General features: G+C 73.8%; 50 protein-coding genes and 4 tRNA genes (1 of these 54 only partly in view). 24 read left to right on the top strand and 30 right to left on the bottom strand.

The genetic code is table 11. The features are described 5' to 3' along the window. Together NLX85_RS05355 and NLX85_RS05360 are read right to left on the bottom strand one after the other, a co-directional pair. Positions 1-73, bottom strand: a tRNA-Lys gene (locus NLX85_RS05355). A gap of 192 nt (positions 74-265) precedes the next feature. Next, a tRNA-Lys gene (locus tag NLX85_RS05360) sits at positions 266-338 on the bottom strand. A 187-nt stretch (positions 339-525) separates the two neighbouring features. Between NLX85_RS05360 and NLX85_RS05365 the strand changes: the two genes are divergently transcribed. Beyond that, positions 526-1791 carry an Ig-like domain-containing protein gene (locus NLX85_RS05365; protein WP_254331900.1) on the top strand — a complete coding sequence of 422 codons (1266 nt, stop codon included), beginning with the start codon at positions 526-528 and terminating at the stop codon, positions 1789-1791. Between the two features lie 215 nt (positions 1792-2006). Then, a complete protein-coding gene (locus NLX85_RS05370; RefSeq protein WP_254331901.1) occupies positions 2007-3308 on the top strand; it encodes an Ig-like domain-containing protein in 1302 nt (433 codons plus the stop codon). Positions 3309-3415: 107 nt separating this feature from the next. Here the strand turns inward: NLX85_RS05370 and NLX85_RS05375 are convergent. Beyond that, a tRNA-His gene (locus NLX85_RS05375) sits at positions 3416-3491 on the bottom strand. Positions 3492-3593: 102 nt separating this feature from the next. Beyond that, positions 3594-4184, bottom strand: coding sequence for an oligoribonuclease (gene orn / locus NLX85_RS05380; RefSeq protein WP_091312903.1), 591 nt, complete (start codon positions 4182-4184; stop codon positions 3594-3596). A gap of 74 nt (positions 4185-4258) precedes the next feature. On the opposite strand from orn, the gene NLX85_RS05385 reads away from it, so the two are divergent. Then, the gene (locus NLX85_RS05385) at positions 4259-5530 is read left to right on the top strand and encodes a glycosyltransferase family 87 protein (RefSeq protein ID WP_254331902.1); all 1272 of its coding nucleotides are present in this window, start codon (positions 4259-4261) and stop codon (positions 5528-5530) included. Between the two features lie 145 nt (positions 5531-5675). Here the strand turns inward: NLX85_RS05385 and NLX85_RS33630 are convergent, their stop codons facing one another. From NLX85_RS33630 to NLX85_RS05400, 3 genes are all read right to left on the bottom strand, one after another. Then, positions 5676-6581: a hypothetical protein gene (locus tag NLX85_RS33630; RefSeq protein WP_254331903.1), complete on the bottom strand. Its 906-nt coding sequence runs from the start codon at positions 6579-6581 to the stop codon at positions 5676-5678. 230 nt (positions 6582-6811) lie between these two features. Beyond that, entirely contained in the window at positions 6812-7540 is a 729-nt protein-coding gene (locus NLX85_RS05395) for a YcnI family protein (protein ID WP_254331904.1), read from the bottom strand. A 16-nt stretch (positions 7541-7556) separates the two neighbouring features. Then, positions 7557-9239 carry a copper resistance CopC/CopD family protein gene (locus tag NLX85_RS05400; RefSeq protein WP_254331905.1) on the bottom strand — a complete coding sequence of 561 codons (1683 nt, stop codon included), beginning with the start codon at positions 9237-9239 and terminating at the stop codon, positions 7557-7559. A 284-nt stretch (positions 9240-9523) separates the two neighbouring features. Here NLX85_RS05400 and NLX85_RS05405 point away from each other — a divergent pair, with 284 nt between their 5' ends. From NLX85_RS05405 to NLX85_RS05420, 4 genes are read left to right on the top strand one after another with little or no spacing between them, the layout of a single operon-like run. Further along, complete coding sequence (locus NLX85_RS05405) at positions 9524-10111, top strand: sigma-70 family RNA polymerase sigma factor (RefSeq protein WP_254331906.1); 588 nt, start codon at positions 9524-9526, stop codon at positions 10109-10111. 38 nt (positions 10112-10149) lie between these two features. After that, on the top strand, positions 10150-10668 hold the full coding sequence (locus tag NLX85_RS05410) for a MauE/DoxX family redox-associated membrane protein (protein ID WP_254331907.1): 519 nt from the start codon (positions 10150-10152) through the stop codon (positions 10666-10668). Continuing rightward, positions 10661-11377, top strand: coding sequence for a thioredoxin domain-containing protein (locus tag NLX85_RS05415; protein ID WP_254331908.1), 717 nt, complete (start codon positions 10661-10663; stop codon positions 11375-11377). Before NLX85_RS05410 ends, NLX85_RS05415 begins: the two co-directional genes overlap by 8 nt. Continuing rightward, positions 11374-12501 carry a hypothetical protein gene (locus NLX85_RS05420; RefSeq protein ID WP_374628055.1) on the top strand — a complete coding sequence of 376 codons (1128 nt, stop codon included), beginning with the start codon at positions 11374-11376 and terminating at the stop codon, positions 12499-12501. Before NLX85_RS05415 ends, NLX85_RS05420 begins: the two co-directional genes overlap by 4 nt. Here the strand turns inward: NLX85_RS05420 and NLX85_RS05425 are convergent. From NLX85_RS05425 to NLX85_RS05440, 4 genes are read right to left on the bottom strand one after another with little or no spacing between them, the layout of a single operon-like run. Continuing rightward, positions 12474-13235, bottom strand: a complete 762-nt coding sequence (locus tag NLX85_RS05425; protein WP_254331909.1) for an energy-coupling factor ABC transporter ATP-binding protein — start codon at positions 13233-13235, stop codon at positions 12474-12476. The two genes, NLX85_RS05420 and NLX85_RS05425, sit on opposite strands and share 28 nt — an antisense overlap. Then, entirely contained in the window at positions 13232-14002 is a 771-nt protein-coding gene (gene cbiQ, locus NLX85_RS05430) for a cobalt ECF transporter T component CbiQ (protein WP_254331910.1), read from the bottom strand. The genes NLX85_RS05425 and cbiQ overlap by 4 nt, the downstream gene beginning before the upstream one ends. A 7-nt stretch (positions 14003-14009) precedes the next feature. Then, positions 14010-14468 carry a PDGLE domain-containing protein gene (locus tag NLX85_RS05435; protein ID WP_254331911.1) on the bottom strand — a complete coding sequence of 153 codons (459 nt, stop codon included), beginning with the start codon at positions 14466-14468 and terminating at the stop codon, positions 14010-14012. Continuing rightward, positions 14465-15184: an energy-coupling factor ABC transporter permease gene (locus tag NLX85_RS05440; RefSeq protein WP_254331912.1), complete on the bottom strand. Its 720-nt coding sequence runs from the start codon at positions 15182-15184 to the stop codon at positions 14465-14467. Before NLX85_RS05440 ends, NLX85_RS05435 begins: the two co-directional genes overlap by 4 nt. A gap of 122 nt (positions 15185-15306) precedes the next feature. On the opposite strand from NLX85_RS05440, the gene bcp reads away from it, so the two are divergent. From bcp to NLX85_RS05460, 4 genes are all read left to right on the top strand, one after another. Then, entirely contained in the window at positions 15307-15777 is a 471-nt protein-coding gene (gene bcp, locus NLX85_RS05445) for a thioredoxin-dependent thiol peroxidase (RefSeq protein WP_148427156.1), read from the top strand. Positions 15778-15877: 100 nt separating this feature from the next. Further along, positions 15878-16708, top strand: coding sequence for a helix-turn-helix domain-containing protein (locus NLX85_RS05450; RefSeq protein WP_254331913.1), 831 nt, complete (start codon positions 15878-15880; stop codon positions 16706-16708). Continuing rightward, positions 16694-16777, top strand: a tRNA-Leu gene (locus tag NLX85_RS05455). Before NLX85_RS05450 ends, NLX85_RS05455 begins: the two co-directional genes overlap by 15 nt. Before the next feature lie 58 nt (positions 16778-16835). Next, positions 16836-17375, top strand: coding sequence for a GNAT family N-acetyltransferase (locus tag NLX85_RS05460; protein WP_254331914.1), 540 nt, complete (start codon positions 16836-16838; stop codon positions 17373-17375). Positions 17376-17394: 19 nt separating this feature from the next. On the opposite strand, the gene NLX85_RS05465 is transcribed toward NLX85_RS05460, so the two are convergent. After that, entirely contained in the window at positions 17395-18399 is a 1005-nt protein-coding gene (locus NLX85_RS05465) for an expansin EXLX1 family cellulose-binding protein (protein WP_308210666.1), read from the bottom strand. A 71-nt stretch (positions 18400-18470) separates the two neighbouring features. Further along, entirely contained in the window at positions 18471-19304 is an 834-nt protein-coding gene (locus NLX85_RS05470) for a class I SAM-dependent methyltransferase (protein ID WP_254331915.1), read from the bottom strand. A gap of 120 nt (positions 19305-19424) precedes the next feature. Between NLX85_RS05470 and NLX85_RS05475 the strand changes: the two genes are divergently transcribed. Together NLX85_RS05475 and NLX85_RS05480 are read left to right on the top strand one after the other, a co-directional pair. Continuing rightward, entirely contained in the window at positions 19425-20504 is a 1080-nt protein-coding gene (locus NLX85_RS05475; protein ID WP_256566132.1) for an LCP family protein, read from the top strand. A gap of 355 nt (positions 20505-20859) precedes the next feature. After that, positions 20860-22161 carry a sugar transferase gene (locus NLX85_RS05480; RefSeq protein WP_254331916.1) on the top strand — a complete coding sequence of 434 codons (1302 nt, stop codon included), beginning with the start codon at positions 20860-20862 and terminating at the stop codon, positions 22159-22161. An 18-nt stretch (positions 22162-22179) separates the two neighbouring features. Here NLX85_RS05480 and NLX85_RS05485 read toward each other — a convergent pair whose 3' ends face one another. Genes NLX85_RS05485 through NLX85_RS05520 form a run of 8 tightly spaced genes read right to left on the bottom strand, consistent with a single transcriptional unit; the run spans position 22180 to position 34726 of the window. Further along, positions 22180-23439, bottom strand: a complete 1260-nt coding sequence (locus NLX85_RS05485; RefSeq protein WP_308210667.1) for a DUF1501 domain-containing protein — start codon at positions 23437-23439, stop codon at positions 22180-22182. After that, complete coding sequence (locus NLX85_RS05490) at positions 23436-24704, bottom strand: DUF1800 family protein (protein ID WP_254331917.1); 1269 nt, start codon at positions 24702-24704, stop codon at positions 23436-23438. The genes NLX85_RS05485 and NLX85_RS05490 overlap by 4 nt, the downstream gene beginning before the upstream one ends. A 27-nt stretch (positions 24705-24731) precedes the next feature. Next, positions 24732-25982, bottom strand: a complete 1251-nt coding sequence (locus tag NLX85_RS05495; RefSeq protein ID WP_254331918.1) for a hypothetical protein — start codon at positions 25980-25982, stop codon at positions 24732-24734. Beyond that, on the bottom strand, positions 25979-27190 hold the full coding sequence (locus NLX85_RS05500) for a glycosyltransferase (protein WP_254331919.1): 1212 nt from the start codon (positions 27188-27190) through the stop codon (positions 25979-25981). The genes NLX85_RS05495 and NLX85_RS05500 overlap by 4 nt, the downstream gene beginning before the upstream one ends. Next, on the bottom strand, positions 27183-28673 hold the full coding sequence (locus tag NLX85_RS05505) for a hypothetical protein (RefSeq protein ID WP_254331920.1): 1491 nt from the start codon (positions 28671-28673) through the stop codon (positions 27183-27185). The genes NLX85_RS05500 and NLX85_RS05505 overlap by 8 nt, the downstream gene beginning before the upstream one ends. Beyond that, entirely contained in the window at positions 28660-29808 is a 1149-nt protein-coding gene (locus NLX85_RS05510; protein WP_254333656.1) for a glycosyltransferase, read from the bottom strand. The genes NLX85_RS05505 and NLX85_RS05510 overlap by 14 nt, the downstream gene beginning before the upstream one ends. Before the next feature lie 5 nt (positions 29809-29813). Next, positions 29814-33404 (bottom strand): SGNH hydrolase domain-containing protein, encoded by a 3591-nt coding sequence (locus NLX85_RS05515; protein ID WP_254331921.1) that lies wholly within the window; start codon positions 33402-33404, stop codon positions 29814-29816. Between the two features lie 35 nt (positions 33405-33439). After that, positions 33440-34726 (bottom strand): hypothetical protein, encoded by a 1287-nt coding sequence (locus NLX85_RS05520; protein ID WP_254331922.1) that lies wholly within the window; start codon positions 34724-34726, stop codon positions 33440-33442. A 130-nt stretch (positions 34727-34856) separates the two neighbouring features. Here NLX85_RS05520 and NLX85_RS05525 point away from each other — a divergent pair, with 130 nt between their 5' ends. From NLX85_RS05525 to NLX85_RS05565, 9 genes are all read left to right on the top strand, one after another. Then, positions 34857-35705 (top strand): MurR/RpiR family transcriptional regulator, encoded by an 849-nt coding sequence (locus NLX85_RS05525; RefSeq protein WP_148427168.1) that lies wholly within the window; start codon positions 34857-34859, stop codon positions 35703-35705. Between the two features lie 136 nt (positions 35706-35841). Beyond that, positions 35842-36144 carry a recombinase family protein gene (locus NLX85_RS05530; RefSeq protein ID WP_254331923.1) on the top strand — a complete coding sequence of 101 codons (303 nt, stop codon included), beginning with the start codon at positions 35842-35844 and terminating at the stop codon, positions 36142-36144. Beyond that, positions 36141-37556, top strand: coding sequence for a transposase (locus tag NLX85_RS05535; RefSeq protein WP_254331924.1), 1416 nt, complete (start codon positions 36141-36143; stop codon positions 37554-37556). Before NLX85_RS05530 ends, NLX85_RS05535 begins: the two co-directional genes overlap by 4 nt. A 16-nt stretch (positions 37557-37572) precedes the next feature. Next, entirely contained in the window at positions 37573-39246 is a 1674-nt protein-coding gene (gene hutU / locus NLX85_RS05540; RefSeq protein WP_254331925.1) for a urocanate hydratase, read from the top strand. Then, positions 39243-40442 (top strand): allantoate amidohydrolase, encoded by a 1200-nt coding sequence (locus NLX85_RS05545; protein WP_254331926.1) that lies wholly within the window; start codon positions 39243-39245, stop codon positions 40440-40442. Before hutU ends, NLX85_RS05545 begins: the two co-directional genes overlap by 4 nt. Beyond that, complete coding sequence (locus NLX85_RS05550; RefSeq protein WP_254333658.1) at positions 40439-41791, top strand: formimidoylglutamate deiminase; 1353 nt, start codon at positions 40439-40441, stop codon at positions 41789-41791. The genes NLX85_RS05545 and NLX85_RS05550 overlap by 4 nt, the downstream gene beginning before the upstream one ends. Next, positions 41788-43002, top strand: coding sequence for an imidazolonepropionase (gene hutI / locus NLX85_RS05555; protein WP_254331927.1), 1215 nt, complete (start codon positions 41788-41790; stop codon positions 43000-43002). The genes NLX85_RS05550 and hutI overlap by 4 nt, the downstream gene beginning before the upstream one ends. After that, positions 42990-44528: a histidine ammonia-lyase gene (gene hutH, locus NLX85_RS05560; protein ID WP_254331928.1), complete on the top strand. Its 1539-nt coding sequence runs from the start codon at positions 42990-42992 to the stop codon at positions 44526-44528. The genes hutI and hutH overlap by 13 nt, the downstream gene beginning before the upstream one ends. 40 nt (positions 44529-44568) lie before the next feature. Next, positions 44569-45831, top strand: a complete 1263-nt coding sequence (locus NLX85_RS05565) for a hypothetical protein (protein ID WP_254331929.1) — start codon at positions 44569-44571, stop codon at positions 45829-45831. An 8-nt stretch (positions 45832-45839) separates the two neighbouring features. Here the strand turns inward: NLX85_RS05565 and rdgB are convergent, their stop codons facing one another. The 9 genes from rdgB to NLX85_RS05610 all read right to left on the bottom strand — a co-directional run bounded on the left by rdgB (position 45840) and on the right by NLX85_RS05610 (position 52936). Beyond that, positions 45840-46457 carry an RdgB/HAM1 family non-canonical purine NTP pyrophosphatase gene (gene rdgB / locus NLX85_RS05570; protein WP_091269580.1) on the bottom strand — a complete coding sequence of 206 codons (618 nt, stop codon included), beginning with the start codon at positions 46455-46457 and terminating at the stop codon, positions 45840-45842. Further along, on the bottom strand, positions 46457-47182 hold the full coding sequence (gene rph, locus NLX85_RS05575) for a ribonuclease PH (protein WP_091312992.1): 726 nt from the start codon (positions 47180-47182) through the stop codon (positions 46457-46459). Before rph ends, rdgB begins: the two co-directional genes overlap by 1 nt. A gap of 382 nt (positions 47183-47564) precedes the next feature. Beyond that, entirely contained in the window at positions 47565-48311 is a 747-nt protein-coding gene (locus NLX85_RS05580) for an MBL fold metallo-hydrolase (protein WP_254331930.1), read from the bottom strand. Positions 48312-48536: 225 nt separating this feature from the next. Beyond that, positions 48537-49502 (bottom strand): PLP-dependent cysteine synthase family protein, encoded by a 966-nt coding sequence (locus NLX85_RS05585; protein ID WP_091312998.1) that lies wholly within the window; start codon positions 49500-49502, stop codon positions 48537-48539. A 14-nt stretch (positions 49503-49516) separates the two neighbouring features. Continuing rightward, a complete protein-coding gene (locus tag NLX85_RS05590) occupies positions 49517-49852 on the bottom strand; it encodes a MoaD family protein (protein WP_254331931.1) in 336 nt (111 codons plus the stop codon). A gap of 71 nt (positions 49853-49923) precedes the next feature. Next, entirely contained in the window at positions 49924-50409 is a 486-nt protein-coding gene (locus tag NLX85_RS05595) for a Mov34/MPN/PAD-1 family protein (protein WP_091313004.1), read from the bottom strand. Positions 50410-50464: 55 nt separating this feature from the next. Continuing rightward, positions 50465-50968 carry a DUF2017 domain-containing protein gene (locus NLX85_RS05600; protein WP_254331932.1) on the bottom strand — a complete coding sequence of 168 codons (504 nt, stop codon included), beginning with the start codon at positions 50966-50968 and terminating at the stop codon, positions 50465-50467. Further along, positions 50965-51255, bottom strand: coding sequence for an ATP-dependent Clp protease adapter ClpS (gene clpS / locus NLX85_RS05605; protein WP_091201734.1), 291 nt, complete (start codon positions 51253-51255; stop codon positions 50965-50967). The genes NLX85_RS05600 and clpS overlap by 4 nt, the downstream gene beginning before the upstream one ends. A 115-nt stretch (positions 51256-51370) precedes the next feature. Continuing rightward, positions 51371-52936, bottom strand: a complete 1566-nt coding sequence (locus NLX85_RS05610; RefSeq protein WP_254331933.1) for a hypothetical protein — start codon at positions 52934-52936, stop codon at positions 51371-51373. Positions 52937-53133: 197 nt separating this feature from the next. On the opposite strand from NLX85_RS05610, the gene NLX85_RS05615 reads away from it, so the two are divergent. Both NLX85_RS05615 and NLX85_RS05620 read left to right on the top strand, forming a co-directional pair. Beyond that, a complete protein-coding gene (locus NLX85_RS05615) occupies positions 53134-55812 on the top strand; it encodes a LuxR C-terminal-related transcriptional regulator (protein WP_254331934.1) in 2679 nt (892 codons plus the stop codon). 16 nt (positions 55813-55828) lie between these two features. Further along, a protein-coding gene (locus tag NLX85_RS05620) for a nicotinate phosphoribosyltransferase (protein WP_254331935.1) crosses the window boundary here: on the top strand, positions 55829-56927 show its 5' portion. Its footprint extends 188 nt past the window's final position; 1099 of the gene's 1287 nt are visible here — the first part of the coding sequence; its start codon is at positions 55829-55831; the stop codon falls past the right edge of the window.

Consider the following 56927-nt stretch of genomic DNA (forward strand, 5'->3'; position numbering starts at 1 on the left):
TGCGCCGCCAGGGACTCGAACCCCGAACCCGCGGATTAAGAGTCCGCTGCTCTGCCAGTTGAGCTAGCGGCGCTCGCCGGCAACGGCAGGAACGTTAACACGCCACCGACCGGCCCCTTCTGGGGGCGGCCACCCTTTCGCGCAGGGGCGCCGGCGGCCACAGCCGGATCACCATCCGCCGGCCACGCAGCGAGAGCGCAGGAGCCGGGTGGTGCGAAAAAACTCAGGCCCGGTGCATCGCACCGGGCCTGAGTTTCGCTTGTCGTGCGCCGCCAGGGACTCGAACCCCGAACCCGCGGATTAAGAGTCCGCTGCTCTGCCAGTTGAGCTAGCGGCGCTCGCTGACAACGGGAAGAACCTTAGCACGCCCCCAGACCCGGGTTCCAATCCGATACCGGGCTCCACCCTTCGGTCGAGCTTAACCGGCGAAAGCCCACAAAGTTCGCAGCTCCGCGGTCGAGGGGCGCAGGGCGCGGGCGCTCATGCGGCACGATGTCCGCCAGGCACGCGAGAACAGAGGTGGGGATGGGCAGGTTCGCGCGGACGGGGGCGATGGTGGGCGTCCTGGTCCTCACGGCGTCGCTGGCACTGACCGGGTGCGGCGACGACCAGAAGAAGCCGGCGTTCGTGGCCGGCGCGCAGCAGGGCGACGCGGTTCCGACCACGTCGCCGGGCACGACGGGCGACCCGAGCGAGCCCGCCCTGCCGGCGTTGTCGGTGAGCCCGGCCGACGGGTCCGACAAGCGGCCGGTCAGCACCGAGATCAGCGCCCGGGTCCCGGGTGGCGGCAAGGTGTCGAAGGTCGTCCTCACCGCCGCCGACGGCGCCACGGTCGCCGGCCGGCTGCGCCGGGACGGCTCGTCGTGGGTGCCGTCGGCCCCGCTGAAGTACGCGACCCGGTACACCGCCACGGTCACGGGCACCGGCACGGACGGCCAGACCCGGCAGGGCGCCAGCAGCTTCACCACGATGGCCAAGCCGAAGTCGATGATCGGCTCCGGGCTCTACATGTTCAGCGGCAAGACCTACGGGGTGGCCATGCCGGTGGTCGCCGAGTTCTCGCCGGGCATCCCGAAGAAGGACCGCGCCGCGGTGCAGAAGCGGATGTTCGTGCAGACCGACCCGCCGCAGCCGGGCGCCTGGCACTGGCTCTACAACGGCACGCAGGCCTACTACCGGGCGCCGGAGTATTGGAAGCCGGGCACCACGATCACCGTCCGGCTGGCGCTGGCCGGGATCCCGCTGAGCAACGGCCGCTACGGCAACATCGACCGGAGCGCCACCGCCAGGATCGGCCGCGCGTTCGAGATGAAGGTCGACAACGCGACCAAGCAGATGACGGTCTACGAGAACGGCGCGGTGGTCCGCACCCTCCCGGTGAGCCTCGGCAAGAAGAGCACCCCCTCCTCCAGCGGCACGATGGTGGTGATGGAGAAGAAGGAGTCCACGGTCTTCGACACCCGCGACGAGCCGGATCCCGACAACCAGTACGTCACCAAGATCGACTTTGCGCAGCGGATCACCTGGGGCGGCGAGTACATCCACGCGGCGCCCTGGTCCGAGGGGGTGCAGGGCAGGGCGAACGTCTCGCACGGCTGCGTGAACGTCTCGATGGCGAACGGCCGGTGGCTCTTCGGCAAGACGCTGGTCGGCGACCCGATCACCGTGCGGGGCACCGAGCGGCGGTTGGAGCCTGGCAACGGCTGGACGGCCTGGAACATGAGCTGGTCGCAGTTCGTCGAGGGCAGCGCCCTGCCGGTGCCGGAGGGCGGCCAGGGTTCGCCCTTCTGAGCAGGCGTAACGTGGGCGGACGCGGCAAGGGCCGGCGACCGTTCGGCCGCGTGCCGGCGGGCGGACGAGGGACCTCCCCGCTCGACAAAGCGCCGCAGGATATCGGAATCGTTACATCACGGGCGGGGTGTTTCGGTTCACGTCCGGCAACGGGTAACCGTTCCGGTGCGTCTGTAGGGGACGATGGGACCCGGGACCACGACTGTGAGGGAAGCATGCGAGCTAGCCAGGAAGAGCTGATCCGGGGCGGGACCGCCCGGCGCGGCGGGCGACGCCGCGTGTTCGCGGCCGCGGTGCTCGCCGCCGCCATGGCCCTGACCGGCTGCACCGGCAGCGGCGGCGACGACGACAAGCCGTCGAGCTGGCAGGGGGGCGGGGAGAAGGGCCCGAAGGCGGCGGCCACGATCACCGAGCCCGCGGCCGACGCCAAGGACGTGCCGGCCTCCACCGCCGTCACCTTCACCACGAAGGAGGCGGAGGAGACCACCGTCGAGCTGAAGGACTCCGCCGGCAAGGTCGTCGAGGGCCAGCTCGCCGAGGACGGGAAGAGCTGGCTGCCGGACGGCGCGCTGGCCTACGGCGAGACGTACACCGCCACGGTCACCGCGACCGGCGACGACGGCAAGCCGGCCACCGCGACCAGCACCTTCACCACCATGGCCAAGCCCGGCAAGCAGCTCCGGGTCACCAGCTTCCTCGGCGACAACCAGGTCGTCGGGGTGGCCATGCCGCTGATCGTCAAGTTCGGCCGGGCCATCCCGGAGGACTACCGCGACGACCTCCAGCGCCGGATGACCGTCACCGCGAAGCCCGCCCAGGAGGGCATCTGGCACTGGGTGAGCCCGACCGAGGTGCACTACCGGCCGAAGGAGTTCTGGAAGGCCAACAGCACGGTGACCTACAAGGTGCAGGCGGGTGGACTGCCGCTCGGCGACGGCTGGTACGGCCGCTCCGACCTCACCGTCGACGTCAAGATCGGCCCGTCGTTCGTGATGACCGTCGACAACCGCACCAAGAAGATGACGGTCACCAGGGACGGCAAGGTGATCAAGACGATCCTGGTGAGCCTCGGCAAGAAGAGCACCCCGTCGTCCAGCGGCACCATGGTGGTGATCGAGAAGCTCCGCCACACGGTCTTCGACACCATGGAGGAGCTGGGCCCGGAGGAGGGCTACCGCACCGAGATCGACTACGCCCAGCGGCTCACCTGGGGCGGCGAGTTCATCCACGCCGCGCCCTGGTCCGAGGGTGTGCAGGGCAGGACGAACGTCTCGCACGGCTGCGTGAACGTCTCGATGAAGGACGGCAACTGGCTCTTCGCCAACACGCGCATGGGCGACCCGATCACGGTGAAGGGCACCGAGCGCAAGCTCCAGAACGGCAACGGCTGGACCGACTGGAACATGAGCTGGGATGAGTACGTCAAGGGCAGCGCCGTGCCGTACGAGCCGCCGGCCGAGCCGGGCGACGACACCAGCCCGAGCGCGGACGAGCCGAGCGTCGAGCCGACCCCCTGATCGACGGACACCGAGCGGCCTCCTCCACCCCGGAGGGGGCCGCCCGCCGTGGCGAGGACCGGAAAACGACCGAAGCCCCCTCCCGGAGGAGGGGGCTTCGGTCTTCCTGGGGTGACTGATGGGAATTGAACCCACGACAACCGGGACCACAACCCGGTGCTCTGCCAACTGAGCTACAGCCACCATGCTCTCCGCGCCGGTCGACCCGGGCGGTGCGCGGACTAATAATAGCCACACCCCTGCCGGGCCCGTCCACCGGGTTCGGGCCGGCCCGCCCGGCGGGGCTCAGAGCTGGGCGGCGATCCCCTTGGCGGTCTCCACGTCCGGACCGGGCAGCGGCACGAAGACGGTCCGCCGGTAGTACTCCAGCTCGCGGATGCTCTCCCGGATGTCGGCCAGCGCCCGGTGGGCCAGCCCCTTCTGCGGCTGGCCGAAGTACACCCGCGGGTACCAGCGCCGGCAGAGTTCCTTGATCGAGGAGACGTCGATCATCCGGTAGTGCAGGTGGGCGTCGAGCCGGGGCATGTCGCGGGCGATGAAGCCCCGGTCCGTGGCGATGGAGTTGCCGCAGAGCGGGGCGGTCCGCGGATCCTTCACGTGGCTGGCGACGTAGTCGAGCACCATGTCCTCGGCCTCGGCCAGGGTGACCGTGGAGCGGCGCACCTCCTCGGTGAGGCCGGACTTGCCGTGCATGGTGCGCACGATCTCCGGCATCGCCTCCAGCGCCGCCTCGTCGGCGTGGATGACCACGTCGACACCCTCTCCCAGCACGTTCAGGTCGGGGTCGGTGACGAGCGCGGCGACCTCGATCAGCGCGTCCCGCCCGAGGTCCAACCCGGTCATCTCACAGTCGATCCAGACGAGAAGATCAGCCACCGGGACAGACTACGCGCCGCCGACCCGCCCGCGCCTGAAGCACCCTCGCCCAGGTGGACCGCTAGGGTTTCCCCGTGCCAGCCGAACCCGTCGCACCACCCGCCGTCACCGAGGACGACCCGGGTGGGCGCACGGCTCGTCGGCTCGTCACGGTGGTGGCGCTCGCGGCGGTGCTGCCGGCGCTCTACCTGCCGGGCCTGGTGCACGACTTCTTCGACCTCAAGATCTACATGCGGGCGATGGACTGGTGGGCGGCCGGCCACCCGCTCTACGACTACGTGCAGCCGGACCGGGTGCAGGGTGCGCTCTACTTCACCTATCCCCCGTTCGCGGCGCTGCTGCTGCGGCCGTTCGCGCTGCTGCCGCTCGGCGCCACCATCGCGATCTTCACGGTGCTGACCGTGGTCGGCGTGGTGGTGACGACCCGCTGGCTGGTGCTACCCGTGGTCCGGCGGCACGACCTGCCGGGGCTGTTCACCGTCACGGTCGCCGTGCTGCTGGTCCTGGCCGTCGAGAGCACCCGGGAGACGCTCACCTTCGGGCAGATCAACATGCTGCTGGTGGTGCTGATCCTGGGCGACCTGCTGTTCGGCGTACCGCAGGGGCGGCGCTGGGCCGGCGTGGGCGTCGGGCTGGCGACGGCGCTCAAGCTCTTCCCCGGCATCTTCGTGCTCTACCTGCTGGCCACCCGGCGCTGGCGGGCGGCGGCGGTGGCCTCGGTGACCGCGGCGCTGGCCACGCTGCTCGCGGCCGCGGTCGCGCCCGCCGACTCGTGGCGGTTCTGGACCCACGAGCTGTGGGCGACCGACCGGGTGGGCCGGACCGACTACACGGGCAACCAGTCGCTGTTCGGCCTGCTCAGCCGGATCACCGCGCCGGACAAGCCCAGCCAGCTCCCGTGGCTGCTGCTGGGGCTGCTGGTCGCGGGGTACGGGCTGTGGCGGGCCGCCCGCGCCGCGCGGGCCGGGGACGCGCTGGCCGGCCTCACCCTGACCGGCCTGGTCGGCGGGCTGGTCAGCCCGATCACGTGGACGCACCACCTGTACTGGTTCATCCCGGCGGCCGTGGTGCTGGTCGACGCGGCGCTGGACGCCGACCGGGACACGGTGGCGGGCGCCCGACGGCGGCGGCGGCTGCTCGCCCTCGCCCTCGGCACCGGCTTCGTGATCGTCTACGGGGTGGTCACCTTCCAGGACTGGGGTGTCGCTCCGGCGCGCACCGACAACCCTGGCGAGTTCGTCACCCGCAACGCGTACGTGCTGCTCAGCCTGCTGCTGCTGGCCGTGCTGCCGACCCGTCGGCCGGCGCCGGACCGGGCCGGCGCCGCGGCCGGAAACTTGCACTAACTGGACAGAACTCGCGACAAGCGGCGTTCAGCGCTAATCTGGTCCCAACTACCTCAGGTTTCTCCCAGGTAGCACCGAATTCCCCCGGTGACGGTGGCCCTCCGCGTCGGCAGCGCGGAGGGCCACCCGCGCTGTGGGGCGGGTGTCACTCGTCGACGGGCGTGGCCGGCCGGGGCGTCTCCGCGGCGGCCACCGGGGGCCACGACCAGTCCGCCTCGGGCGGCAGGTCGGCCAGGCTCACCGGCCGCCGGCTCGGCACCGGGCCGATCGCCGCGCGGGAGCGCTCGGCGGGCGCCGACCCCACGGAGACCAGTTGCCGTTCGGGCACGGTGGACGGTTCCGACCGCTGGCCCAGCCCGCTGAGCGAGCTGACCCCCAGCCGCCCGGCCAGCACGGGAATCTGGTCCGGCTCGACGACGAAGACCACCTCGCGCGGGCGGACCGGGCGCAGCAGCAGCACCACGGCGAGGACCACCAGCAGCGTCCCGCCGGCCAGCAGTGCCCAGGCCACCCCCGGGAACCAGCCGGCGCGCAGTTCGGCGCCCAGGTCCAGGGCCAGGTCGGCCCGCCCGTCGGGCCGCATCACCACGAGGCTCAGGGACCGGTCGGCCAGCTCGGCCGGGCTCCACTCCAGGACGCCGACCCCCTCGCGTACCCAGAAGTCCTGGTCGAGCGGGACGGCGGCGGCGGTGCCGGCGGTGGCCGGGTCGAGGCGGACCGGCAGCGGCCCGCGGGCCAGGGCGACCCGGCGCACGGTGGCGTGCGGGACGTCGGCCAGCCACCGCCGCACCTGGTCGGTCGGGGCCAGGCCGAGGAAGGCCGGGCCGTCGGCGGTCCGCGCGGTGAGCCGCAGTCGGGCCTGCCCGGCCCGGGCGACCGGCGCCTCGGCGCGGAGCAGCGCGTCCACGTCGGACACCACGACCGCCCGGGCGGGGGTGCGGACCGTCTCGAAGCGGGCGGCGAAGCCGCCGTCCGGGTCGGCGTGCCGGGCGGCGAGCCAGAGCCCGGCGCCCGCCAGCAGAGCCGGAATCCCCACGGTCAACAGCAGCATGCCGGCGATCGTGCGCACGAAACGCATTCGCGTCGTCCCCCTCGGTAGCGAAGTACCCGGCCGACCTTACCGACGGCGACCGCACAATCGCCGGATATCCACGGCAAGCACCTGAGGGACCGCGGGAACGCCGCCGGCCCGCCGGAAGATCCGGGCGACCATCCCGGCTCGGCGTGTCTGACGCCACGCCGCGACGCGGAACGGCCGACGGGCCGGCGGGCGGGCGGAGGTCAGGACTTCGCGGCGGGCTCCCGGCGGGTACGCAGGAAGGCGAGCCCGCCGAGGATCAGGCCGGCCAGGCCGGCGACCAGACCGGCCACGCCGAACGCGGTGGCCGCGCCGGTGTCGGCGTCGTCATCGTCGTCGTCCGCGGCGGCCGCCGCGGCGCTCGCGACCGGCGAGGCGGACGCCGAGGCCGCGGTCAGGGTGAGCACCGGGGCCGGGTTCTCCGGCTCCTCCCCGCCCTGGGTGGGCTCCTCGATCCAGCGGGAGACGTTGCCGTCCGAGTAGGTCTGGAGCACCTTGAACACCATCCGGTCGGTCTGCGGCAGCGGGCCCATCGACACCGGGAACTCCTGGAACTCGCCCGGCTTGACCCCGCCGTTCGGCGCCGCCGTCCAGGTGAGCTTGGAGACGGCCTCGGTGAGCTGGCTGCCGTGCACCTCGATCGGCGGGTCGACCTTGCGCTTCTCCACGGTCACCGTCCAGCCGGGCACCGGCATGGTGGAGACCGAGCCGACCGGGGCGTTCTCCGGCAGGTTCACCTCGACCTTGGTGGTCGACGCCGTGTCGCTCTCGTTCGGCACCCGGAAGGCGAAGCGGCCGTAGCCGCCCTGCTTGGCCTCCGTCGGGTTGACGGTGACGTGCGCCGAGGCCGGCCCTGCCAGGCCGAGCACGGCCGTGGCCACGGCGGCGAGGGTGAGCGCGGCGGCGGTTGCGGGACGCCGGAGACGGATCATGTGGGCGGGCCTTCCGTTACTTGACGGGCACGGTGGCGGTCACCGTGGCCTGGTCGATGTCGGACGTACGGACGGTGAAGCGCAGCTGCCACTGCCCCGCCGCCGGGAGGCTGATCTCGCCGAAGGCGTGGTTGTCGGTCAGCGGCAGCAGCGGGATGGTGATCGGCTCGATGCCGGCCGAGGGCAGCGCGGCGGTGGCCTTCCACTCCTGCACCGGCTGGGGCCGGTTGTCCTTCGTGTACGCGTAGAGGTGCAGCGAGTTGCTGCCGGTCTCGGCCGGGTCCAGCTCGACCTGGAGCGAGTAGATCGGGCTGCTCAGCGTGGTGGAGAAGTAGCCGGCCGGCGCGCCGGCCACGTCGGCCGTGGCGGTCCGCGCCGGGGTGGTCTGCACCAGCGTCGCCGAGACGCCGAGCACCACCCCGGTGATCGCCAGCTCGGCCAGCACGGCCCGCCGCATCGAGCCCGGGCGCCCCGCGGCGGTGCGCCGCCGGACCAGCGACCGGGAGTACGCGGCCACCCCGATCACCAGCGCGAACAGCACGATCTTGGCGAGCAGCAGCTGCCCGTACGTGGTGTCGACAAGCGCCTTCGGGGTGGCCACCTCGATCAGCCCCTGCACGGTGCCGGCGAGCAGCAGCGCCGCCACGGCCAGCGCCGCCCAGCGGGACCAGATCGGCAGGATGGCGTCCAGCTCCCGCTCGTCGGCGCGGCGCAGCAGGAAGACCGCGAGCATCACCAGGCCGCCCAGCCAGACGGCCATGCTGCCCAGGTGCACGGCGTCCACCACCACCGACACGGCGGGCGCGGGCGACGCGGCCGGGTGCCCGGCCAGGGGCCAGGTGAACAGCGCCGCCCCGCCGAGGATGGCCAGGATGAGCCCGTCGGTGCGGCCGACCGGGCCGGCGAACAGCGGGCGGAGCAGGAACGCCGCCGCGGCGAGCAGGCCGAGCCGGACCAGGTGGGCCGTGCCGTACGTGCTGTTCAGCACGTCGCCGAAGCCCGAGCCGGAGACGGCGAACAGGCCGCCGCCGTTGGTGTAGGGCACCTGGAGCCACAGCTCGGCGAGGGTGGCCACGGCGAGCAGGCCCAGGCCGGACCAGGCCAGCCGGGCGGGGCCGCGCCGGGACAGGCGGCGCGGCCAGAGCGCGGCCAGCACCAGGGCCGGGCCGACGAGCAGCAGCAGCCCGGCGTAGCCCAGGTACTTGGCCACCTTCACGGCGTTGCCCACCACCGGGTTCGCCCGGGTGTCCGTGCCGGTGTCGGTCGGCGGCGTGGACGGCGCGCCGACCGAGTAGGTGAACGCACCGGAGACCGGGTGGCTGTCGGCCGAGATCACCCGGTAGCTGACCAGGTAGGTGCCGCGCGCGCCGGACGGGTCCACCGGGATGGTGACCACGGCGCCCTTGAAGGTGGGCTCGCCCCGGTCCGCCCGGGAGCCGTCGGGCGCGATCACCCGGACCTTGTCGGGGACCTTGCGGACCCCCTCGCTGAAGGTGATCACCACCTCGGCGGGCGCGCTGGGCACCACGGCCGAGGCGGCGGGGCTGCTGCTCACCAGCACCGCGTGGGCGCTGGCCGGGGTGGCCGGGGCCAGCAGCAGGGCGACGAGGGTGACCAGCAGTCCGGCGGCGGCCCCCAGCCGGGCGACCCGGCGACGGTCGGCGCCGGCCACGGGGCGGCGGCGTACGGCAGCAGTCATGACCGTCATGCTTCCCGAACCGTGCGGCGCCCGGCGACCCGACCTCATCCGCGTCCCGGCGCCGTGGCCGGCCACGCGACGCGGGCCGGCCGGGCCCGGTGCCCCACCCGCGGGGCCTGCGGGGCCGCCCCGGCCAGCCGGTCCGAGCGCGCCTGGCGCACGTCGTCGCAGTTCACGAGAAGGTAGTCGGCGGGCCGGCGGGAAAAGTTCCCGGCGTGGGCCGGACCACGGAATGGGCCGAAGGACCCTGTCGGGCACAGGTACGCCGCGTAACCTCGGGTGACGTGATCCCCGCCCCGCGCGACACCTCCGCCGGCCGACCCGCGCCGGCCCACGAGGCTGCGCGGGACGCCGCGACCGACTGGGCGCTGGCCGCCCGCGACGGCGATCCGGCCGCCCAGGCCGCCTTCGTCCGGGCCACCCAGGCCGAGGTGTGGCGATTCGCCGCCGCCCTGGTCGACCCGGACAGCGCGGACGACCTGACCCAGGAGACGTACCTGCGGGCGTTCCGGGCGCTGCCCGGCTTCGAAGGGCGGTCCACCGCGCGGACCTGGCTGCTCGGGATCGCCCGGCGCGCCTGCGCCGACCACCTGCGCACCGTGGTCCGCCGCCGGCGGCTGGACCAGCGGCTCGCCGCGCACGCGGTCGCCGACCGGCCGTACCCGGACCCGGCCGGGCAGCTCGGCGCCACCGACCTGGTCCGCCGGCTCCCCGCCGACCGGCGCTCCGCGTTCGTGCTCACCCAGCTGCTCGGCCTGTCGTACGCCGAGGCCGCCGCGGTGGAAGGGGTGCCGGTGGGCACCATCCGCTCCCGCGTCGCACGGGCCCGCGACGAGCTGGTCGCCGCCGTCGGCGACGCGCTGGCGGGTTGATCGTGGAACTTTCCTCGCGGACGGGCCGACCAACGAGCGTGACCGCATCCCGTACCCGGGCCGCCCGCTGGCCCGCCGTCCGGCCCTGGCTCGGCGTCGCGGCCCGCCTCGGCCTGGCCGCCGTCTGGTTGGTCGCCGGCGGCGCGAAGATCGACGACCTGGCCGCCTCCGGCCGGGCCGTCAACGCCTACCAGGTGATGCCGTACGACCTGGCCACCGTGATCGGCGCCGCGCTGCCCTTCGTCGAGCTGGCGCTCGGCGTGCTCCTGCTGGTCGGGCTGGCCACCCGGGTGGTCGCGGGCGTCTCCACGGCGCTGCTGCTGGTCTTCGTCACCGGCATCGCCTCGGCCTGGTCCCGCGGCCTGGCCATCGACTGCGGGTGCTTCGGCAGCGGCGGGCAGCTCGCCGCCGGCCAGGCCCCGAGCTACCTCCCGGAGATCCTCCGGGACCTGGGATTCCTGGTACTGGCCGGATTCCTGCTGATCTGGCCCCGCACCCCGTTCTCGGTGGACGGCTGGCTGGCGGGCGAATCACCCGTGGAGGACCTCGATGAGTAGTCGCAAGGGGCGGAAGAACGCGGCCCAGATGGTCCGCGCCCAGATCGCCCGGGAGAAGCGGCGCACCCGCACGATCTGGACCTCCGTCGCCGCGGTGGCGGTGCTGGTGATCGCCGGGCTGATCGGCTGGGCGGTCTACTCCAGCCAGAAGTCGCAGACCTTCACCACCCCGCCCGGCGCCAACCCGCCCGGCACCGCCATCGTCCTCGGCCAGGGCCCGGTCACCGTCGACCTCTACGAGGACTACCTCTGCCCGGTCTGCAAGCAGTTCCAGCAGACCAGCGGCGCCACGCTCAACCAGCTGATCAGCGACGGCAAGATCCGGGTGAACTTCCACCCGGTGGCCTTCCTCAACCGCTTCTCCACCACCGAGTACTCCACCCGCTCCTCGGCCGCCGCCGGCTGCGCCGCGCAGGGCGGCAAGTTCAAGGAGTTCACCGACCAGCTCTTCGCCCGCCAGCCGGCCGAGGGCAGCGCCGGGCTCAGCGACGACGAGCTGATCGACATCGGCGCCGGCGTCGGGCTGAACCGCGACGACTTCGGCTCCTGCGTCAACGACGGCAAGTACAAGGGGTGGACCGAGCACGTCACCGACGACGCCAGCAAGTCCGGCGTGACCGGCACCCCGACCATCCGGGTGAACGGCAAGGACGTCGCGGACCGCTCCCCGGAGGGGATCAAGGCGGCCGTGGAGGCGGCCGGCAAGTGATCCCCGCACCGCTGCGGCGGGCCGGCCTGGTGGTCACCGCCGCGCTCGCCGCCCTCCTCACCCTCGCCACGCCGGCCGCCGCGCACGGCGCCGACGCCCCCGCCGGCACCGACTACCGGGCCGAGGTCACCGGGGTCGGCCCCGCCCGGCCCGGGCTGACCGCCCGGATGGTCGAGGCCGGCGCCCGGCTGGAGCTGACCAACCGCACCGGGGCCGACATCGAGGTGCTCGGCTACTCCGGTGAGCCGTACCTGCGGATCGGGCCCGGCGGGGTGTACGAGAACAGCCGCTCCCCCGCCACTTACCTGAACCGCACCCTCGCCGGGGACACCCCGCTCCCGCCGGAGGCCGACCCCGCGGCCGCGCCGGCCTGGCGACGGATCTCCGACGGCCCGACCGCCCGCTGGCACGACCAACGGACCCTCTGGCTGGAGTCGGAACCGCCCGCCCAGGTGGCCGCCGACCCGGGCCGTGAGCAGCGGGTCCGCGACTGGGTGGTGCCGCTGCGCGCCGGCACCGCGACGGTCGAGGTACGCGGCACCCTGGACTGGGTGCCGCCGCCGGACGCGTACCCCTGGTGGGTGGCCGCCACCCTCGGTCTCCTGGTGATCGGCGCGGCCGGGCTGGTCCCGGCCGGCACCGCCACCGGCGTCCGCGCGCTGCGCGGGGTCGGCGCGCTGCTCGCCCTGGGCGGGGCGGCGACCGTGGCGTTCACCGTCGGCAAGGCCGTGGACACCGGCGCCGCCGGGACCGGCGGGGTGCTGCTCGAACTGCTCACCGGCCAGCTGTGGACGCTGCTCACCGGGCTCGGCGCGCTCGCCGCCGGCGGGTACGCCCTGGCCCGCCGCCCCGCCGCCGACTTCGCGCTGGCGCTGGCGGGCGCCTGCCTGACCCTGTTCGCCGGGATCGGGAACGTGGCCGTCCTGTCCCGTTCGGTCCCCCCGGTGGCCGGCCCACCCGCTCTCACCCGCGTGCTGGTCACCGTGGCCCTGGCCACCGGCGCCGGCGCGGTGGCCGCCGGCCTGCTCCGCCTGCGCACCGCCTCCCAGGCGGCCCTGCGCACCCGCGCGACCCCGGGTCCGTCGACCCCCACTTCTCAGGGGCGGCGGGGCGCGAAGCCGTAGGGGAGTTCCAGGCGGTGCCGGGCCAGCAGCGGCTCGTCGGAGAGCAGGTCCAGCGTCGGGGCGTCGGCGACGATCCGGCCGGCGTCCAGGATCACCGCGCGGTCGCAGAGCTCCGCCGCGTACGGCAGGTCGTGCGTGACCATGAGCAGGGTCACCGGGAGGCCGCGCAGGATCTCCGCCAGCTCCCGGCGGGCGGCCGGATCGAGGTTGGACGACGGCTCGTCCAGCACCAGGATCTCCGGGCGCATGGCGAGCACGGTGGCCACCGCCACCCGGCGGCGCTGACCGAACGAGAGGTGGTGCGGCGCCCGGTCCCGGTGCTCCCCCATCCCCACGGCGGCGAGCGCCTCGTCCACCCGGGCGGCCAGCTCCACCCCGCGCAGCCCCAGGTTGGCCGGCCCGAACGCCACGTCCTCGGCGACCGTGGGCAGGAAGAGCTGGTCGTCCGGGTCCTGGAAGACGATGCCCACCCGGCGGCGGATCTCGGCCAGGGCGTCCCGGTCCCGACTCACCGCCAGGCCACCGACGCTGACCGTCCCCTCGGTCGGGGTGAGGATGCCGTTGAGGTGCAGCACCAGCGTCGTCTTGCCGGCGCCGTTCGGCCCGAGCAGCGCCACCCGCTCGCCGCGCGGCACGGTCAGGTCCACCCCGTGCAGGGCGACGTGACCGTCCGGGTACGCGTACCGGACGCCACGGACGTCCAGGGAGGGCGGCTGCTGCACGTACCCGATCATGTCAGGACGAGCGCGACGGCGGCGATGGAGGCCGCGATCGCCGGCACCGTCGCGGCGGCCGCCCACTGGCCGGCGGTGGCCGCGCCCGCGCCCTGCCACACCGCCGGCATCCGGCCCGTGTAGCCGCGGGAGACCATCGCCAGGTAGACCCGCTCGCCCCGCTCGAAGGCACGCAGGAAGAGGGCGCCCACACCGGCGGCGAACCCGCGCAGCTGCCAGAGGAAGCGCGGGTCGTCGCCGCGGGACACCCGGGCCACCCGCATCCGCCGGGCCTCCCCCACCAGCACGTCCAGGTAGCGCAGCATGAACGTGGCGATCTGGGTGAGGATCTGCGGGCAGCGCAGCCGGTCCAGGCCGACGATCAGGTCCCGCGTCGTCGTGGTCGCCGCCAGCAGGAGCGACGCGAGTACGCCGAGCGTGCCCTTGGCCAGGATGTTCCACCCGCCGTGCAGCCCGTCGACGGAGAGGCTCAGCCCGGCCACCTCGACCCGCTCCCCGGTGCCGAAGAACGGCAGCGCGAACGCGAACAGCACGAACGGCAGCTCGATCAGCGCCCGGCCGAGCAGCCAGCGCGGCCCCACCCGGGCCAGCGCCGCCACGGCGCCGACCAGCAGGGCGTAGCCACCGAAGGCCCAGTACGCCTCCCGGGGCGTGGCGACCACCGCGACGGTGAACAGCACCATCGAGACGATCTTCACCTCCGGCGGGAGGCGGTGCACCCGGGAGGACGACTCGCGGTAGAGCACGTGGGCGTGACCGGCACCCATCCGGGGCTCAGCGGGTGCCGGCGGCGCGCGCCGCGCGCTCGTCGGCGGTCGAGTCGCTCCCGGTGCCGGCCGGGCCGGCAGCCGAACCGTTCGCCGTGCCGTCGGTGTGGCCTGTTGACGGGCCGGCTGCCGGGCCGCGGCGGCGGGCCAGCCAGAACAGGCCGCCGCCGAGGGCGAAGGTGAGCAGCACGCCGAGCACGCCGGACAGGCCGGTGGAGAGGAAGCCGTTGCTCACCCCCCGGATGCCGTAGTCGGCGAGCGGGCTGTCGGCCAGCTCGTGGTCCTTCGCCTGCTGGGCCGGGCAGCTGCCGCCGGCGATCTCGTGGTCGGCGTTCACCGTGCAGCCCTTGAGCAGCGACGAGTCGAGCCCGTCCGGGTGCGCCGAGGCGTAGTTGCTGACGACGCCGGCCAGCAGCAGGGCGACCAACAGGCCGCCGAGGACGAACGGCCAGGGACGCTTGCTCATCGGGCACCTCCGGCGACCGGGACGGCGGGAGCCGGCACGGCCGGCTTCAGGGCGCGCAGGGCGTACACCAGGTCGGGGCGGACCTTGGCGACGGTGACCACGGTGGTCGCGGTGATCAGACCCTCGCCAATGCCGATCAGCAGGTGGACCCCGGCCATCGTGCCGGCCAGCCCGGTGAGGTTGCCGCCCAGGTCGGTGGTGCCGCCCAGCCAGTACTGGAGCACGAAGCCCTGGGACGCCACCACGACGCTGACCAGCGCGGAGACGAAGGCGGTGACGGCGAGCCCGGCCGGGGTGCGCGGCAGAAGCCGCAGCAGCAGCGCGATCAGCAGGTACGCGGCCGCGGTGCCGAGGATCGCCATGTTGGTGATGTTGAGGCCGAGCATGGCCACCCCGCCGTCGCCGAACACCAGCGCCTGCACGACAAGCACCACGGCGACGCAGAGCGCGCCGACCCACGGACCGACCAGCATGGCGGCGAGGGCGCCACCGAGCAGGTGGCCGCTGACACCGGCCGTGAAGATCGGGAAGTTGAGCATCTGCACGGCGAAGATGAACGCGGCCACCAGGCCGGCCATCGGTGCCAGCCGGTCGTCGAGGTCGCGGCGCCCGCGCAGCACGCAGAAGGTGAGCACGGCCAGCGCGAGGGCCGCGAACACCGCGGCGACGGGACCGTCGATGATCCCGTTCGAGATGTGCATCGCCAGGGTTTCCACCCGCTGAGCTTATTTGCGTACGGTCGTTGTTGCCAATCCCTTGCAACAAGCCATGGTGATCATCACGGGGACGGCGCGTCGCCACCCGCACGGGACCGCACGGCGGCGGTATCGTCAGCGCCATGACCGACCGCCTGAACCCCGGCGACCCCGCCCCCGAGTTCACCCTCCCCACCGACAGCGGCGGGACCCTGTCCCTGGCCGACCTGCGCGGCCGCAAGGTCATCCTGTACGCGTACCCGGCCGCCATGACCCCCGGCTGCACCAAGCAGGCCTGCGACTTCCGCGACTCGCTCGCCTCGCTCCAGGCCGCCGGCTACGAGGTCGTCGGCATCTCCCCCGACAAGCCGGAGAAGCTGGCCAAGTTCCGCGACCGGGACGCCATCACCTTCCCGCTGGTCGCCGACACCGACAAGGCCGTGCTGACCGCGTACGGCGCGTTCGGCGAGAAGCAGATGTACGGCCGGACCGTCACCGGCGTGATCCGCTCGACCTTCGTCGTCGACGAGGACGGGAAGATCGAGCGGGCGCTGTACAACGTCAAGGCCACCGGGCACGTCGCCAAGCTGCGCCGGGACCTCGGCCTCGACTGAACCTGTCGCAGGCCGCCGCTACGGTCTGCGCATGCCTCGATACAGATACTCCCCTGAGGCACTGACCGCAGCAGCCGCAGAGGCACGGAGCATCGCGGAGGTGCTTCGGCTGCTGCGCATACGAATGAGCGGCGGCTCGCACGCCCACATCAGCCGGCAGCTCAAGCGCTTCGGCATCGACACCTCACACTTCACCGGGCAGCGGCACAGCCGCGGAGTGCGGGGTCGTCGGCAGGCGTCGTCGCAGATTCTGGTCCGGCTGCCACCGGACGCGGCCAGAACACCCGGCTTCCGGCTCCGGCGCGCCCTTGCCGCCATCGGCGTGCCCGAACGATGTGAGATCTGCGGCCTCGGTCCCAGGTGGCAGGACGCTCCGCTCATCCTCCACGTCGACCACATCAACGGCGACCGGCTCGACAACAGGCCGCCCAACCTGCGGTTACTGTGCCCCAACTGTCACAGCCAGACGGCGACCTTCGCCGGCCGCGCCCGGGCCCAGGTCGGCGCGCCAGCCTCGTCGGACATCTCGGCTCGCAGCGAATCGGGCGACGGACCGATTCCGGATGCCGCAACCCTGGTCAGGCGGATCAGCGCCGGTGACGTGACGACGGTGGAGGCCGCTCGCCTGCTGGGCTGCACGAGAGACCACGTGAGCAGGTTGCGGCGGCGTCTCGAAGCAACTGGAACCATCGCACCGCGAACGCGCAGCCATGACCGGCCGGTCCAGCACCGGTTCCGCGATTCCGTCATCCGGTTCGCACTCGCGCACCCTGAGGCCGGATCCCGGAAGATCGCCGAGGCGCTGACCGGCGCCTCGGGCACCGGCACGGCGATCAGTCATCGCACGGTCCAAGTGATCCTCCGGGAGGCTGGGCTCACCACGCCGGAGGCCCGACGCTCTAGACTCAGCAGGTCTGCGGGAGTGGCGTAACAGGCAGCCGCGATAGGTTTAGGTCCTATTGTCCGAAAGGACGTGGGGGTTCGACTCCCCTCTCCCGCACTGGCCCGGTGTCGTGAAGGTCACGAACGCGGGTTCGCGTGGCGTCGCCTCGCGCAGGATGGCGGGCGTGAACCTGCGTTTCGTCCTGGACCCCGACCTCACCCCCGAGCTGCGCGAGCAGATCATCGCCCTCTGGGTGGACGTGACCAACGCCGGCGGCGCCGTCGGCTTCGTCGCACCGGTGACCGAGGCCGAGGTGCGGCCCATGGCCGCGACGACCTTCGCCGCCATCAGCGACGGCCCGGACCGGCTGCTGGCCGGCTACGAGGGGGACCGCCTCGTCGGCGTCCTGATCATCGCGGACAACCGGTTCCACCTGAAGACGCACTGGCGGGTGCTGAAGCGGGTCATGGTGCATCCCGACACGCAGGGGCGCGGCCACGGCGCGGCGATGATGCGCGAGGCCGAGCGGATCGGCCGGGAGCTGGGTCTGGCGGCGTTGCACGTGACGGTCCGGGACGGGCTGGGCCTCGGTGGTTTCTACGAGCGCCTCGGCTACCGCGAGGTCGGGCGGCTGCCCGGCGCGCTGCGGCTCGCGCCGGGGGACGACCGGGACGAGGTCTTCATGTGGCTCGACCTGGACTCCGCCGCGGCCTGACTCCACCTCCGCCGCGCGGTCAGCCGCAGCCGGCGGGGACCGGGGCGACGGTGGCCGGCGGGGCGGCGGCCGCGTCCACGACGGCGGGAGTGCCGGGCGGTGCCGTGGTCGACGGAGTGGCCGAGACGCTCGGCCGAGGGCCGGGCCGGGCCGACGGCGAGCGGCTGGGCGTGGCCGACCGGGCCGGGGCGCCGTACATCCGGACGGTGCTGCGCTGCACCTGGCCGGGGAGCATCCGGATGCCGGTGGCGGTGGCGCGGTGGCCGTACGCGTCGGTGACCCGGATGGTGTACGGCCCGGGGCCGGCACCGGAGGGGATGAGCCAGTAGTCGTAGTCCTCGCGGGCCGCGGCGCGCCAGGACCCGCCCTGCCGCACCTCGACGGCGCGCAGCGGGTTGCCGTGGTCGCCGACCAGGACGGCGAACCACCACTGTGAGGCGCCCTCCTTGACGCGGAAGGTGAGCGGGCCGGGCAGCGGCGGGTCGACGACCGCGCGGTAGCTGATTTTGACGACGCCCTGGACGGGGTCGGCGATCCGGGCGAACGCCTCGGCGGAGAGGTCGAGGTGGCCGGGATCGCACTCCGGGCACTGGTCCATGACGACGACCCGGACGGTGCCCTTGGGGCCGGTGACGTCGAGGTGGCCGCCGCAGGACGCGCCGGCCGCGTACTCGTCGGGGCCGAGGGCGACGTAGAGGCGGTTGGCGGGCGCGGCGGGCCGGGAGCAGTTGCCGCCGGCTCCGTTCGAGTCGTAGAAGGTGGCCTTTCCGGTGTGGACGGTGCCGCCGAGCGGAGGTGCGGCGAGCGCCCCGGCGGGCAGGGCGCGGGGCGGCGGGGCGGCGCAGGCGGGGGCGGCGCCGCCGCGTACCGCGAGGGTCACGGCGACCACGGCGGCGAGCGCGGCGAGGCCGCCGGCGGCGAGCCACCGGCGCGGGCCGGTCGGGGCACGGCGGCGGCCGGCCCGGCTGGGCCGGTGCGCGTCCCCGGCGGGGGTCGGGCGGCTGGGAGCGCTGCCGTCGGTCACGCCGGTCGATGCTGCCGGACGGGCGGGGCGCCGGACAAGCGGGCTAAGCGAAAGCTAAGACGGCAGGTCTGTCACCAGGCGACGCCGATGCCGTCGCCCGGGTACCAGTGCCGGGCCGGGGTCTCCCGGTAGGCGAGGAACCGGCGCCCGGTCCGTTCGGCGTGCTCGGCGAGGACGTTGGTGGCGGTGACGTTGTCGGTGAGCAGCACGGCGCCGGGGGCGAGCTTGGGTTCGACCGCCTCGAACTCGCTGCGTTCGTGCACCCGGCTGTGGTCGCTGTCGTGGAGGAAGAGGTCGACCGGCCGGTCGAGCGCGCCGATGGAGGCGACCGAGTCGCCGATGACGAGGTCGACCACGTCGGCCCACGGGGTGGCCCGGGCCAGGTAGCCGGCCTCGGGGTTGATGTCGAGCGAGGTGAGCCGGCCGGGGTGGCCCTCGGCGGCGTTGCGGAGCAGGGCGGCGGCCAGGACGCAGCTGCCGAGGCCCTTGTCCACTCCGGTCTCGACGACGTGGGCGGGTTTGCGGGCGCGGACGATGGCGTACCAGCCGATCCGGCGGGCGTAGCGGACCTGCCGGTCGGCGAGGCCGCGGCGGGAGGCGGTGGCGGTGGCGGTCTCGATGTGGGCGCGCAGCTTGTCGTCGCCCTCGATCTCGGCGAACCAGCGGCGCACCTGCCCGACGGGGACGTCGCAGGTGACGCTGACGAACCAGGCCAGGTGGTGCCGGCTGAGCTTGGTCAGCTCGTACGTGTAGTTGTGGTGCTCCCTGGAGGTGAGCAGCCATCGGGCGGAGGTGCGCAGCACCCGGGCGTCGTGCCGCGCCACCCGGGCGAGGCGCTTGGGGAAGGCGGCGACCGGCGCCAGCCGGGTCCGGGCGATGGCCCGACGGAGCTTCGTTGCATCCACCCGTGACGTTGTACCAGGTTCGGGGTGACGGTTGAGGAGGAAAGCGCCGAACGGGTGGCGGAGGCTGGCCGGTCGGACGAGGGTCGGCGTGACGGAACGTGAGTCAGTAGCATCGCGGCCATGTCAGATCGCCACCCGCTCGCCCACCCCGACACCCGTTTCCCGACGTCGGGAGTGGACCACGGCGCGGCGGAGGAGGAGAACCTGACACCGACGCCACGTCGCCGCCGCGGCCGGCGGATCACCCTGATCGTGCTGCTGGTGTTGGCACTGCTCGCCGGTGGCGGCCTGCTCGCCGGTGGCCTGTACTACCGGTCGGTCAATTCCTCGATCGACCGGATGGACGCGTTCACCGGGGTGCCTGAGGAGGCCCGACCGCCGGTCGTGGCCAAGGGCGCCATGAACATCATGATCCTGGGCAGCGACTCCCGCGACCCGGAGAACACCGGGGGGTCCCGGAGCGACACGATCATCCTGGCGCACCTGCCGAAGGACCGGTCGAGCGCACAGCTCATCTCGATCCCGCGGGACACCTGGACGGCCGTCCCTCGCTCGAAGGAGGGCCGGGGCGGCCGGGACGCCAAGATCAACGCAGCGTACGCGTGGGGTGGCGTGCCGCTGATGGTGCAGACCGTGGAGAAGTTCACCGGTGTGCGTGTCGACCACGTGACCATGGTGGACTTCGCCGGCTTCAAGGAGATCGTCGACGCGCTGGGCGGCATCGAGATCGACGTCGAGCAGGACTTCACCTCGACCCACTCGCTCGACTCGAGCGGCAAGCGGGAGTTCGTCAAGGGCCGGCAGACCATGGACGGGGCCACCGCGCTGGACTACGCCCGGGAGCGGTACGCCTTCGCCAACGGCGACTTCACCCGGATCAAGCATCAGCAGCAGGTCATCAAGGCGATCCTCGACAAGGCGGCCTCCGGCGGCACGCTGAGCAGCCCCACGAAGCTGAATTCGTTCGTCCGGGCCACCGCGAATTCGGTGGCCGTCGACAAGTCGATGTCCCTTGTGGACCTGGCGATGGAGATGCGTCACCTGCGCAGCGGCAACCTCGGGTTCTACACCTGCCCGGTGAAGGGAACCGGCCGGGTGGGCAGTGAGAGCGTGGTGTTCGCGGACTCGGCGAAGGCCAAGACCCTCTTCAACGCGGTCCGCCGCGACTCGGTCCCGGAGATTCTTTCCGCCGGGAAGTAGGACGTGGGATTGGCGTCCCGGCTCTGGCGGTCAGGCCTGCGCGCTCATATCCTTCGATCGCCCTCACTGTGCTCGCGCCGGGGAGGGCAGTCACGGGGGAGGATCCACCATGTCAGGCCAACCGGCCACGACAGAGCCGGCGGCGACCGGTCGTTGGCACGAGCCACCGCAGATCATGACGCGGCGGCCCGAGACGGACAGAGGCACGACGGCGCCGGCGCCCGTCCCTGACGCCCGGCCGAGGAACGGACCGGCGCCGGCGGCGGAGCCGCGCAGCGGTCTCGACACGACCGCGGTGCTGCCGTACGCCAGTTCCCGGGCCTCGACCCGGACGCGCCGGCTCCGGGCCTGGATGATGACGGCACCGGTCGACGTCGTCGCGCTGCTCGCGCCGCTGCTGGTGACCCAGAACTACTGGCGCGGCACGCTGGCCAACGCCGTCCTCACGGTGTCCGTCTTCGCGGCCGGCGGGCTCTACCGGGCGCGCCGGCACCTCAGCATCCTGGACGAGCTGCCGAGCCTCTCCGGGCGGCTGTTGGCCTCCGGTGCGGTGGTCGCCATCGTGGCGGCCTACCGGCATGACTCGGTGCCGTACGTCAGTGGATTCATGCACGGCGTGGCACTCTCCGCCGCTCTCGTGGTGCTGGGGCGGGCGTGCAGCCGGAAGGTGACCCTCCTCGCCCGCCGCCGCCGGTGGGTGGAGCACAACGCGATAGTCGTCGGCGCCGGCCCGATCGGGGTGGAGCTGGCCCGGCTGCTGCGTCGCTACCCCAGGTACGGTCTGCGTTTCGTGGGCTCCGTCGACACCGCCGCACCGCAGCACGGTGCGGCGGTCCCGCTGATCGGCACCCTGGACGACCTCGAGCATCTGGTCCGATTGCTGGAGTGCGAGGTGCTGGTCATCGCGGACCCGGACTGCACGGAGTCGGTTCTCATGGAGACGCTGCTCCGGCAGGCCGATTCCGGTTGTGACCTGTGGGCGGTGCCGCGGCTGTGGGGTTCCCGTTCGCACGGCGGCTACCCCGACCACATCGGCGCCATCCCGATCGTGAAGATCGGCGACACCACCTTCTCCGGCCCGCGGTGGGCCGTGAAGCGCGCCTCCGATGTGGTCCTCGCCACGGCGGCGCTGCTGATGTTGAGTCCGGTGCTGCTGCTGTGCGCGATCGCCACGTTCCTCGACGGTGGTCGTGGCATCTTCTTCCACCAGGAGCGGATCGGCCGCTACGGCAAGCCGTTCCAGGTGGTCAAGTTCCGGTCGATGCGACCGGTGGACGAGCACGAGTCGCAGACGAACTGGTCCATCGCGCACGACCGCCGGGTCGGGCCGATCGGGCGGTTCATGCGCCGTACGTCGCTGGACGAGCTGCCCCAGCTGTGGAGCATCCTGCGCGGGGAGATGAGCGTGGTCGGGCCGCGGCCGGAGCGGCCGTACTTCGTGGAGAAGTTCTCCGCCGAGTACCCGAACTACGCGATGCGCCACCGGGTGCCGGTCGGGCTGACCGGGCTGGCCCAGGTCAGTGGCCTGCGGGGGGACACCCCGATCTCGGACCGGGCGAGGTTCGACAACTACTACATCGAGAACTGGTCGCTCTGGCTGGACGTCAAGGTGATCCTGCGGACCGTCGCGGAGGTGTTCCGGGCGGGCGGACGCTGAGCGGCCAACCGGCCGTCCTCAGTCGACGGTGAGCAGCGGCAGCGGCCTGGCCCGGTAGCCGCTGCCCAGGTAGCGGTCGGGGTCGGCGTCGAGCACCGAGGCCAGGACCGTGCCGAAGACGTCCCGGAAGTCCACCGTGGCCTTCAGGTCACCGTCGTCCAGGTCGGTGAGGCTCGGCTGCTCGCCGTGGAACCCGCCGGCCACGGCCGGCCCCAGGACGAACACCGGCCCGGCCGTGCCGTGATCGGTGCCCTGCGAGGCGTTGGCGCGCACGCGCCGGCCGAACTCGCTGTAGACGACCACGGTCACGTGGCGGCCCTCCTCGGTGCGCGCCATCCGCGCCACGAAGGCGGACAGCGCGCGGTCGAGCCGGGTGAGCAGGCTCTCGTGCCCGGCCCGCTCCATCGCGTGGGTGTCGAACCCGTCGAGGCTCACCGAGTAGACCTGGGTGGGCACCCCGGCCTCGACGCACCGGGCCACGAGCGCCAGCTGGGTCTCCAGGACGCTGCGGCTGCCCGGGCCGGTGGTGAGGACCTCCTGCTCGACGCCGCCCGGGGTGGGGCTCTGGTGCTGTTCGGCGTTGCGGACCAGCTGCTCCACCCGGAGCAGGTCGCCGTAGGCGCGCGCGGCGCGGGCCTGCAGCTCCGGCTCGCCGGGCTCCCCCCGGCCGAGGGCGGCGACGGCGTCGGCGCTGATGCCCGGGGGCAGTTCGAGGCCGCCGACGTTGACGCAGGAACCGGCCCGGGTCTCCCCCGCGAGCACCGGGGGCAGCACCGGTTCGAAGCTGACGGCGGCCTCCGGCGCGGCCTTCGTGCCGTCGAGCCAGCGGCCCACCCAGCCGGTCGTCACCGGGTCGGCCGGGGACGCGGTCTGCCAGATGTCCATGGACCTGAAGTGGCTGCGGTCCGGCCGCGGGTAGCCCACCCCGAGGACGACCGCCAGCCGCTTCTCGTCCCAGAGCTGCTTCATGCCCCGCATGACCGGGTTCAGGCCCAGGGCGTCGTCCAGGTGCAGCACCTTCCCGGGGTCGTACGCCAGCTCCGGCCGCGCGTCGTGGTAGGCGGGATCGGTGTAGGGGACGACGGTGTTCAACCCGTCGTTGCCGCCGTAGAGGGTCACCAGGACGAGCTTCTTCGACGGCGCGGCCGCGCGGTCCTGCCCCGCGGTCCGCAGCAGCTGGGCGAGGCCCATCCCGCCGGCGCCGGCCGCGAGCGCGGCACCCGCGGTGACGCCCGAGGCGAGCAGGAACCGACGTCGGGTCTGTGGATTCATCGTCATGTCACCAGGTATTCCGGACTCGCCAGCCCCAGGGTCAACAGCTGCCGCCGGTCCTGCGTGCCGCGCAGCACCGCGTAGGTGCGATTCGTCCAGCGGTCGACGCCGAGCAGGTACGCCAGGCTCTCCGGGGTCAACTGGTCGACCGGCGCCTGCTCGGCCACACGACCGGCCAGCCGCAGGCGGACCTGCGCGGCGGCGGAGGTCAACCAGGAGCCGCCGGAGGGCCAGCCGCCCACGTTGGGCGGCGCGAACGGCAGCTGCCCCAGGTTCTCCAGGTCGTGCAGGACGGCCTTGCGGGTCTCCGCGGGCAGGTTGGCCGGTCGCACCCCCAGCTGCCGCAGTGCCCCGACGAGCCACTCGACCGGCTGCTTCACCATGGTGCCGGCGGTCGCCTGGAACGCCTCGTCGGCGAGCAGCACCCGGAGCATGGCCATCGGCGCCGGGAAGGCGCGCACCATCTTGTCCTGGAGCCCCTTCGGAATCGGCCGGGTGGACGAGCCGTAGCGGAACCAGAGGCGGGCGGCGACGAACCGGGGACAGGCCTCCTGGGTCAGCAGCAGGTCGACGAGGCTCTGCGCGGTGAAGGTGTCGGTGCGGCCCAGGATGGTCTTGCGGCCGTCGTCGTGGGCGCGCGGGTCGAACACCGACCGGCCCATGGTGAGGCTGAACCGCCAGCCGGTCAGCGCCCGCCCCGCCTCTTTGACGTCCTTCTCGGTGTAGTTGCCGATCCCCAACAGGAACAGCTCGCACAGCTCGCGGGCCAGGTTCTCGTTCGGCGCCTGCCGGGTGTTGAGGTGCCCGTCCAGGTAGTGGTTCAGCGCCGCGTCGACGACCATCCGCCGGGCCATCACGGTGAAGTCGGTCGCGCCGCGCAGCGTGCGGTGCTGGCTGAGCATCAGCTGAGGGCTGCGCACCTTCTTGACCGAGGTGGCCCAGTGCCCGTGCCAGAAGAAGACCAGCTTCTCGACGGCGTGGTGGCTGGCCACCGTCATCCGGTTCAGCCACCACTCGGTGATCTGCGCGGTCTGCTCGTCGCGGAGGTCCTCCAGCCGGACCTTCTCCTCATAGGTCAGGTCGCGCTTGCCCGCGTACGCGTCGGGCCCGAGGTCCGGGACGGGCGCGCCCGTCGCGCCGACGTCCGGGCCGGGCGGGGCGGTCAGTCCGGTCAGTGCGGCGGCGTAGCCGGCCTGGCGAGCGGCGGCGAGCTCGACCGCGGTCGGGCCGAATCCGGCACGCCGCAGCAGCAGGCCGACAGTGTCGCTCATGACGACAACCTTAACGAGCGCCGCCGGTCAGGACAGACCGGTGCCCGACGCGACAGCTGTCGGTCGTGGACGGTCACGGGCCGGCAGCGCGACGAGAACCAGCGAGTAGACGACCATCCCGACGGCCGACGCGACAAGATAGCCGGACGGCCCGAACTGGACGGTCAGCAGCGGCGCGGCGAGCACGGTCAGGCCGAGCATCACATAGCGGGCGCGCAGGAGCAGGGCGAACTCACCCCGGATGAACCTGCTCAACGAGCAGCCGTAGGAGAACCCGAGCGCCGTCTTCTCCAGCCCGGCGGCGACCAGGACCCAGCCCACCGGGAGGAACGACAGCGCGGGGACCAGGCCCTGCCCGACGAGCACCGCCAGCCCGAGGGCGACCGAACCGGCGGCCATGAACGCCCACGCCTGCGCCCCGTCGCGCAGGTCCTGCCGCCGGGTCGTGCCGGCGTCGGCCTTGCGCTGGTAGACCAGCACCCGCCGGACGGTGATCGACACGAACGCCAACGGCCCGAACAGCTGCTGGGTGATGCGGATGACGCCGAGCGTGGCGGCCTCGGCGACGAACGCGGTGACCTGCAGGGCGAGCACCGGGGTGAGACCGACGAGCAGGGCGTCCAGGGAGGCCGCGCCCATCACGCCCCGCCGGGACCGCACCCAGCCGGGCAGCCCGGTGAAGCGCGGCCGCCGCTCGGGTCGGCCGACGGCGGCCAGGAGGAACACCACGTTCACCACGGTCCAGGACAGGCAGACGGCCAGCGGCGAACGGGTGGCGGCGACCACCAGCACGACGAGCTGCGCGGCCAACCACGCGGCCGTCTCCAGGAAGACGGACCGGGCGGCGCCGGCCGCCACCCCGGCCGCCCGGCCGATGTCGAGCGCGATGGCGAACGGGATGCCGGCAGAGTAGGCGACGGCCAGCTCGATCGACCCGCCCGACACCGCGAGCGCCGACACCACGGCCAGCACCGCGCCGGCGAGCCCGCCGGTCAACGCGGCGGCCACCGACCGCTGGCAGTCCGTCCGCTCGGCGGTCCGCTCGGCGTGTGATTCGGCGAGCAGCGTCGCCTCGGCGAGGGACCGCTGAAGGACGCCGCAGGTCAGTTGGAACACCAGCATCGCGGGCGCGGTGGCGCCGACCGCGGACAGGTCGCCGGCGTAGCCGAGGGCGAGGCTGAAGACCAGGCTGGTGCCCATGAGGGCCAGCTGCCCGAGGGTCAGCGCGAGCCGGGCCCAGTTCCGTCCGGTCCGCGGCGGGGCGAGCGTCCCGGTCACGGCCGCCGCCCCACCGTCACGTCGTCCGCGCCGGACCACGCCTGCCGGGTGGCGGCCACGACGGCCTGCGGCAGCGTCATCGGCACGCCATCCGGCCGGGCGCCCGAGGGCGCCGCGTCAGCCAGCAGCGCATCGAGCGCGGCCGCGGCCGCGGCCGGGTCCTGGAAGTCGGCGTACGCGTAGGCGCCACCGGAGACGACGGCCGCCTCGGGCAGTCCGCCGAGCGGTGAGACCAGCATGGGCGTCCCGGTGCGCCCGACCTCGACGGCGACCCGGCCGAACGGCTCCGCCCAGCGGGACGGGATGAGGGCGACATCGACCGCGTCGCAGAATGCGTCGACCGTCATGTGGCCGGCCAGGTCCAGGTCGACCTCCTCCGAACGCGCCAGCTCGGCCAGTGTCCGCGTGTAGTCGGGCTGCCCCTCCCCCGCGACCAGCATCCGCACGCGGATGCCCGTGCTCCGCTGGTGGGCGCCCGCCGTGCGGATGGCCGACTCGACGCCCTTCACCGGGTCGAGACGGCCGAGGTACCCGACCACCAGCCGGGTCTCGTCGACGCGCCGCGCCGGGCGTACCGCTTCCGGCGGGCCGATGAGCGGGTAACCGACGAGACTCGCCGCCGGGGTGGTCAGGCCGGCCTCGACGAGTTCGTCGCGGACGAAGCGGGAGACGCAGACGCTCACGGCGCCGCGTGGGGTGGCGCCCCGCATGATCCCGGCCTTGACCCGGCATTCCCCACACACCGTCTCGCAGGTACGGGAGTCCTTCAGTCGCGACCGGCGCCAGCACGTGTCGCTCAGGTCGTGGAAGACCCGGACGTAGCGCAGCCCGCGCGCCCGCACCCAGCGGGGCAACCAGGGACCGGTGCGGGAGATGTTCGTGGCCACCACGGCGTCGGGCCGGAACGTCCGGATCCGGCGCGTCAGGCGGAACGCGACCAGGGGCAGCAGCCAGGCGGTCAGAAACTCCAGCCCCCGCCGGATCCGGGTATCGGCGTGGCGCCGGCGGGCGAAGGGCCGCCGGACGGCGTGCACGGTGAGCGGACCGTCGGCGTACGTCGAATCGGTGGTGGACGGCACGAAGACCGACACGTCGGCGTAGCCGGCCAGGTCGTGTGCGGCCGCCCGGGCGGACCGCTCGGCGCCGCCGACCTCGTCCGGCCACCACCAGTCGGCGAGGACGGCGACCCTGGGCCGTGGTTCAGTCATGCGGCGCCATCTCCTCTGCTCTGGTGGGTGCCGCGGCCGGCGAGCCGTGGTCCACCGGTGGGGGCGGTCGGGTCAGCCGCCAGCCCCGGTCGGGCAGGGCGAGCACGCCCACGACGAGCACCGCGAACGCCGCGCCGACGAACGGGATCTGCGCGCCGAGGGGACCGCGCAGCAGGCCGATCTGGAAGGCGGCGAAGGTGACCGTGAGGGCCGTCCCCAGCCCGGCCGGCGTGGCCGTCAACGCACGGTCGAGACGCCGCGCGAGCCGCCCGTAGAAGAAGAACAGCACCACCACGCCGACGAAGGCGAACTCCAGGTACGTCTCGGCCCAGAACGGCAGGGCCAGGTTCTGGAAGGAGTAGCCCCGACTGGCCGCCACCTCGTTGCCGGCCGGGATCGCCTTCCCCTCCCACCACGAGCGGGGTACCCAGAACAGCAACGCGGAGACGAGGTGGTGACCCCAGCTGTGGCCGTGCACGCGGGCGTAGTAGACCGCGTTCACCGTCTGCTGGAACCCGTCGAAGTCCCACGTGTAGTAGGCGTCCAGGCCCAGCCGGAGGTCGCCGCGCGACCGCTCGTTGCGGAACAGGTTCGCCAGCGGGTAGAGCACGGCGAGGCCGGTGAGCATGCCGAGCGAGAACAGGGTCCGCCAGCGCTGCCGCTCGAACCGCACGATCGCCAGGCCGGCGGCGAGCAGAACGCCGAAGGCGGTGAACCGGTTCGCGGAGAGCGGGTTGTTGTAGACGACGTTGAGGAGCACCGCGGCGGCCGTGGTGCCCAGCAGCACCCACCGCGTCCTCGGGCCGGCACAGGTCCGGCTCCGCCAGCAGAGCAGACACAGCACCAGGGCGATCGCGGCGACGGCGGCCGGGAAGGTGCTGAGCAGGCCGAGCAGCGCCAGGTCCTGCCGGCTCTTCAGGCCCGCCTCGGCGATGGCGCGTTGGAGGTCGTCGCGGCTGCCGAAACGGACGGCCAGCCCGCCGGTCATCGGCAGGCAGACGGCGGCCAGCACCGCGGCGGTGGCGGTGACCGTCAGCGCCTTCTCGACGGTGATCGGCCTCCGGGGCGAGGTGCGCGACCGCGGCGCGGGCAGGCGACGGGTGTTACCGGCCCAGTAGGCCAGCACCGCGAACAGGAGGATGACCTGCGCGCTGACGTAGTACTGGTCCAGGGGCAGGTCGGGCCAGGGCAGCCGCCGGTCCCGGATCTGCAGCAGCGGCGCGAAACCGACCCAGACCACGACGAAGGCCCAGAACGTCACGGAGACCGGGCTGAACGACGCCGACCGGGTCGTCCGGTAGAGGGCCGTGAGGCACACCGCCACCACGACGAGGCCGAGCACACCGGCGACGGTCGGTCGGGGCAGCACGGTCGTCACCCCGAGGGCCGCGACGACGGCCACCACCGCGACGGTCACGACCAGGGCGGGGCCGTCCAGCCTGCGGGGGCGCGGGGCGGGCCGGGCGTCCTCAGGCGGTCTCATCGGCCACCCACGAGGCGACGTTGGCGCGGAATACCGCGACGGAGAACCGCGCGGCGTGGGCCTGGACCCGATCCCGGTCCAGATCGTCGACGTGCCGCAGCATGGCGGCGTACGCCCGGGGGTCGTCCGAGTCGACCAGGAAGCCGGTCTCGCCGTCGACGACCGTCTCCACCACCCCGCCCCGGCGCAGTCCCAGCACCGGGGTGCCGCAGGCCATCGCCTCCACCGGAATGATGCCGAAGTCCTCGTGGGTGGGGAAGAGCAGGCACCGCGCCCCCCAGTACAGCTCGCGGAGCCGGTCCCGGGACGGCTGCCGTTCGAAGCTGACGGGGACGGCGGCCCGGGCCGCCTGCCGGCGCAGGGCCTCCTCCTCCGGCCCCGACCCGGCGATCACCAGCGGCATCCCAGCGGCGTCGGCGATCTCGATCATCAGGTCGAACTTCTTGTACGGGATCCAGCGTCCGACCCCGAGCAGGTAGCCGCGGTCCTGTCGGCGCTGCCCGGCCGGGGCGTCGGTAAAGTGATCCACGTCGACCGGCGGGTGGATGATGCGCGCGTCGCGCCGCCAGAACCGCTGGATACGAGCCTGCACCTCCCGGGAGTTGGCGGCGTAGCTGTGGACGTGCCGGCTCAGCCGGACGTCGGCCCCCTGGAGCACGCGCCGGGGCACCGTCAGTACACCGTTGGAGCCCCGGCCGTCGAAGTCCGGGCTCCACAGGTAGCGGGCCGGCGAGTGGATGTAGCTCAGGTAGCGCGCGTCCGGCGAGGACCGGAACTTCACGGTGTGCGCGAAGGCGTGACTCGACGAGATGACCACGTCGAACCGCTCGCTGCTCAGCGTGCGCCAGGTCAGCGGCATCAGCGGCAACGCCAGCGCCTTGGACCGCCGCAGCGGGGTCCGGGCCAGCCACGACTCCTGGAGGTCGAGGCCGCGTCGCGCGTCGCGGTCGCGCCAGAGCACGAACCCCTTCGCGTCCGGCAGCACCTCCTGGATGGCCAGGAAGACGTTCTCCGAGCCGCCGGTGGCGCCGAACCACTCGTGCACCAGGGCGACCGACCGGCCGGCCAGCAGCGGGCCCCCCACGCCTCCGCCGGCAGGATCGACCTCGGCGACGTCGCCGTCCGGGCTGATCATTCCGCTCACCCCATCACCATCTGCAACTGCTCGTCGAGCCGGGCCGCCAGCGTCCGCGCGTACGTCGCCGTGAGGTGGTTCGTGTCGCGGTACACGAGCACCCCGCCGATCACCGCCGCGCACCGGTCGGCGGGACAGATGGCGTCGTTCAGGTCGACCAGCCGTACCCCGGTGAGGCCCCGCACCGCGTCCACCTGGAGCGGGCCGATGCCCTCCAGCGCCTCGTCGCGCGGCACCGCGCACCGCGTCAGCTCCTCCCGGTGCGCCGATACGCACTCGGCGACATCCAGGCGCGGCGCCGGGGTGTCCCGCAGCACCACCACGGGTGCGATGCCGGCCAGCGACCGCCAGGTCCGCCGCATGCCGTCCACCAGCGCGGTGCGGCCTTCGGTCCCCTTGAGCGTCCGGCCGTCCCGGTAGGCGGAGTAGTTGTAGCTGCTCGTCACGACCAGGTTCGGGCGGTCGGCGGCGAGCCGGTCGGGCAGCGCCCGGTTCCACGCCGCGCAGGTGTCGACGGGCCGCTGGCCGTCCGCGCCGACCACCTCGACGTCGAGGGCCGGGCAACCCGACTTGGTGTACGTCAGCAGCCGCCAGTTCCGCCGCTCCGCCACCGCCCGCAGCGTCGGCACCCACTGCGCGGCGTGCGAGTCGCCGACCACGGCGATGGTGACCGTGGCGTCCTGCGGGCCGTACGCGCAGCGCAGCACCGCGCGTTCGGTGGGGCCGGCGTGGCACCGGTCGGAATAGACCGACGGCAGGTCGTCGCGGGCCACCGACGGGTCGGGCACCACCGACGGGGCGCGGTCGACGGGCGCCCCGGCGGCGGTCGTGCCGTCGGCGGTCAGCACGGCGGCACCCGGCGCGTCGGGCACGCCCCCGCCGGCCCGGGGCGCGGCCGGTGCGGTGACGGCGGTCTGGAAGGCCAGCCCCGCGCAGACCGACAGCACAGTGCACGCCGCCCCGACGGCGAGCGCGACCCGGGGCCGTACCGCGAGCCGGGGCGAGTGCCAGACCGGCCGTTCCACCAGCCGACTGGTCAGGTACGCGAGCACCACGGAGAGGGCCACGGTGGCGACCACGGCCGGCGGGTCCGGGTCGGGCATCCGCGCGGTGAGGACCACGAGCAGCGGCCAGTGCCAAAGGTAGAGCGTGTACGAGATCCCACCGAGGAACTGCATCGGCGGCAGCCGCAGGAGCGCGACCGGACCATACCGGCCGGTGGCCCCGGCGGCGATGACGAGGGCCGCGCCGACGGTGGCGGGCAGCGCCATCGCGCCCGGGAAGGGGGTCGACGTGCTCAGCACCACCGCCGAGGCGGCGATGGCCGCGACGCCGAGCCAGCCCGCCGCCGCGGCGACCGCGCCGGTCAGCCGCCGGATCGGCGCCAGCGCGAGCAGCGCGCCGACGGCGAGTTCCCACATGCGCGTGGTGGTGACGAAGTAGGCCCGGCCCGGGTCCGCCTCGACCAGCAGCACCGACCAGGCGAAGGAGGCCGCCCAGACGACGGCCACCGCGCCGAACGCCAGGGCGCGGAACCGGGAGCCCGGGGTGCGTCCGCGCCGGGCCAGCCAGGCGACGCCCACGAGCAGGACCGGCCACACCAGGTAGAACTGCTCCTCGACCGCGAGCGACCAGTAGTGCTGCACGATGCTCGGGGCCTGGCCGACCGCGAGGTAGTCGACGGACTGTTCGGCGAGCCGCCAGTTGACCAGGTAGAGGGCGCTGCTCACGACGTCCCCCGCGGTGTCCCGCCAGCGGATGTCCGGCAGCAGGAGGTACGTGAGGACCAGGGCTGCGAGCAGGACGAGTGCGGAACTGGGCAGCAGGCGCTTGGCCCGCCGAGCCCAGAACCGGCCGAGCGACAGCCGGCCCCGGGCGGCCACCTCGGCCGCCATCCCGGTCGTGATCAGGTAGCCGGAGATGACGAAGAAGACGTCCACCCCGACGAAGCCGCCGGAGACGTACGGGACGCCCGCGTGCCAGAGCACCACCAGCAGGACGGCGAGCGCGCGGAGACCCTCGATGTCCGGACGGAACGCGCTCCGCGGCCGCTCGGTGGTCGTCCCGGCGTCAGTGGGCGTCGCCGGCGCGTCATCGTCGGCCGGCACGGCCGCCGGCGTGCCGGGTGCCCCCTCGGGCAGGTTCAGCACCAGCGTGTCGTCCTGCGCGGACGGCTCGTCCCTACGGTCCGGGCCGGGCAGGGACAGGACGACCGTGTCGTCCGGCGACGACGGCGTCCCCGTCCGGCGGGCCGCGGGCACGGTCAGCACCAGCGTGTCCTCGGGTGAAGACGGCACCGGCGCGGCCATCGGTGCCGGCGTGGGTGGGCCGACCTCCGCCGGGGTGGGCGGCGGCACGGCGACGCCCTCCGATCCCGTGTCGAGGCCCGCCCCGGCCGGCCGCAGCCGGCGGCGGAGCGCGCGCTGCCCGAGGGTCACCGCGCCGATGACCAGCGCGCCGCCCGCGGCGGACAGGAGGTACGACCACCAGGTCGCCGCGTTCTCCGTGACGTCGCCGTCCAGCCGCAGCCGCTCCTGCGCGCGCTGCCGGTACGCCCGGGCCGCGGCGTGTCCGGGGTCCCGGCTCAGCACGCCGTCGAACCGCTCGATGGCCTGCGAGTAGTGGCCGGCGAAGTAGACGGCCAGGGCCGACCGGAAGGCGCGGTCGGTCTCGCCCAGCCGGTTGTCGACACCGCTCTGGGCGAGGATCCGCTCGATGTTGGCGGCGACGATCAGGTCGCGGATCGGTTCGCCCTCGGCCGAGGTGTCGGTGTCCAGGAGCGCGACGAGCCGGCCGGACGCGTCCACCACGGGCCCGCCCCGGGAGTCGGGACCGAGCTGGCCGCTGACTCCGGTGCGGTTGGTTCCGGTACGCCCGATGACCTCGACGGTGCGGTTGCGGACGGTGTAGGTGCCGGAGTCGCCGGCGCTCTCGCCGAGGGCGTAGCCGAGAATGTCCAGGGAGGAGCCCGCGCGCAGGTCCGGGGCGGGGGCGAGCTCGACGGCCGGGAGCTCGCCGCGGCGCAGCTTGACCAGAGCCACGTTGCCGTCCACCGCCGGCAGCGCCTTCGTGACGGCGCCGGCGACCGCCGGGACGGAGGCGTCCCCCGACGTCGCCTCGCCGAACTGGCCGGTCAGCCGCAGGGTCGGCGCCGTGCCGCGCCGGGGCCCGGTGAACGCGGACGAGCCCTGGAGACCGGCGACGAACCCGTCCAGCCGCTCCGCCGGCAGCTCGTTGCGCTGCACCAGGGTGCGGCCGAGCCGGTAGAGGGCGTTGACGAGGAGCACCTCCCGGCTCGGCTGCACGCAGACCGTGGTGGTCACCACGTAGCCGTCGGGGTTCACCACGGCCCCGCTGCACCGGCGCACCACGACGACCTGTTCGGGACGGACCAGGGCGCCCGTGGCGGTGTTCCGGAGGTAGCCGGCATATCGCGCCTCGAGGAAGGCGGTTGCCGGGGTGGCCACGGCGACCGCCGGCTCGTTGCGGGCGTACGTCGGCACCGCCGCGGCGGCCGGGACGGCGGGGGCGCAGCCGACCGCGACGGTGCCGAGCAGGACGGCGAACCGACGTGCCAGGGCCGTACCAAGGGGCATGTCGGAACTCCGCGCAGCGAGGAAGGGTCGGGCGGTCAGAAGATCAGGGTGTCGCGCAGGTGGTTGGCCACCCGGCGCAGCCGGCCCGCACCGTCGATCGGGGAGGTCATCCGGAAGACGACCTGCCGGTCGATCTGCCCGCTGTTCCCGCCGCGCCAGTAAGCGACCAGCACCAGGCCGTACCGGCGCTCACCGTCGAGCTGAAGCTTGCTGGAGTCGGCGTAGGAGACGAACTGGCCGCCCCGCATCCACTGGAGACCCCAGGCCTCCTCCTCCTGGCGCATCGCGGTCTGCCGCTGGGCGTCGCACGGCACGGGGCACTCCCGCACGATCAGCTCGCCGCCGATCTGCTGCTTGTCGTTGGAGACGCCGCAGTTGTACTTGACGAACCCCTGCGCGCGGCCGGCCGGCGTGCAGTCCCACTCCGCCGGCACCTTCAGGGCGAAGCCCAGGCCGTCGAGGTCGGCGATGGTGCGCACCGAGTCGCCCGGGGTGAACTTGGGCCACTCCTTCGGCCAGTCGCCGGCGCTCGGCGGCTCCAGGCCGGGCGACTGGGGCGGCGTCTTCTGCTCTGGCTGGAGGGCCGGGCTGGTGGCCTCGGTCCTGGGCTTGCCGGGGTCCTCTCCGCCGAACCAGACGACGGCGCCGCCGGCACCGGCGATGACCACAAGGACCAGCGCGGCGATCCCGATCCAGAGCCCGGTCCGGCGGGGGCGCGGCTCGGACGGCGTGATCCGGCGGGCCGGCGCGGAGAACGGGTCGTGCGGTGGGGCGGTGACCGGCTGCGGCGCGGGGGACACCTGCTGCGGCGCGGGGGACACCTGCTGCGGCGCGGGGGACACCTGCTGTGGCGGGGACGAGACCTGGTGCGGCACGGCGGCGTGCATCGCCCAGGGCAGCGGCGCTCCGGAGGTGGGGCTCGGGGTGCCGGAGACCGGCACACCGGAGACCTGCTGGGGCGGCGGTCCGCTGACGGCGCCGGCCTCAGGGATCAGGACCTGCGTCTCGGACTCCACCGGGTGCAGGTCCATGCCGAGGGTCTGGAACAGCCGCTGCGCCCCCATGCCCTCCTCCGAGGGATACGCCACCCACGGCTTCGCGGCGGCGAAGTCGGCGTTGACGTAGCGTTGCCCGCCCGAGGTCAGCGCCATGGCGTTGGCCGCGTTGGCGAAGGCCTCCCGCCAGGGCGGGTCGGCCGCCGCCGCGCCCTCGAGCACGGCCACCGTCACCAGCCGGTCCTGCCCGTCGATGGCCCACCACGCCGTGCCGACCTGGCAGACGCCCAGCGCCTCGGTGAACCTGTACGGGCCGACCGGCTGCATGCGACAACTCCTCTGCTTATCCGCCGTGCGGATAGTACAGAGCGGACGCCCCCTCCCTCGTCCTCCGGTCACCGCACTGCCACTGGTCGGAAGGTTGCGCGCTGAAAGATTTCATGCATAGAGTCACGCTGTGAATGAAAGCGGTGCGGCACCCACCGACCGCCTGCTCGACCTCTTCCACGGCGTCCGGCTCACTCCGACCCAGCGCCGGATCGCGCACTGCCTCGTCCAGCAGGCGGGCGCGGCGGCGTACCTGTCCGCGGCGGAGGTGGCCGAGCTGGCCGGGGTCAGCCAGCCGTCGGTGACCCGGTTCGCCATGGCGCTCGGGCACGACGGCTATCCCGCGCTGCGCCGCCGGCTGCGTGAGCTGACCGCCACGGGCGCCGCCGACCCGGCCGACGCCGGCAACGCCCTCCAGCGGGCGGTGCACGCCGAGATGGGCAACCTCGACCGGCTCGCCGGGCAGCTCGCCGACGCCGGCCGGATCGCCGAGGTGGGCAAGCTGCTCGCCGCCAGCCGTCCGCTGCCGGTGCTCGGGCTGCGCGCCGCCGCGCCCCTGGCGGCCTACTTCGCGTACTTCGCCGCGAAGGTGCACCCGGACGTGCGGGTTCTCGACGACGGCGGCAGCCTCCTCGCCGACCGGCTCGAACAGGCCGTCGCGGCCGGGGCGGGCGCGCTGCTCGCCTTCGTGCTGCCCCGCTACCCCCGGGAGACCATGGACGCGCTGCGCGAGGCCCGGGAGGTCGGGCTGACCGTCGTGGCGATCACCGACTCCCCGGTGAGTCCGGCCACCGACCACGCCGACGTGGTGCTTCCCGCCGCCGTCGGCACCGATCTGGTCTTCGATCTGCACACCGCACCGATGACCCTGGCCATGGTGGTGCTCCAGGCGATCTGCGACGCCACCCCCGCCGAGACCCAGGCCCGGCTCGAGGCATTCGAGTCGTCCGCCACCCGTCGTCAGTTGTTCCTCGGCTGAGAGGAGGAGTGACTTGATAGCTCTTCTTCACATCTGCCTATGGTTGCTTGTTGTGGGTGGCTTCTATCGGATCGGTGGGTTTGCCAAGCGGGTGGGACGCTTGGTGAGGACGGGGCGCCGTGAGGCCGGCGGTGGGATGGACCTGCACCGTGAGGAGTTCGTGGAACTGATGGACGCGGTCGATCGGGCGGGGGTCGCCACGCTGGTGATGGCGTACAAGGACCGGCTGGCACGGTTCGGCTTCGACTTCCTGGAGCAGGTGGCGGCGGGCGGCGGCTGCGAGGTCGCCCTCGCCGGCCAGAAGGCGTTGTCCCCCCGGCAGGATTTGGTGGCGAATCTACTGGCGGTCGTACGCGCCTTTTCACGTCGGCTGGACGGGCTGCGACGTGACGTGAAGGAACTTCAGCAGGCGGACCTGGCCGTGGAGGGCGTCTGGTGAAGGTCACCCGGATCGCTTATTCGACGGCCCTGAATCCGGGCAAGTACGCGGCCTTGGTAGAGCAGGCGCGCCGGTTGGGTCGGGTACGTAGCGAGGTGTGGCAGCGTTTCGGCTCGGTCGGCGGCACCGGTTCGGGGTTGAAGGACCGACAAGTGCGGGATCGGTGGTTGGTCGACGGCACCCACGGTTCGTTTGGTGTGTTGGCAAATGCGTGGAAGGAAACCGTCCGGGATGCCATGGCCCATATCGCGGCGAACCTGGCGGCGGCGAAGGTAGAGGCGCGTTGGGCGGTCTTGCGGCGCACGAGTGATCCGGCCGAGCGAAAGCGGATGCTTTCCGCGCTCGCGACCGACCGATGGGTTGCTGACCCTTTTCTGGCTCGGCAGATGCGCAAGCATTGGAAGCGCGGTCGCAACCGCACGCACGACCAAATCGTGGTGCGCGCCGACCAGCACAACAGCGTCGTTGACCGGCGTGGCCGGTTGTGGCTCGCGGTTCCCGGCCTCGAACGTCGCCGGATGGTGAGGATTCCGCTGTCCACGACTGTCGCGCCGGCGGGCACGTTGCGGCTGATCCTGCGCGATGGCCGGGTAGAGGTTCACTACCAGATCGACTCATCGCAGATGCGGTCGTCGCGGCGGCCGTGTGGTAACCAGACGGTCGGTGTGGACAAGGGATACAGCGAAGTCCTAACGGACTCCGACGGCGCCCGCCACGGCCGCGGTCTGGGTGAGCTGCTGGCCGGCGAGTCGGATCGGTTGAAGGAGCGTAACCGGCGCCGGGCGAAGCTGCGCTCGATAGCCAACAACGCCGCCCGCGATGGCGATCGTGCGAAAGCGCACCGAATCAGGTCTAACAACCTCGGGACCGTGAAGCGCGATCGGCAGGCAGCCCGCCATCGGGCGCGGCTACGAACGGAGGTCTTCAACGCGGTCCACCGGGTCGTGGACAAGGCCGCCACCGTTGTCGCCGAAGACCTCACCAAACACTTCACCGGGCGCAAGAGGCTCGGCAAGAACATCAACCGGCGCCTCGCGACCTGGACCAAAGGGGTCACCGCCGAGGCCCTGGCGAGCGTGTCGGCGCGCAGAGGTTCTGCGCTCGTCCACGTCAACGCCGCCTACACCTCACAAACCTGTCACCGCTGTGGCCGGTTCGGCCGACGCAGCGGGGACCGGTTTCACTGCACCGGGTGCGGGGTGGTGTGGCAGGCCGACGTGAACGCCGCGATCAACATCCTGCAGCGAGCCGGCGACTCCGACATCGCCCTGCACACCCCATATCAAAAGGTGAGGCAGATCCTGCAGGGACGGACCGATCGCCACCGGACCAGACTGCCGGTCCAGGACTCCAGCCCGGCCACCGCCGAGCGGAGAGCGAACCATCCGAACCGCTCAGCCATGAGCAACTAGTAGGAAGCAGTACGAGATGCACCAGCCCGTCCGTGCCGCCCGCGGCACCGCACGCACCGCCAAGGGGTGGCCGCAGGAGGCCGCGCTGCGGATGCTGATGAACAACCTCGACCCGGAGGTGGCCGAGCGCCCCGAGGACCTCGTGGTCTACGGCGGCACCGGCAAGGCGGCCCGGGACTGGCCGTCGTACCACGCGCTGGTCCGCACGCTGACCGACCTGCGCGAGGACGAGACCATGCTGGTGCAGTCCGGCCGGCCGGTGGGCGTCATGCGCACCCACGAGTGGGCGCCCCGGGTGCTGCTGGCCAACTCGAACCTGGTCGGCGACTGGGCCACCTGGCCCGAGTTTCGCCGCCTCGAAGCGCTCGGCCTGACCATGTACGGGCAGATGACCGCCGGCTCCTGGATCTACATCGGCACCCAGGGGATCCTCCAGGGCACCTACGAGACGTTCGCGGCGGTGGCCGAGAAGCGGTTCGCCGGCTCCCTGGCCGGGACGCTGACGCTGACCGCCGGCTGCGGCGGGATGGGTGGGGCGCAGCCCCTGGCGGTCACCATGAACGGCGGCGCCTGCCTGATCGTCGACGTGGACCGCAGCCGGCTGGAGCGCCGGGCGCGCGACCGCTACCTGGACGAGATCGCCGACAACCTGGACGACGCCGTCGAGCGGGTGCTCGCCGCGAAGCGCGAGCGCCGGGCGCTGAGCGTCGGCGTGGTCGGCAACGCCGCGGTCGTCTTCCCCGAGCTGCTGGTCCGGGGCGTCGAGATCGACGTCGTGACCGATCAGACCAGCGCGCACGACCCGCTGTCGTACCTGCCGGTGGGGGTGGAGCTGGCCGACGCCCGGGACTACGCGGCGACGAAGCCGGCGGAGTTCACCGACCGGGCCCGGGCGTCGATGGCCCGGCACGTGGCGGCGATGGTCGGCTTCCTCGACGCCGGCGCCGAGGTCTTCGACTACGGGAACTCCATCCGCGGCGAGGCGAAGCTCGCCGGCTACGAGCGGGCCTTCGACTTCCCCGGCTTCGTGCCGGCCTACATCCGGCCGCTGTTCTGCGAGGGCAAGGGCCCGTTCCGCTGGGCCGCGCTCTCCGGTGACCCGAAGGACATCGCGGCCACCGACCGGGCCATCCTCGACCTGTTCCCCGAGAACGAGTCCCTGGCCCGGTGGATCCGGATGGCCGGCGAGCGGGTCGCCTTCCAGGGCCTGCCGGCCCGGATCTGCTGGCTGGGCTACGGCGAGCGGGACAAGGCCGGGGTGCGGTTCAACGAGATGGTCGCCTCGGGCGAGCTGAGCGCGCCCGTGGTGATCGGCCGGGACCACCTGGACTGCGGCAGCGTGGCCAGCCCCTACCGGGAGACCGAGGCGATGGCCGACGGTTCCGACGCGATCGCCGACTGGCCGCTGCTCAACGCGCTTGTCAACACCGCGAGCGGGGCCTCCTGGGTGTCGATCCACCATGGCGGCGGGGTCGGCATCGGCCGGTCCATCCACGCCGGGCAGGTCTGCGTGGCCGACGGCACCGCCCTCGCCGGGCAGAAGATCGAGCGGGTGCTCACCAACGACCCGGCCATGGGCGTCATCCGGCACGTCGACGCCGGCTACGACGACGCCCGCGAGGTCGCCGCGCGCACCGGCGTCCGGGTCCCCATGGCGGAGGGCGCGGAGGGTACGGAGGGTACGGCGTGAGCGATCTCGCCGTCCGGTTCCGCAAGCTCTGGGACGAGATCGCGCCGGTCGGGCGGGACTCCGGCAGCGGCGGCTACCTGCGCTACGCGCTCACCGAACCGGAGCTCACCCTGCGCGGCTGGTTCCGGGAGCAGGCCGGGCAACGCGGCATGCCGGTCACCGAGGACGGCAACGGCAACCTGTTCGCCTGGTGGGGCGACCCGGCGGCCGGGGACGCCGTGCTCACCGGCAGCCACTTCGACTCGGTGCCGCACGGCGGGGCGTACGACGGGCCGCTCGGCATCGTGAGCGCGTTCCTGGCCGTGGACGAGCTGCGGGCCGCCGGGGCCACCCCGGTCCGGCCCGTGGCGGTGGCCGCGTTCGTCGAGGAGGAGGGCGGCCGGTTCGGCGTACCCTGCCTGGGGTCGCGGCTGCTCACCGGTGAGATCGCGGTGGACCGCGCGGCCGGGCTGCGCGACGCGGCGGGGGTGAGCTTCGCCGAGGCGCTGGGCGACCGGCCGGCGGGCGCCGATCCCGGCCTGCTCGGCCGCTTCGCGACCTTCGTGGAGCTGCACGTCGAGCAGGGCCGCGCGCTGGTCGACCTGGGCGCGCCGGTCGCGGTGGCCAGCGCCATCTGGCCGCACGGCCGCTGGCGCTTCGACTTCCACGGCGAGGGCAACCACGCGGGTACGACCCGGATGGCCGACCGCCGCGACCCGATGCTCACCTACGCGTTCACGGTGCTCGCGGCGAACAAGGAGGCCCGGCTGCGCGACGCGCACGCCACCGTGGGCCGGGTGGCCGTCGAGCCGAACGCCACAAACGCCATCCCGTCGAAGGTGACCGGCTGGCTGGACGCCCGGGCGGCCGAGCCGGCGACGCTGGACGGCCTGGTCGAGGCGGTCCGGGCCAAGGCCGCCGAGCGGGCGAAGCGGGACGGCACCGAGCTGACCTGCACCGAGGAGTCGGCCACCCCGCTGGTGGCGTTCGACGGCGGGCTGGCCGACCGGCTGGCCGCGCTGCTCGACGCGCCGGTGCTGCCCACCGGGGCCGGGCACGACGCCGGGGTCCTCGCCGCTCACCTGCCGACCGCGATGCTCTTCGTGCGGAACCCGACCGGGGTGTCGCACTCCCCCGCCGAGTCGGCCAGCGACGCCGACTGCGCCGCCGGGGTGGCCGCCCTGGCCCGGGTGCTGGAGGAGCTGGCATGCCGCTGACCCGCTGGCTGGCCGAGTACGCCTGGCTGCCCGACCACGCCGAACCCACCCCCGACGTGCTGATCGAGGCCGAGGGCGGCCGGATCACCGCGGTCACCCCGCTGGTCGGCGGCGGCGCGGCCCCCGCCGGGGTCGAGGTGCTGGGCGACGCCGTACGCCTGCCCGGGCTCACCCTGCCCGGCCTGGCCAACGCCCACTCGCACGCCTTCCACCGGGCGCTGCGCGGGCGCACCCACGGCGGGCGCGGCGACTTCTGGAGCTGGCGGGACGTCATGTACGACGTGGCCGCCCGCCTCGACCCCGACTCCTACCTGGCCCTCGCCCGGGCCGCGTACGCCGAGATGGCCCTCGCGGGGATCACCTGCGTCGGCGAGTTCCACTACCTGCACCACGGCCCGGAGGGCAGGCCGTACGCCAACCCGAACGCCATGTCGGCCGCGCTCGTCGAGGCCGCCGCGCACGCCGGGATCCGGCTCACCCTGCTGGACACCGCGTACCTGACCGCGAGCGTGGACGGCGCGGAACTGGCCGGGACGCAGCGCCGGTTCGGCGACGGCGACGCGCTGCGCTGGGCGGAGCGGGTCGACGCGTTCCGCCCGGAGAACGACCACGCCCGGCTGGGCGCGGCGATCCACTCGGTCCGGGCGGTGCCCGCCGAGCAGCTCGCCACCGTGGCCGGCTGGGCCGATCGCAACGGGGTGCCGCTGCACGTGCACCTCTCCGAGCAGCCGGCCGAGAACGACGCCTGCCGGGCCGTGCACGGCTGCAGCCCCACGCGACTGCTGGCCGACCACGGGGTGCTGGGCCCGCACACCACGGCGGTGCACGCCACCCACCCGACCAGCGCCGACGTCGCCCTGCTCGGGGACAGCCGGACCGGGGTGTGCCTCTGCCCCACCACCGAGCGGGACCTGGCCGACGGCATCGGGCCGGCCCGGCGGATGGCCGAGGCGGGCAGCCCCTTGAGCCTGGGCAGCGACAGCCACGCCGTGGTCGACCTCTTCGAGGAGGCCCGCGCCGTGGAGCTGGACGAGCGGCTGCGCACCCGCAGGCGCGGGCACTTCACACCCGCCGAGCTGGTCGGCGCGGCCACCGTCGGCGGGCACGCCGCGCTCGGCTGGGGCGACGCCGGCCGGCTGTCCGTCGGCGACCGGGCCGACCTCGTGACGGTACGGCTGGACAGCGCCCGGACCGCCGGAGTGCCGCCGGTCGGCGCGTTCTTCGCCGCCACCGCCGCCGACGTGGCGCACGTGGTGGTCGACGGGCGGACGGTCGTGGCCGACGGCCGGCACCTGACCGTGGACGTGCCCGCCGAACTCCACTCGGCCATCGCGGAGGTGACCTCATGAGGGGCAGCCTGCTGGTCGACAACATCGGGGAGCTGGTCACCAACGACATCGGCGGCGAGGGCGGGCCGCTGGGCATCCGCCGGCACGCCGCCGTGCTCGTCGAGGACGGGCAGGTGGCCTGGGTCGGGCCGGCCCGGGACGCGCCGGCCGCCGACCGGCGGATCGACGCCGAGGGCGCGGCCGTGCTGCCCGGCTTCGTGGACAGCCACGCCCACCTGGTCTTCGCCGGCGACCGGGCCGCCGAGTTCGCCGCCCGGATGGCCGGCGAGCCCTACACCGGGGGCGGCATCCGCACCACCGTCGGCGCCACCCGGGCCGCCTCCGACGGCGAGCTGCGGGCCACCGTCCGGCGACTGCGCGGCGAGGCCATGCGGCAGGGCACCACCACCATCGAGATCAAGAGCGGGTACGGGCTGACCGTCGCCGACGAGGCCCGCTCGCTGCGGATCGCCGCCGAGTTCACCGAGGACACCACCTTCCTCGGCGCCCACGTGGTCCCCGCCGAGTACGCCGACCGCCCCGACGACTACGTGGGCATGGTGTGCGGTCCGATGCTGGCCGCCGCCGCGCCGTACGCCCGCTGGATCGACGTGTTCTGCGAGCGGGGCGCCTTCGACGTGGACCACGCCCGGGCGATCCTCGCCTGCGGGCAGGCCGTCGGGCTGGGGGTGCGGTTGCACGCCAACCAGCTCGGCCCCGGGCCGGGCGTCCAGCTCGGGGTGGAACTGGGTGCGGCCAGCGTGGACCACTGCACGCACCTGACCGACGCCGACATCGACGCGCTCGCCGCCACCCGGGTCGACTGCATGTGCGCCGAGGGCGGGCACACCTCGACCGTCGCCACCCTGCTGCCCGGGGCCGAGTTCTCCACCCGGTCGCCGTACCCGGACGCGCGCCGGCTGCTCGACGCCGGTGTCACCGTGGCGCTGGCCACCGACTGCAACCCCGGGTCGTCGTACACCTCGTCGATGCCGTTCTGCGTCGCCCTCGCCGTACGCGAGATGCGGATGACGCCGGCGGAGGCGGTGTGGGCCGCGACGGCCGGCGGGGCGGCGGCGCTGCGCCGGAACGACGTGGGCCGGCTCGCGCGGGGCGCGCGGGCCGACCTCATGATCCTCGACGCCCCGTCCCACCTGCACCTGGCCTACCGGCCCGGTGTGCCCTTGATCCGCCAGGTTCTGCACAACGGAGTGCCGCAATGTCGACCGTAGTCATCCAGCCCACCGGGGTCTCCCCCGCCGACGTGCTCGCGGTGGCCCGCGGCACCGCCAAGGTCGTCCTCGACCCCGCCACGGTGGAGGCGATGGCGACCAGCCGGTCCATCGTGGACGGCATCGAGGCCGCCGGCCGGCCCGTGTACGGCGTCTCCACCGGATTCGGGGCGCTCGCCAACACCTTCGTCGCGCCCGAGCGGCGGGCCGAACTCCAGCACGCGCTGATCCGCTCGCACGCCGCCGGAGTCGGCGCGCCCATGCCCCGCGAGGTGGTGCGGGCCATGATGCTGCTGCGGGTGCGCTCGCTCGCCCTGGGCCGCTCCGGGGTCCGCCCGGTGGTCGCCGAGGCCCTCGTGGACCTGCTCAACCACGAGGTGACCCCGTGGGTGCCGGAGCACGGCTCGCTCGGCGCCTCCGGCGACCTGGCGCCACTGGCGCACTGCGCGCTGGCGCTGCTCGGCGAGGGCTGGGTGCTCGGCCCGGCCGGCGACCGGATCCCGGCCGGCGACGCGCTGCGCCGGCTCGGGCTGGAGCCGCTGGAGCTGGCCGCCAAGGAGGGGCTGGCGCTGATCAACGGCACCGACGGCATGCTCGGCATGCTGCTGCTGGCCGTCCACGACGCCCGGCACCTGTTCGCCATGGCCGACGTGACCGCCGCGCTGGCCATCGAGGCGATGCTCGGCTCGGAGCGGCCGTTCCTGCCGGAGCTGCACGCCATCCGGCCGCACCCCGGCCAGGCCGCCTCGGCCGCGAACATCCACAAGCTGCTGCAGAACTCGGCGGTGATGGACTCGCACCGCGACGACCTGGCGCACGCCGTGCAGGACGCCTACTCGATGCGGTGCGCGCCACAGGTGGCCGGCGCGGCGCGGGACACCCTCGACTTCGTCGAGGTGGTGGCCGGCCGGGAGCTGCTGTCGGTGGTGGACAACCCGGTGGTGCTGCCGGACGGGCGGGTCGAGTCGACAGGCAACTTCCACGGGGCGCCGCTCGGTTTCGCCGCCGACTACCTGGCCATCGCCGCCTCCGAGGTGGGCGCGATCGCCGAGCGCCGGGTGGACCGGCTGCTCGACGTCACCCGCTCCCGGGAACTGCCGGCGTTCCTCTCCCCCGACGCCGGTGTCAACTCCGGCCTGATGATCGCCCAGTACACGGCGGCCGGGATCGTCGCGGAGAACCGCCGGCTGGCCGCCCCCGCCTCGGTCGACTCGCTGCCCACGAGCGGCATGCAGGAGGACCACGTCTCCATGGGCTGGGCGGCGACCAAGAAGCTGCGCACCGTGCTGGACAACCTGACCAGCGTGCTCGCGGTGGAACTGCTGGCCGCCGTGCGCGGGCTCCAGCTCCGCGCGCCGCTGACCCCGTCGCCGGCCGGCCGGGCCGCACTTGCCGCGCTCGGCGAGGCGGCCGGCGAGCCGGGCCCGGACGTGTTCCTCGCCCCGCTCATGGAGGCGGCGCGGGAGGTCGTCCGCGGCCCCGAACTGCGCGCCGCGATCGAGCGCGAGGTCGGCCCGCTGGCCTGAGCACGGACGCTGTCGGCGGGGGCTGCTACCGTTCGCCGCCGTGACCGATGACGCCGTGGCAGCCCCCGACCGTGCCGACGTCCCCGACGGCGGCGACCTGCCCGACCAGATCCGGGCCTTCGTGCGCCAGCAGGTGGCGTTGGCCGAGCTGCCGGCGGCCGCCATCGTCGCCGAGACGGTGAAGTACCTGGACGACGCGGCCGGGGAGAACGGGGTCGCGGAGCTGGCCTGGGCGGCGGTGGCCGAGGAACTGAGCGCGCACCTGGCCGACCAGGAAACCTGGCCGGAGGTAACCGACAGCGACCGGCTCACCGCTGCGTTCCGGGCGCTCGACGCCACCGGGATCGTGGCGCGGGAGAACTTCACCTGCTGCCAGAACTGCGGCGTCGAGGAGATCGGCGCCGAGGCGCGGCGGGGCCTGAAGCCGCGCGGCTACACCTTCTACCACCGGCAGGACGCCGAACGCGGCGTCGAAGGCTCGGGGGTGTGGCTCGCGTACGGGGCGTTCGAGGGAGCCTCCACAGCGGAGATCGGCGCGGAGGTGGCGGTCGCGCTGCGGGCCGCGGGGCTGACCGTCAACTGGGACGGAGAGGTCGGCCAGCGGATCCACGTGCCGCTGCGGTGGCAGCGGCGGCGGGTCGGCCGGCTCGCTGCCGTACCCGCGGCCGTGGCGGACGACGTCGACGTCGACGTGGAACTGCTCGGCACGTGGATCGGCGTGCACGCGCCGGCGGAGGGGCCGGGGCGGGCCGGCCGGTTCACCGGCCTGCACCTGCCGTGGCTGCCGGCCTCCGTCCCGGTCCGCGTGGAGTGGGAGGGCCGAGCGTTGGAGGTGCGCCGCAGCGGCGACGCGCTGGTCGGGACGTACGACGACCCGGACGTGCCGGAGCTGACCGTGGGCCGGCACGACGGCCTGGCGCTGGTCCGGGCGCTGCGCGGCCTGCCCCCGGCCGGCGAGCCGGAGCCCGCACCGGTCGGCTACGTCGAGGTGACCGGCGGCCACGCGGCCGGGTGGGAGCAGGAGGTGCCGATGGAGCTGGCGGAGCTGCTGGCCCGGATCCGCGCCATGCGCCCGTCCAGCTACGACTGCCTCACCTGCGTGGGCCGCTCCGGCGCCTGCGTGCAGACCGCCTGGGAGCCCGGCGGCCTCTGGGTGGAGCACCTGGACATCGAGGCGGCCGTCTCGGTGGGTCGGTTCGCCACCCTGGCCGAGGTGGAGCGGGTCCTCGCGGCGCTGGCCGTGGAGGACCGGGTGGCCGTACGCGAGCTGGACGGCGAGCTGACCACGCTCCACCACCGCTGAGCGGTCGGTCAGGCGGCCGGCGGGAGCACCTTGGCGACCAGCTTGGCCAGTTCGCGCAGCGCCTTGCCGCGGTGGCTCACCGCGTCCTTCTCCTCCGGGGTCAGCTCCGCGTTGGTCCGCTCCTGCCCGTCGCCCAGGAAGATCGGGTCGTAGCCGAAGCCGCCGTCGCCGCGCGGGGCGCGCAGCAGCCGGCCGGCCTGCCGGCCGTCGACCAGGTGCTCCTTGCCGCTGGGCAGCACCAGCGCCACGGTGCAGACGAAGGCGGCGCCGCGGTGCTCGTCCGGCAGGTCGGCGATCTGGTCCAGCACGAGCTGGAGGTTGGCCCGGTCGTCGCCGTGCGAACCCGCCCAGCGGGCGCTGAACACGCCCGGCATGCCGTTGAGCGCGTCCACCGCCAGACCGGAGTCGTCGGCGATGGTCGGCAGGCCGGTGCGCCGGCAGCCCTCCCGGGCCTTGATCAGCGCGTTCTCGCCGAAGGTGAGGCCGGACTCGGGCAGCTCCGGGTACTCCTCGACGTCGTCGAGGCCGAGCAGGGCGATCCGGTGGGCGCCGAGCGCGCCGTCGAGGATCCGCTGGAGCTCGACGAGCTTCTTCCGGTTGCGGGTGGCCAGGAGCACCGTGTTCATCAGTTCAGCGCCTTCCGCTGCGCGTCGGCCAGTTCCAGGCAGCCCGCCACGCCCAGGTCGAGCAGGGCGTCGAGCTGCTCCCGGGCGAAGACGCCGGCCTCGCCCGTCCCCTGCACCTCGACGAAGTCACCCGTCCCGGTGCAGACCACGTTCATGTCGACCTCGGCCGCCACGTCCTCCTCGTAGCAGAGGTCGAGCCGCGGTTCGCCGGCGATGATGCCGACGCTGACCGCCGCCACCGACCGGTGCATGACCTTCTCCACCTTGCCCGCCAGGGCCTTGCGCTCGGCGAGCCAGGTCACGGCGTCGTGCAGCGCCACGTACGCCCCCGTGATGGCGGCCGTCCGGGTGCCGCCGTCGGCCTGGAGCACGTCGCAGTCGAGCACCACCGAGTTCTCGCCCAGCGCCTTGAGGTCGACGCAGGCCCGCAGGCTGCGGCCGATCAGCCGGGAGATCTCGTGGGTCCGGCCGCCGACGCGGCCCTTGACGCTCTCCCGGTCGGAGCGGGTGTTGGTGGCCCGGGGCAGCATCGCGTACTCGGCGGTCACCCAGCCGAGCCCGGAGCCCTTGCGCCAGCGGGGCACGCCCTCGGTCACGCTGGCCGTGCAGAGCACCCGGGTCGCCCCGAACTCGACGAGCACCGAGCCCTCCGGGTGGGTGCTCCAGCCCCGGGTCAGGGTCACCGGTCGAAGTTGGTCGGGCCGCCGCCCGTCAGGTCGCGCCATGCCTGCACCTTATGCGGTGCCGTGATCGAACCGGCCCGCGGTCTCCCCACGGTCGCCCGCGACGGTCACGGTCGGCAGGCCCGACAGCGCCGCGGCACAGCTCACGCTCGGCGACGGCCGTGCCGCCCCGGCGGGTGCCACGGAGCGCCTTTGCTCTGCAGCCACGGACGCATCAGCTACCGACCGTCATCGGCGTCGGCCGCGGGCCACCGGGACGGCGGTCGGCAAGCCGCAGGTCGACGAGCTGCCGCGTGGATGGCTGCAGAGCAAAGGCGGGCACCGGCCATCTGCCATCGGGCCCGAGCAGGGCACGGAGTGTCACCAGACGCGTCCGCACGATGCGTAACCGGGACTCGCGCCTCCGGCGGCGATGCCGGCGGGGTCAGACCTCGTAGGAGGCGCCGGCGCGGACCACCTCGAGCGGCCCGGCGTACGCGCCGGCCGCCGACTCCACGGTGTGCGACTCGCTGCCCCAGGCGGGGACGAGGTGGGTGAGCAGCAGTCGACCCACCCCCGCCTTGGTGGCCGCCTCGCCGGCCTCCCGGCCGGTCAGGTGCAGGTCCGGTGGGTTCTCCACCCCGTCCATGTAGCTGGCCTCGCAGAGGAACACGTCGGCGCCCTGGGCCAGGCGCAGCAGCGCGTCGCAGGGCGCGGTGTCCGAGGAGTAGCAGAACACCCGGCCGCCGTGCTCCAGCCGCACCCCGTACGTCTCGACCGGGTGGTTCATCTGGTCGACGGTGACGGTGAACGGGCCGATCGGGAAGGTGCCCGGCTGGAGGCCGTAGAACTGGTAGACGTCCTCGACGGTGCTGTCCTCCTGCCCGTACGCGCTGGCCAGCCGGTCCGGCGCGCCCGAGGGGGCGTACATCGGCATGGGCGGGTACGGGCCGTCCGGGGCGTACCGGCGCACCACCACGTAGGTGACCGCGTCGAGCATGTGGTCGCAGTGCAGGTGGGTGAGGAGGATGGCGTCGGGGGCGTGGAGCCCGACGTAGCGCTGGAGGGTGGACAGCGACCCCGAGCCGAAGTCGATCAGCAGCCGGAACCCGTCGGCCTCCAGCAGGTAGGCGGAACACGGGGACTCGGGCCCGGGAAAGCTGCCGGCGCAGCCGAGAACGGTCAGTCGCATCCGGTCGCCTCGATCTCACGCTCGGTAGTCGACACGCCGGCGGTCGCCCCGCCGATGATCTCTACCGACGCGTTCGCCACGCTGCGCAGCCTACGCGTCGGCCCGGTCGGGCAAGAATCATCCGCCGGAAGTTGTCATCAACGTGACACCCGCACGCGTCCGGTCCCAGGACGTAACGGTCGGTTCGGTCGGCGGCGTACGCGGACCGAACCGACCGGCGGGCCGTCAGGCCCAGAGCTGCCCCTCCAGAGCGTCCTCGGCGTCCGCGAGGGTGCCGCCGTAAGCCCCGGTCGACAGGTACTTCCAGCCGCCGTCGGCGACCACGAACGCCACGTCGGCGCGGCGGCCGTCGCGGACCGCCTCGTGCGCCACCGCGAGGGCGGCGTGCAGGATGGCCCCCGTGGAGAAGCCCGCAAAGATCCCCTCCACCTCGACGAGCTGCCGGGTCCGCAGCACCGCGTCCCGGGTGCCCACCGAGAAGCGCCGGGAGAGCACCGAGGCGTCGTACAGCTCGGGCACGTAGCCCTCGTCGATGTTGCGCAGCCCGTAGACCAGCTCGCCGTAGCGGGGCTCGGCGGCGACGACCTGGATGCCGTCGACCTTCTCCCGCAGGTAGCGCCCGGTGCCCATGAGGGTGCCGGTGGTGCCCAGGCCGGCCACGAAATGGGTGATGGTCGGCAGGTCGTGCAGCAGCTCCGGCCCGGTCGTCTCGTAGTGCGCCCGGGCGTTCGCCTCGTTGCCGTACTGGTAGAGCATCACCCAGTCCGGGTGCTCGGCCGCGATCTGCTTCGCGGTCGCGACGGCCTGGTTCGAGCCGCCCGCGGCCGGCGAGAAGATGATCTCCGCGCCGTACATCCGGAGCAGCTGGACCCGCTCGGTGGAGACGTTCTCCGGCATCACGCAGACCAGCCGGTAGCCGCGCAGCTTGGCCACCATGGCCAGCGAGATGCCGGTGTTGCCGCTGGTCGGCTCCAGGATCGTGTCACCCGGACGGAGCCGGCCGGACTCCTCGGCCGAGCGGACCATGAACAGGGCCGCCCGGTCCTTGATGCTGCCCGTCGGGTTCCGGTCCTCCAGCTTCGCCCAGAGCCGCACCGGCGGTGCCCCGTCGGGCACCGTCGGCGAGAGCCGGGGCAGCCCGACCAGGGGCGTGCCGCCGCAGGCGTCGAGCAGGCTGTCGTACCTGGCCATGCCGCCCGCCGCCGTCAGCGGGCGGCGACGGCCGCGCGGTGACCGGCGATCGCCGCTGCCGCGGCGAAGCCGAACGCGCCACCGGCCACGGCCGGCAGGATGGTGACGCTGTCGCCGTCGTTGAGCTTGGCGTCGAGCGCGCCGAGGAAGCGGACGTCCTCGTCGTTGACGTAGACGTTAACGAACCGGTGCAGGGCGCCGGCGTCGGTGACCAGCCGGGCCCGCAGGCCGGCGTGCCGGGAGTCCAGGTCGGCGAGCAGGTCGCCCAGGGTGTCGCCGCTGCCCTCGACGACCTTCGCGCCGCCGGTGTAGCTGCGCAGGATGGTGGGGATGCGAACCTCGATGGCCATGATGTCTCGTGCTCCTTGTTCGGGTGCTGCCAGGTGACGGAAGGAAGAAAAGGTGTGCCGGCGCTGGGAAGTCAGCGGTCGGAACACTCGTAGTCGACCGTCGCCGGGCTCTGCCCGAACATGTAGGACTGGACGGCGTGCGGGTCCACGGCAGCCACGATCTCGACCGGCTCCTCGGTGACCACGCCGTCGACGATCCGGAAGGAGCGGATCTCCTCGGTGTCGGGCTCGCGGGTCGAGACGAGCAGGTAGTGCGCTCCCGGCTCCCCAGCGAAGGAGATGTCCGTGCGGGACGGGTAGGCCTCCGTCGCGGTGTGCGAGTGGTAGATGACGACCGGCTCCTCGTCGCGGTCGTCCATCTCCCGCCACAGCCGCAACTGCTCCATCGAGTCGAACTCGTAGAAGGTCATGGAGCGCGCGGCGTTCGCCATCGGGATGTGCCGGGTCGGGGTGTCGCTGCCGGCGGGACCGGCGACCACGCCGCACGCCTCGTCCGGGTGGTCCCGGCGCGCGTGGGCCACGATCGCGTCGATGATCGACCGGTCGATGCTCAGCACGCCGCCCAGCCTAGCGCCTGGCGGTCCCGGGCGGCGAGGTGGTGACCGTCACGGCTCAGTCGATCAAGGCGTTGAGCAGGGACTCCTGGAGATATCCCAGGTACGCGTAGACCGACAGTTGGAACACGCGCGACGAGGTGGGGTCCTCGGCGACCGCGTCGTCCAGCTCCTCGCCCAGGTCGGTGCCGTCCTTGATCTCCAAGCGGACGCCCATGGCCAGCCGGGCGTCGTTGAGGGCGCGCAGCCACGCCTCGGCGGCCTCCGCGTCCAGCCGCACCTCGCCGCCGGCCTCGCCGTCGGGCAGCGCGGCGAGGATCGCCCCGGCCTGGTCGATCTTGGCGGTCTTGAGGTCGCCCTCGGTGTAGCGGCGAAACTCCGCGCTGCCCGCCGCGTCGTCCGGGTAGACCTCGGGGAAGAGCCGGCCGACGACCGGGTCGCCGTGGTCGAAGCCGTCGGTGAGCAGGCCCACCACCTCGGAGGCGACCTTGCGCAGCACCCGGACCTCGTCCACCGCGAAGGTGGCCACGTAGCGGTCGCTCTGGTGACGGAACATGCTCATGACCGGTCCACCGTCGCCCAGAGGCCGTACGCGTGCAGCTGCGACGCGTCGTGCTCCATCCGCTCCCGGGCGCCGCTGGAGACGACCGCCTTGCCCTTGTGGTGCACGTCCAGCATGAGCTGCTCGGCCTTCTCCCGGCTGTATCCGAAAAGCTTCTGGAACACCCAGGTCACGTACGTCATGAGGTTGACCGGATCGTCCCAGACGATGGTCACCCAAGGCCGGTCGGAGACCGGCACCTCGTCGGTGTCCGGCGTCTCGACCGGCGCAACCTGTGGAGCCGCCATGCCCCCCATCGTGCCACCGGATCCGGGGAACCGATGAACCGGAACGGCGCGGCGGTCGGGATCACCCGCCCGGGCCGCGTACGCCGGCCCGCGCGGCCGTGCGGCCGCCCCGACCTCAGGCGAGCAGGATGCCGTGGTCGACAGCATCGGTGAGGACCGCGCCCAGCGAGAGACGGATCACCTCGAAGCGGCGGGACACCTGGCGGGACAGCTCCAGCTCGACCTCGCGCAGCGCCCGTTGGGCCCAGGAGCGGGCGGCGTTCGGGTCGGCGTTGCCGGGGACCCGCCAGTGCTGCCAGCACCCGCCGTTGAGGGCCACCCCGACGGGCGGGAGCGCCTCGTCGCGCTCCGCGCCCGGACAGCCGGCCAGCGCGTCGAGCGCGCCGGCCCCGGCCAGCCCGGCCACCCCGGCCGTGCTGGTGACCAGGAGCACCCGATCCAGCTCCGGGCCGTCCGGGTGGTCGGCAAGGCCCCACCGGACGGCGTGCACGATCCGGCGGCGCACCCCCTCGGCGAGCGGCGCGCCGAAGACCCGGGCGGCCGCGTCGTCGACGATGCTCCGGACCGCCTCGTCGCACTGCGCGGTGGCCAGCAGCGACAGCGCCTCCATCTCGCGGTCGAGCAGCTGCGGCAGGCCTGCGCAGCCCACCCCGAAGACGATCTCCTGCACCACCCGGAGGTGGATGTCGGCCAGCTCCAGGGCGAGGTGCTGGCGGATCCGCTGGGCGCACGAGCGGGCCCGGCGGTCGATCCGCTGGGTGAGGTCGGCCGGCTCGACGCCGGCCACCACGGGCACCCGGCCGTGCGCGCCGGGCGGCTCCGGCGGGCGGGAGCTGGCCCGGCGCAGCCCCTCGTCGGCGGCCCAGCCGACCAGCGCGCGGCGCAGCACCGAGTGCTCGTTCTGGCGGACCGGGAACCAGCGGGCCGGTGCGAGCGCGGGCACCGCGGCCAGCAGCGCGGCCCGGTGCGCCGCCACGGAGACGTCGACCGGGTCGTACCGGCGGGCGGCGGGGCCGGGCGGGCCGGACCGGCCGGCCGACGACCCGGACGCCCCCGTGTCCTCCGTCGTCGTGCCGTCCGCCGGCGCCGCCCAGCCGGCCACGCCGGGGGTGACGGCGAAGAACACCTCGACCCGGGTGCGCGCCACCTCGGCCAGCAGGTGCAGCTCGGCCGCGCTGAACGCCTGGTCGGCGGAGATCACGAAGAGCAGGGCGCCGGCCCGGCCCGCCGCGTCGAGCAGCACCCGGCCGCCGGCCACCCCGAGGGCGCCGGTGTCCGGCGTGTCGAGCACGGCGAAGTGCCGCAGCAGCGGGTCCGGCAGGCTCAGCTCCACCCGGCGCGGCGGGCGGGCCAGCGCCGGACCGGCGGCGAGCGGGTCGGCGCCGTAGGAGTGCGGCTGGCGGTAGCCCGGCACGTAGGCGGCGCGGGTGGGCACCTTGGCGTGGTTGACGAGCAGGTGGCTGCCGGCAGGCACGGCGAGCATCCCGGGATCCAGCCCGAGCAGGCCGGCGAGCAGCTCGCGGCGGCCGGCGCCGGCCGGGCCGGTGACGACGACAGCCAGCGGCTCCTCCGGCCCGGGCTCGGTCACCCCGAGCCGGGTGGGCAGCGGGGCGCAGCGGGGCGGCTCGGCGAACCCGTCGGGGTCGGGCACGTCGACCGCGGGGAGCGGACCCGGCTTCATCAGTCGGCCTCCCGGTGAGGCGACCGGGTTGCGGTCCGGTCGCGTGGAAATCCCTGCTCGCAGGGGATGTCGGAAGAGTACGGCTGTCGCGGATCCGACACCGAACACATCCGATACTCACGAGTAATCACCAGATTACTCAACTTCGCTGCGTGACGGTACGCCCGCGGAGGGAACACCGTCGATATGCTGCACCGATGAGTCGGTGGGACTTCGTCGGCCGCACGGATGAGCTCAACCGTCTGTCGTCGGCGGTCGGCGGCCCGGAGGGGCGCGGGCTGCTCTTCAGCGGAAGCGCCGGGGTCGGCAAGAGCCGGCTGCTGCGCGAGGGGGTGGCCGCCCTCCCCACCGACCGCTACGCGGTCTGGTCCGTCGCGGCCAGCGCCACCACGGCCGCGCTGCCGTTCGGCGGCCTGGTCCAGGTGCTCCCGGCCGCCCAGCCGCAGGGCCTCTCCCCCGCCGGTGTCCTGCGCTGGGCGGTCGACGTGCTCCAGGAGCAGGCCGCGGGCCGGCCGATCGTGCTGGCCATCGACGACGCGCACCTGCTCGATCCGCCGTCGGCGGCGCTGGTGCACCTCATCGCCCGCTCCGAGAACGCCACGGTGCTCGGCACGCTGCGCAACGGCGAGCAGATCCCGCTGCCGATCCGCGCCCTGTGGACCGACGACCTCGTCGACCTGGTCGAGCTGGGTCCGCTGGGCCCGAGCGAGACCACCGGGCTGCTCGCCGCGATCCTCGGCGGGCCGGTCGACGCCGGCTCCTCCGAGCGGCTGTTCAGGCTCTCCGCCGGCAACCCGCTGCTGCTGCGCGAGCTGGTGCTGGCCGCCTCCGGCGGCGACGAGCTGAGCCGGAGGTACGGCATCTGGAAGTGGACCGGCCGGCTGGAGCTGGCGCCCAGCCTCACCGACCTGATCGACACCCGCATCGGCCAGCTCACGCCCGACGTACGGGCCGTGGTCGAGCTTGTCGCGTTCGGCGAGCCGCTCGGCCTGCAACTGCTGGAGCAGGCGGTCGACCCGGCCGACGTGGAGATCGCCGAGGAGCGCGGCCTGATCGCCATGGTGCACGACGACCGGCGGCTGAACGTCCGCCTGGCCCACCCGCTCTACGGCGAGGTGATGCGCCGGCACTGCCCGGTCAGCCGCACCCGCCGGCTCCAGGCCACCCTGGCCGGGCTGCTGGAACGCGTCGGCAAGCGGCGCCGCGACGACCTGCTGCGCGTCGCGGTGTGGCGGCTCGACTCGGGCACGGCGCAGGACCCCGCCCTGCTGCTCGACGCGGCGGCCCAGGCCTTCGGCCGCTACGACGTGCCGCTGGCCACCCGGCTGGCCCGGGCGGCGCTCGACGGCGAGGGTGGCTCGGACGCGGCGGAACTGCTCGCCACCATCCTCATGTTCGGCGACCGGCCGGAGGAGGCCATCGTGGTCCTCGACCAGGTGGCCGGGGCGATCCAGGACGACCGGCGGCGCGGCCGCTGGCTGACGGCCCGGGGCATGGTGAGCTACTGGGGGCTGAGCCGGGAGTCCACGGTGGAGGACATCGCCGCGCGGGGCGCCGAGCTGACCGACGCCGCCGACCAGGCCCGCGTCCGCGCCTTCGAGGCGATCATGCGGCTGCACCGCCTGGACATCGAGACGGCGGTCCGGCTGGCCCAGGCGGTGCTCGACCGGCCGGCCGCCCCGATGGCGGCACGCGAGCTGGCCCGGTGCACCCTCGCGCACCTTCAGGCCGCGCAGGGGCAGTACCGGCGCAGCGCCACGGCGATCGCCCGGGTGGAGGCCGAGGCGGCGTGCTGGCGGGGCGACATGCCCTACCTCCAGCTCGCCATGGAGCTGGCCCGGGGCACCCGCCTGGCGCTCTCCGGCGACCTGGCCGGCATCGACGCGATCGTCGCCGACGAGTTCGCCGACCTGGCCGGCGCCGGGGACTTCCGGCTCGGCACCGGCTATCTCGCCATCCTCCAGGCGTACGCGGCGCGGCTGCGCGGGCGCGGCGACGAGGCGCTGAAGACGAGCCTGGGCGCCTGCGCCGTCCTCGCCACCAGCCGCGTCTACGCCGGGCTGGCCCACGCCGAGCGCGCCCAGGCGGCGGCGCTGCGCGGCGACGCCACGCACGCGGCGGAGGCGATGGCCGAGGCGGACCGGACCCACGCGCCCGGGATGGCGGTGCTCTACCCCTGGCTGGAGCAGGCCCGGGGCGCCGTGCACGCGGTGGCCGGCGACCTGCCGGCGGCCGTCAAGCACCTCTGCGCGCTCGCCGACCGGCTGCGCGAGGACGGCCTGGCCGGGCACGAGCTGCTGGTCCTGCTCGACCTGGTCCGGTTCGACCAGGCCGCCGCGGCGGTCGGGCCGAGCTGCACCGACGGCGGCCGGCGGACCGTGGCGCAACGCCTCGCGGAGCTTTCCGAGCAGGTCGACGGGGTGCTGCCGCCGCTGGTCGCCCGGTACGCCCGCGCCACCCTCGACGGTGGCCCCGACGAGCTGCTCGCCGTGGCCGACGGCTTCGCCGCCCGGGAGCTGACCGTCTACGCCGCCGAGGCGACCGCCATGGCGCTACACCGGATGGGCCGCGGCCGCGCCGGCGCCACCGGCCCGGCCCGGGAGCGCCTCGCCGACCTGCTCCGCCGCTGCGACGAGGTGTCCACGCCGGCGCTGCGGCTGCTCCGCCCGACGCTGACCGAGCGCGAGTGGGAGATCGGCCGGCTCGCCGCCGACGGCGTGACCAGCCGCGCCATCGCCGAGCGGCTCTTCCTCTCCACCCGCACGGTGGAGAACCACCTCCAGCGGATCTACAGCAAGCTCGGGGTGGCCGGGCGGGCGGAGCTGCGGGCCGCGCTGCGCTCGATGCCGGGCCACGACGGCGCGGATCCGGCCTGAACTCTAGGCTGGGGCGGTGAGCACCCTTCGCCCCGCGCTGCTGACCGACCACTACGAGCTGACCATGGTCAGCGCCGCCCTGCGGGACGGCACGGCCGACCGTCGCTGCGTCTTCGAGGTGTTCAGCCGGCGGCTGCCGGCCGGCCGCCGCTACGGCGTGGTCGCCGGCACCGGCCGGCTGATCGACCTGATCCGCGACTTCCGGTTCGACCCCGACGAGATCGAGTTCCTGCGCCGCACCGGCGTGGTGGACGACCGGGCCGCGCAGTGGTTGGCCGACTACCGCTTCAGCGGCGACGTCGACGGGTACGCGGAGGGCGAGCTGTTCTTCCCCGGCTCCCCGATCCTCACCGTCTCCGGCACCTTCGCCGAGTGCGTGGTGCTGGAGACGCTTGTGCTGTCGGTGCTCAACCACGACTGCGCGGTGGCCGCCGCGGCGGCCCGGATGGTGACCGCCGCCCGCGGCCGGGCGCTGATCGAGATGGGCTCCCGGCGGGCGCACGAGGAGGCCGCGGTGGCCGCCGCCCGGGCCGCGTACCTGGCCGGGTTCCGGTTCACCTCCAACCTGGCCGCCGGGCAGCGCTACGGCATCCCCACCGCGGGCACCGCCGCGCACGCGTTCACCCTGCTGCACGACGACGAGCAGGCGGCGTTCGCCTCGCAGGTCGCCACCCTGGGCAAGGACACCACGCTGCTCGTCGACACGTACGACATCAGCCAGGGCATCCGCAACGCCATCGCGGTGGCCGGGCCGGAGCTGCGCGCGGTCCGGATCGACTCGGGCGATCTCGCGGTGATCGCCCAGCAGTCCCGCGAGCTGCTCGACTCGCTTGGCGCCACCGAGACGAAGATCATCGTCTCCGGCGACCTCGACGAGTACGCCATCGCCTCGCTCGCCGCCGAGCCGGTCGACATGTACGGCGCGGGCACCGCCGTGGTGACCGGCTCGGGCGCCCCCACCGCCGGCCTGGTCTACAAGCTGGTCGAGGTGGAGGGGCGACCGGTGGTCAAGCGCTCGGAGCACAAGGCCACCATCGGCGGCCGGAAGGTGGCCGTCCGCCGGCACAAGCCCACCGGCACCGCCACCGAGGAGATCATCGTGCCGCAGGGGGTGC

Source organism: Micromonospora sp. A3M-1-15, from assembly GCF_024213425.1.
Taxonomy (GTDB): domain Bacteria; phylum Actinomycetota; class Actinomycetes; order Mycobacteriales; family Micromonosporaceae; genus Micromonospora; species Micromonospora chersina.

What these genes read in the sequence shown, in the direction of transcription:
- NLX85_RS05365 (WP_254331900.1), top strand. Translation starts at nt 526, where the DNA reads ATGGGCAGGTTCGCGCGGACGGGGGCGATGGTGGGCGTCCTGGTCCTC.
- NLX85_RS05370 (WP_254331901.1), top strand. Translation starts at nt 2,007, where the DNA reads ATGCGAGCTAGCCAGGAAGAGCTGATCCGGGGCGGGACCGCCCGGCGC.
- NLX85_RS33630 (WP_254331903.1), bottom strand. Translation starts at nt 6,581, where the DNA reads ATGCTGCTGTTGACCGTGGGGATTCCGGCTCTGCTGGCGGGCGCCGGG.
- NLX85_RS05395 (WP_254331904.1), bottom strand. Translation starts at nt 7,540, where the DNA reads ATGATCCGTCTCCGGCGTCCCGCAACCGCCGCCGCGCTCACCCTCGCC.
- NLX85_RS05400 (WP_254331905.1), bottom strand. Translation starts at nt 9,239, where the DNA reads ATGACTGCTGCCGTACGCCGCCGCCCCGTGGCCGGCGCCGACCGTCGC.
- NLX85_RS05415 (WP_254331908.1), top strand. Translation starts at nt 10,661, where the DNA reads ATGAGTAGTCGCAAGGGGCGGAAGAACGCGGCCCAGATGGTCCGCGCC.
- NLX85_RS05425 (WP_254331909.1), bottom strand. Translation starts at nt 13,235, where the DNA reads ATGATCGGGTACGTGCAGCAGCCGCCCTCCCTGGACGTCCGTGGCGTC.
- cbiQ (WP_254331910.1), bottom strand. Translation starts at nt 14,002, where the DNA reads ATGGGTGCCGGTCACGCCCACGTGCTCTACCGCGAGTCGTCCTCCCGG.
- NLX85_RS05435 (WP_254331911.1), bottom strand. Translation starts at nt 14,468, where the DNA reads ATGAGCAAGCGTCCCTGGCCGTTCGTCCTCGGCGGCCTGTTGGTCGCC.
- bcp (WP_148427156.1), top strand. Translation starts at nt 15,307, where the DNA reads ATGACCGACCGCCTGAACCCCGGCGACCCCGCCCCCGAGTTCACCCTC.
- NLX85_RS05460 (WP_254331914.1), top strand. Translation starts at nt 16,836, where the DNA reads ATGGCGGGCGTGAACCTGCGTTTCGTCCTGGACCCCGACCTCACCCCC.
- NLX85_RS05475 (WP_256566132.1), top strand. Translation starts at nt 19,425, where the DNA reads ATGTCAGATCGCCACCCGCTCGCCCACCCCGACACCCGTTTCCCGACG.
- NLX85_RS05480 (WP_254331916.1), top strand. Translation starts at nt 20,860, where the DNA reads ATGACGGCACCGGTCGACGTCGTCGCGCTGCTCGCGCCGCTGCTGGTG.
- NLX85_RS05485 (WP_308210667.1), bottom strand. Translation starts at nt 23,439, where the DNA reads ATGACGATGAATCCACAGACCCGACGTCGGTTCCTGCTCGCCTCGGGC.
- NLX85_RS05490 (WP_254331917.1), bottom strand. Translation starts at nt 24,704, where the DNA reads ATGAGCGACACTGTCGGCCTGCTGCTGCGGCGTGCCGGATTCGGCCCG.
- NLX85_RS05500 (WP_254331919.1), bottom strand. Translation starts at nt 27,190, where the DNA reads ATGACTGAACCACGGCCCAGGGTCGCCGTCCTCGCCGACTGGTGGTGG.
- NLX85_RS05505 (WP_254331920.1), bottom strand. Translation starts at nt 28,673, where the DNA reads ATGAGACCGCCTGAGGACGCCCGGCCCGCCCCGCGCCCCCGCAGGCTG.
- NLX85_RS05510 (WP_254333656.1), bottom strand. Translation starts at nt 29,808, where the DNA reads ATGATCAGCCCGGACGGCGACGTCGCCGAGGTCGATCCTGCCGGCGGA.
- NLX85_RS05515 (WP_254331921.1), bottom strand. Translation starts at nt 33,404, where the DNA reads ATGCCCCTTGGTACGGCCCTGGCACGTCGGTTCGCCGTCCTGCTCGGC.
- NLX85_RS05520 (WP_254331922.1), bottom strand. Translation starts at nt 34,726, where the DNA reads ATGCAGCCGGTCGGCCCGTACAGGTTCACCGAGGCGCTGGGCGTCTGC.
- NLX85_RS05530 (WP_254331923.1), top strand. Translation starts at nt 35,842, where the DNA reads ATGGACCTGCACCGTGAGGAGTTCGTGGAACTGATGGACGCGGTCGAT.
- hutU (WP_254331925.1), top strand. Translation starts at nt 37,573, where the DNA reads ATGCACCAGCCCGTCCGTGCCGCCCGCGGCACCGCACGCACCGCCAAG.
- hutI (WP_254331927.1), top strand. Translation starts at nt 41,788, where the DNA reads ATGAGGGGCAGCCTGCTGGTCGACAACATCGGGGAGCTGGTCACCAAC.
- hutH (WP_254331928.1), top strand. Translation starts at nt 42,990, where the DNA reads ATGTCGACCGTAGTCATCCAGCCCACCGGGGTCTCCCCCGCCGACGTG.
- rdgB (WP_091269580.1), bottom strand. Translation starts at nt 46,457, where the DNA reads ATGAACACGGTGCTCCTGGCCACCCGCAACCGGAAGAAGCTCGTCGAG.
- rph (WP_091312992.1), bottom strand. Translation starts at nt 47,182, where the DNA reads ATGGCGCGACCTGACGGGCGGCGGCCCGACCAACTTCGACCGGTGACC.
- NLX85_RS05580 (WP_254331930.1), bottom strand. Translation starts at nt 48,311, where the DNA reads ATGCGACTGACCGTTCTCGGCTGCGCCGGCAGCTTTCCCGGGCCCGAG.
- NLX85_RS05585 (WP_091312998.1), bottom strand. Translation starts at nt 49,502, where the DNA reads ATGGCCAGGTACGACAGCCTGCTCGACGCCTGCGGCGGCACGCCCCTG.
- NLX85_RS05590 (WP_254331931.1), bottom strand. Translation starts at nt 49,852, where the DNA reads ATGGCCATCGAGGTTCGCATCCCCACCATCCTGCGCAGCTACACCGGC.
- NLX85_RS05600 (WP_254331932.1), bottom strand. Translation starts at nt 50,968, where the DNA reads ATGAGCATGTTCCGTCACCAGAGCGACCGCTACGTGGCCACCTTCGCG.
- clpS (WP_091201734.1), bottom strand. Translation starts at nt 51,255, where the DNA reads ATGGCGGCTCCACAGGTTGCGCCGGTCGAGACGCCGGACACCGACGAG.
- NLX85_RS05610 (WP_254331933.1), bottom strand. Translation starts at nt 52,936, where the DNA reads ATGAAGCCGGGTCCGCTCCCCGCGGTCGACGTGCCCGACCCCGACGGG.
- NLX85_RS05615 (WP_254331934.1), top strand. Translation starts at nt 53,134, where the DNA reads ATGAGTCGGTGGGACTTCGTCGGCCGCACGGATGAGCTCAACCGTCTG.